Source organism: Chitinophaga sp. (assembly GCF_039596455.1).
In the GTDB taxonomy this organism is placed as follows: domain Bacteria; phylum Bacteroidota; class Bacteroidia; order Chitinophagales; family Chitinophagaceae; genus Chitinophaga.
In genome coordinates, this window is record NZ_JBCNJR010000013.1 from 1 (window position 1) to 57,671 (window position 57,671).

At 54.0% G+C, this 57,671-nt stretch carries 37 protein-coding genes (1 of these 37 running past the window's edge); 15 read left to right on the forward strand and 22 right to left on the reverse strand.

Annotated features, from left to right (window positions below; genetic code table 11):
• Positions 1-343: 343 nt before the first annotated feature.
• Positions 344-1,126 carry a hypothetical protein gene (locus ABDW36_RS24900; protein WP_343704656.1) on the forward strand — a complete coding sequence of 261 codons (783 nt, stop codon included), beginning with the start codon at positions 344-346 and terminating at the stop codon, positions 1,124-1,126.
• Positions 1,127-1,387: 261 nt separating this feature from the next.
• Entirely contained in the window at positions 1,388-2,230 is an 843-nt protein-coding gene (locus tag ABDW36_RS24905; protein ID WP_343704657.1) for an alpha/beta hydrolase, read from the forward strand.
• Positions 2,231-2,290: 60 nt separating this feature from the next.
• Here ABDW36_RS24905 and ABDW36_RS24910 read toward each other — a convergent pair whose 3' ends face one another.
• From ABDW36_RS24910 to ABDW36_RS24990, 17 genes are all read right to left on the reverse strand, one after another.
• On the reverse strand, positions 2,291-2,725 hold the full coding sequence (locus ABDW36_RS24910) for a DoxX family protein (protein WP_343704658.1): 435 nt from the start codon (positions 2,723-2,725) through the stop codon (positions 2,291-2,293).
• A gap of 160 nt (positions 2,726-2,885) precedes the next feature.
• Positions 2,886-4,601, reverse strand: a complete 1,716-nt coding sequence (locus tag ABDW36_RS24915) for an FAD-dependent oxidoreductase (RefSeq protein ID WP_343704659.1) — start codon at positions 4,599-4,601, stop codon at positions 2,886-2,888.
• A 4-nt stretch (positions 4,602-4,605) separates the two neighbouring features.
• The gene (locus ABDW36_RS24920; protein WP_343704660.1) at positions 4,606-6,273 is read right to left on the reverse strand and encodes a RagB/SusD family nutrient uptake outer membrane protein; all 1,668 of its coding nucleotides are present in this window, start codon (positions 6,271-6,273) and stop codon (positions 4,606-4,608) included.
• A gap of 20 nt (positions 6,274-6,293) precedes the next feature.
• Positions 6,294-9,530, reverse strand: a complete 3,237-nt coding sequence (locus tag ABDW36_RS24925) for a TonB-dependent receptor (RefSeq protein WP_343704661.1) — start codon at positions 9,528-9,530, stop codon at positions 6,294-6,296.
• Positions 9,531-9,684: 154 nt separating this feature from the next.
• Positions 9,685-10,842, reverse strand: coding sequence for a FecR domain-containing protein (locus ABDW36_RS24930; protein WP_343704662.1), 1,158 nt, complete (start codon positions 10,840-10,842; stop codon positions 9,685-9,687).
• A 95-nt stretch (positions 10,843-10,937) separates the two neighbouring features.
• Positions 10,938-11,531, reverse strand: coding sequence for a sigma-70 family RNA polymerase sigma factor (locus tag ABDW36_RS24935; protein WP_343704663.1), 594 nt, complete (start codon positions 11,529-11,531; stop codon positions 10,938-10,940).
• A 260-nt stretch (positions 11,532-11,791) separates the two neighbouring features.
• Positions 11,792-12,898: a DUF4998 domain-containing protein gene (locus ABDW36_RS24940; protein ID WP_343704664.1), complete on the reverse strand. Its 1,107-nt coding sequence runs from the start codon at positions 12,896-12,898 to the stop codon at positions 11,792-11,794.
• A 23-nt stretch (positions 12,899-12,921) separates the two neighbouring features.
• Positions 12,922-14,094, reverse strand: coding sequence for a DUF5000 domain-containing lipoprotein (locus ABDW36_RS24945; RefSeq protein WP_343704665.1), 1,173 nt, complete (start codon positions 14,092-14,094; stop codon positions 12,922-12,924).
• Between the two features lie 16 nt (positions 14,095-14,110).
• A complete protein-coding gene (locus ABDW36_RS24950) occupies positions 14,111-16,039 on the reverse strand; it encodes a RagB/SusD family nutrient uptake outer membrane protein (RefSeq protein ID WP_343704666.1) in 1,929 nt (642 codons plus the stop codon).
• A gap of 10 nt (positions 16,040-16,049) precedes the next feature.
• On the reverse strand, positions 16,050-19,439 hold the full coding sequence (locus tag ABDW36_RS24955) for a SusC/RagA family TonB-linked outer membrane protein (RefSeq protein ID WP_343704667.1): 3,390 nt from the start codon (positions 19,437-19,439) through the stop codon (positions 16,050-16,052).
• A gap of 194 nt (positions 19,440-19,633) precedes the next feature.
• A complete protein-coding gene (locus ABDW36_RS24960) occupies positions 19,634-20,725 on the reverse strand; it encodes a FecR domain-containing protein (protein WP_343704668.1) in 1,092 nt (363 codons plus the stop codon).
• Positions 20,726-20,810: 85 nt separating this feature from the next.
• Positions 20,811-21,386: a sigma-70 family RNA polymerase sigma factor gene (locus ABDW36_RS24965; RefSeq protein WP_343704669.1), complete on the reverse strand. Its 576-nt coding sequence runs from the start codon at positions 21,384-21,386 to the stop codon at positions 20,811-20,813.
• 98 nt (positions 21,387-21,484) lie between these two features.
• Positions 21,485-23,806: an alpha/beta hydrolase gene (locus ABDW36_RS24970; RefSeq protein ID WP_343704670.1), complete on the reverse strand. Its 2,322-nt coding sequence runs from the start codon at positions 23,804-23,806 to the stop codon at positions 21,485-21,487.
• A 13-nt stretch (positions 23,807-23,819) separates the two neighbouring features.
• The gene (locus tag ABDW36_RS24975; RefSeq protein WP_343704671.1) at positions 23,820-25,481 is read right to left on the reverse strand and encodes an arylsulfatase; all 1,662 of its coding nucleotides are present in this window, start codon (positions 25,479-25,481) and stop codon (positions 23,820-23,822) included.
• Between the two features lie 121 nt (positions 25,482-25,602).
• Positions 25,603-29,913 (reverse strand): efflux RND transporter permease subunit, encoded by a 4,311-nt coding sequence (locus tag ABDW36_RS24980; RefSeq protein ID WP_343704672.1) that lies wholly within the window; start codon positions 29,911-29,913, stop codon positions 25,603-25,605.
• A gap of 23 nt (positions 29,914-29,936) precedes the next feature.
• Complete coding sequence (locus ABDW36_RS24985) at positions 29,937-31,352, reverse strand: TolC family protein (RefSeq protein ID WP_343704673.1); 1,416 nt, start codon at positions 31,350-31,352, stop codon at positions 29,937-29,939.
• Between the two features lie 81 nt (positions 31,353-31,433).
• Complete coding sequence (locus ABDW36_RS24990; RefSeq protein ID WP_343704674.1) at positions 31,434-31,820, reverse strand: hypothetical protein; 387 nt, start codon at positions 31,818-31,820, stop codon at positions 31,434-31,436.
• A gap of 208 nt (positions 31,821-32,028) precedes the next feature.
• Between ABDW36_RS24990 and ABDW36_RS24995 the strand changes: the two genes are divergently transcribed.
• The 3 genes from ABDW36_RS24995 to ABDW36_RS25005 all read left to right on the forward strand — a co-directional run bounded on the left by ABDW36_RS24995 (position 32,029) and on the right by ABDW36_RS25005 (position 35,579).
• Positions 32,029-33,615, forward strand: coding sequence for a calcineurin-like phosphoesterase family protein (locus ABDW36_RS24995; protein ID WP_343704675.1), 1,587 nt, complete (start codon positions 32,029-32,031; stop codon positions 33,613-33,615).
• A 93-nt stretch (positions 33,616-33,708) separates the two neighbouring features.
• A complete protein-coding gene (locus tag ABDW36_RS25000; protein WP_343704676.1) occupies positions 33,709-34,575 on the forward strand; it encodes a glycerophosphodiester phosphodiesterase family protein in 867 nt (288 codons plus the stop codon).
• A gap of 101 nt (positions 34,576-34,676) precedes the next feature.
• A complete protein-coding gene (locus ABDW36_RS25005; protein ID WP_343704677.1) occupies positions 34,677-35,579 on the forward strand; it encodes a sugar phosphate isomerase/epimerase family protein in 903 nt (300 codons plus the stop codon).
• 34 nt (positions 35,580-35,613) lie between these two features.
• On the opposite strand, the gene ABDW36_RS25010 is transcribed toward ABDW36_RS25005, so the two are convergent.
• Complete coding sequence (locus tag ABDW36_RS25010) at positions 35,614-37,815, reverse strand: excinuclease ABC subunit UvrA (protein WP_343704678.1); 2,202 nt, start codon at positions 37,813-37,815, stop codon at positions 35,614-35,616.
• Positions 37,816-38,182: 367 nt separating this feature from the next.
• Between ABDW36_RS25010 and ABDW36_RS25015 the strand changes: the two genes are divergently transcribed.
• The 4 genes from ABDW36_RS25015 to ABDW36_RS25030 all read left to right on the forward strand — a co-directional run bounded on the left by ABDW36_RS25015 (position 38,183) and on the right by ABDW36_RS25030 (position 44,114).
• Positions 38,183-39,121: an AraC family transcriptional regulator gene (locus tag ABDW36_RS25015; RefSeq protein WP_343704679.1), complete on the forward strand. Its 939-nt coding sequence runs from the start codon at positions 38,183-38,185 to the stop codon at positions 39,119-39,121.
• Between the two features lie 99 nt (positions 39,122-39,220).
• Positions 39,221-40,327, forward strand: coding sequence for a prolyl oligopeptidase family serine peptidase (locus tag ABDW36_RS25020; RefSeq protein WP_343704680.1), 1,107 nt, complete (start codon positions 39,221-39,223; stop codon positions 40,325-40,327).
• A 4-nt stretch (positions 40,328-40,331) separates the two neighbouring features.
• Complete coding sequence (locus ABDW36_RS25025) at positions 40,332-41,609, forward strand: acetylxylan esterase (RefSeq protein WP_343704681.1); 1,278 nt, start codon at positions 40,332-40,334, stop codon at positions 41,607-41,609.
• 237 nt (positions 41,610-41,846) lie between these two features.
• Entirely contained in the window at positions 41,847-44,114 is a 2,268-nt protein-coding gene (locus tag ABDW36_RS25030) for a hypothetical protein (RefSeq protein WP_343704682.1), read from the forward strand.
• Between the two features lie 78 nt (positions 44,115-44,192).
• Here the strand turns inward: ABDW36_RS25030 and ABDW36_RS25035 are convergent, their stop codons facing one another.
• Genes ABDW36_RS25035 through ABDW36_RS25050 form a run of 4 tightly spaced genes read right to left on the reverse strand, consistent with a single transcriptional unit; the run spans position 44,193 to position 48,729 of the window.
• Positions 44,193-45,380, reverse strand: coding sequence for an amidohydrolase (locus ABDW36_RS25035; protein ID WP_343704683.1), 1,188 nt, complete (start codon positions 45,378-45,380; stop codon positions 44,193-44,195).
• Between the two features lie 7 nt (positions 45,381-45,387).
• Positions 45,388-46,422: a dihydrodipicolinate synthase family protein gene (locus ABDW36_RS25040; protein ID WP_343704684.1), complete on the reverse strand. Its 1,035-nt coding sequence runs from the start codon at positions 46,420-46,422 to the stop codon at positions 45,388-45,390.
• Between the two features lie 18 nt (positions 46,423-46,440).
• Positions 46,441-47,457: an epimerase gene (locus ABDW36_RS25045; RefSeq protein ID WP_343704685.1), complete on the reverse strand. Its 1,017-nt coding sequence runs from the start codon at positions 47,455-47,457 to the stop codon at positions 46,441-46,443.
• An 18-nt stretch (positions 47,458-47,475) separates the two neighbouring features.
• The gene (locus ABDW36_RS25050) at positions 47,476-48,729 is read right to left on the reverse strand and encodes an Nramp family divalent metal transporter (RefSeq protein ID WP_343704686.1); all 1,254 of its coding nucleotides are present in this window, start codon (positions 48,727-48,729) and stop codon (positions 47,476-47,478) included.
• Positions 48,730-49,222: 493 nt separating this feature from the next.
• Here ABDW36_RS25050 and ABDW36_RS25055 point away from each other — a divergent pair, with 493 nt between their 5' ends.
• The 6 genes in view from ABDW36_RS25055 to ABDW36_RS25080 are tightly spaced (at most 42 nt apart) and all read left to right on the forward strand, a layout consistent with a single transcriptional unit that may run on beyond the window.
• A complete protein-coding gene (locus tag ABDW36_RS25055; RefSeq protein WP_343704687.1) occupies positions 49,223-50,260 on the forward strand; it encodes a Gfo/Idh/MocA family oxidoreductase in 1,038 nt (345 codons plus the stop codon).
• Between the two features lie 42 nt (positions 50,261-50,302).
• Positions 50,303-53,455 (forward strand): TonB-dependent receptor, encoded by a 3,153-nt coding sequence (locus ABDW36_RS25060; protein WP_343704688.1) that lies wholly within the window; start codon positions 50,303-50,305, stop codon positions 53,453-53,455.
• Positions 53,456-53,473: 18 nt separating this feature from the next.
• Positions 53,474-54,997 carry a RagB/SusD family nutrient uptake outer membrane protein gene (locus tag ABDW36_RS25065; protein WP_343704689.1) on the forward strand — a complete coding sequence of 508 codons (1,524 nt, stop codon included), beginning with the start codon at positions 53,474-53,476 and terminating at the stop codon, positions 54,995-54,997.
• Between the two features lie 29 nt (positions 54,998-55,026).
• The gene (locus ABDW36_RS25070; RefSeq protein ID WP_343704690.1) at positions 55,027-55,941 is read left to right on the forward strand and encodes a DUF5017 domain-containing protein; all 915 of its coding nucleotides are present in this window, start codon (positions 55,027-55,029) and stop codon (positions 55,939-55,941) included.
• 10 nt (positions 55,942-55,951) lie between these two features.
• A complete protein-coding gene (locus ABDW36_RS25075; RefSeq protein ID WP_343704691.1) occupies positions 55,952-57,238 on the forward strand; it encodes a BNR-4 repeat-containing protein in 1,287 nt (428 codons plus the stop codon).
• A 1-nt stretch (position 57,239) separates the two neighbouring features.
• Positions 57,240-57,671, forward strand: partial view of a hypothetical protein gene (locus ABDW36_RS25080; protein ID WP_343704692.1) — the beginning only. 1,854 nt of this gene lie beyond the right edge of the window; only the first 432 of its 2,286 coding nucleotides appear in the window; the start codon lies at positions 57,240-57,242; its stop codon lies off the right edge, out of view.

The window sequence follows — 57,671 nt, forward strand, 5'->3', positions numbered from 1 at the left end:
CCGCCTGTAAACCGTAACCAGGACCAAAAATTCACCCTGTAAGCCGGAATCAGGATTAGTTTTGAGCATTGTAAACCAATATCAGTATTTTCTAAACCAAGGTGTAAACCTATATCAGGACAAGACCCCTTGTATCCAGACTCACTCCGGCAGGTATTCCAGGTACATTCCAAGTACGTTTCAAGTACCTTCCAAGTACGTATGAAGTACCCCCTTATATAGAGGTACTTCATACGTACTTCATACGTACTTGGAACCTACCAGGTACTTGGTTGGTATATTAATTTCCCTTACTTTCGCCCCGTTGAAACCCAATTGTTAACTACCTAAAAACCTACTGACCATGGCAACACTCAAAGGCCCGCTGGACTTCACAGGTACACTGGGCAACCTCTCGGCTTATGAACGAAAAGACCTGGACAAAGTGATTATCAGGAAGAAATCCAGCCACACTAAAGAGCAGATTTATACAGACCCAAGGTTCAAACGCATCCGCCAAAACTCCGCGGAATTCGCCGCCTGTACCAAACTCACTGCATCTATCCGTGATGCCACTGCTCCCGTTCGCCACCTGGGAGATACGCAATTCACCGGCGCGCTCAATGCGCTTGCCAAAAAGATCCAGGCGCAAGACATGAAGGGCAAACGTGGAGAAAGAAGCCTCTACCTCTCACGCTGCCACGGCATGATAACCGGCTTCAACTTCAACGCCAATTGTTTTTTTGACAGTGTGCTGCGTTTCCCTGTAACGTACACGCTCAATCGCGAAACCGCCAGCGTAACCCTCAACATCCCGGAGCTTACGCCCGGCGTACAGCTGCACCTGCCCTGGCAAAAGCCCTACTACCGGCTTGTAGCAAGCCTCGGTGCAGTAGGTGACGTGCTGTTTCAAAAAGGCGCTTACACAGACCCCGGCACAAGCTTCTTTGAGTATGCCAACACAGACTGGAATGTGGCAGATGCAGTAGCACCGGCAACTTCCATACACCTGCAGATAACGGAAGGCATTTCTCCAACCGCCACCCTGCTGCTTTCCATCGGTATAGAAGCCGGTAGCCCCGACAGGTTTGCCGGTATCAGAACAGTTGCAAACACAGGAACGGCCAAAATTCTCTGGGCATTTTAAATTTCACACCCTGTAACCCGGGTTTCACACCCTGTAACTCGGGTTTCACGAAAGGTTTGGCTTTTGAGAATAATTCTCTCCTACATTTGCTGCATGGCACACTGGAAAACGATATTGCTCCATGCACTGATCTGGGCTCTGGCCACGCCCAGCGTGGCTTGCGGCTATGAGGCAATGAGGCAGAAGTTGCATTACAGCCATAACGGTGAAAACACCTTTCCTGGAACTGTTTTTGCAGCCTCTGCCGTAAACAGCCGCCGCATGAAACCAGTTGTTTTCAAAGACCACCAGGTGTTAGTGAACGGCGTTTCCACGCACGTAATAGAAGCAGGCAGCGGGAGACCCATTGTGTTTTTACACGGCTACCCGCAGTCAGGCGCCGCATTTGAGCCGGTAATGAACCTGCTGGCCAACAGCTTCCATGTACTGGCGCCAGACCTACCCGGTATCGGGAAATCTGGCAAAATCCCCGGTGCGGATAAAAAATCCGTTGCAGCATTCATCGATGCTTTTTTACAGCAGATGGGCCTGACAGACGTTGTAATGGCAGGGCATGACATTGGCGGAATGGTCACTTATTCGTGCTTACGCCATTTCCCGGCGCGGGTTTCCAAAGCCGTTATCATGGACACTGCGGTGCCCGGTATTGCGCCATGGGAGGAGGTAAAGCGGAACCCGTTCATCTGGCATTTTGCCTTCTTTGCCGTACCGTCCCTGCCGGAGGCGTTAATTACAGGAAAACAAAAGGAGTTGTTCAATTACTTCTATGATACGCTGGCTGCAAGCCCGGCCGCTATCCCGGAAGGCAGGCGCAACAGGTACGTCAGCGCCTACCAGGAGCCGGATGCGCTACGCACCAGTTTGGAATGGTACAGAGCGTTCCTGCAGGATGAAAAGGATAACGCGGAAAAGCGCCTGATAAACACACCTGTGATGTATGTGAGAGGGGAGAAGGAACCCGGCAGAATAGAGGAGTACATCAATGGCTTCAAAGAGAGCGGGCTGCAAAATATAACCGGCAAAGTAATACCCGGCAGCGGCCATTTTTCTCCTGAAGAGCAAGCGGAAGCCCTGGCAAACGCAATCGCTGAATTTCTAGCATAAAAAAGGATGCCTCGAAAGAAGAGGCACCCTCTTGGCTATATCAATGTTCCCTGTATTAGTTTATTGCAACGCAGCGCTGGTATTGCCAAAACCGCCACTCACCACGCGGCCGCGGCCACGGTTGAAGGCGCCGGCATTCAGCAGTTTGTGATAGTAGATGTAAGATACTATGAGGATGGCCATGATCACCAGCGGGAAGATGGCAAGGCTCCCAAAGCCATACACCACCGCATTGCTTGCAGATGCGCAGATGAGGCTGATGCCGAAGCCGGCATATGCCCATTCCTTCAGGCGGGCGGGGGCAAATGGAAGCACTAAAATAATGGCGCCGAGTACTTTGAACACGGTAAGCATTACCCTGAAATAATCAGGATATCCCAGCTTCCTGATAGCTTCTACGGCAAGCGGGGTATGAGAGGTGAGGCCGGGCATCACACCGTCCCACAATACGATGATGATGGTGGCAATCCAGAAGATGATTTTATTCTTTTTCATGGCTTAAGATTTTTAGGTTTGTTTGTTGAATACAAAGCTATTTCTCTTCCATGAAAGCGGTAATGCGTGAATACGACAATTTGAGGGGGAATTGCGACAAGATGTCCCACAAAAAAAGGGTGTATCATACTTTGATACACCCTCTCATGAAATCTACATCTTACGGTTTCTCCACCGCCAGCCGCTGCTGGTTGGCCACCAGGGCTTGTTTTAACTTCTCGTAAGAAAGGTCTTGCAGGCTCACCTTGTCATCAATAGCCAGCGCCGCCGCAATGGCCGAAGACTGGCCCAAAACCATAAACACAGGCTCCATCCTGATAGACCCGAAGGCTATATGGCTGGCGCTCAGGCATACGGGCACCAGCAGGTTGCCGCACTCTTCCTTTTTCGGGATAATGGAACGGTAGCTGATGGGGAAGGGGGCGCCCACAGGAGCGGCCACATTGCCTTCGTTCTGGATGTACCCGTTGGCGTCTACATACCGCTGCACCATGTGAGAGTCCATGGTGTAGGCGGCCAGGCCTACGGGGTCTTCTACCACTTTCAGGCCTTCGCAGTGGTACTGCGTCATCACGTAATCGCTCACCATGCGCCTTGCTTCGCGGATGTACAGCTGTTCCTGCCAGCCGTTGCTGCCGTTGTCGTACTCATCCTTGCAGGTACCCCATTGAGATACGATGTTCCTCACTTTTTCAGGAATACGGGGGTGATTGGCCAAAGTCCACATCAGGCCCTGCTGGTGCAGGCGGTGGGCTTTAATGATCTTTTCCCGCTCCTCATAGGAACCTTCAGGATACGCATAGTTCTGGCCTATGAAATTGGTGGAAAATCCCTTCTGGTTATTGATGTCCGTTTTCCGGTTGGGCATTTTGCTGTTGATCCATGGTACCAGCTTGTCGCCATAGTCATACATGTCTTCAATAACGCCGTTGTAGGCGGCTTCATAGTTCCGGAACAGCAGTTCGTAATTGCGCTCGTCGTAGTTGGCGGGTTTGGCAAATGGGATGCGGTTGTCCGGGTGGTCTGTCAGCGTCATGCGGAAGCAATAGGCCTGTATTTTCTTGTCCGCCACGCCTTCTATGCCGGGGCCGCCGGGGTTGATGCCGGGCAGCAGGCCGCTTGATTGATCGCCTTTTACCACGTAAGGGTCTACGCCATCCACGAAATTATGATAGCGGGCGTTCCTGGATACGGTGCCTTTCAGGGTTACGTTCACCCGGTTGGCCTGTACGCCGTTCAGGGTTTCTCCGTATTGGCGGTTGGCTTCGCGGCCATAGGTATAACTGACGCCGGCAGCGGCCATCAGGTCTCCTTCATAAGTGGCGTCTATGAACATCTTGCCCTTGTACACCGTGCCGTTCTCCATGCGTATGCTGGTGATGGCGCCTTTTTCTTTGGCCACGCCGGTAGCGCGGTTCAGCCGCTCTCCGTATACCAGCTTCACTTTTTCGCGGGATAGCATGTTCTGGTATACTTTCAGCGCGGCAGAGGGTTCAAATACCCACATAGCGTCTTCCTTCGGGGTCTTTGTAAAGAACTCGCTGCGGGATTGCCATTTCCAGTTAGACGGGCTGTCGTAATACGCCTTGATGTTGCGGTAAAATTCCCTGGCTATACCGCCAATGGCGGCTTTGTTGCCAATGTCCGTAGCGCCCAGGCCGCCTGTGGTGAGCCCGCCTATTCTCCGGGTGGGCTCTATCAGTACCACCGTTTTGCCCATCCGCGAAAGCTGCAGGGCGGCGGCTATGCCGGAGGAGGTGCCTCCGTACACTATAACGTCCGCAGTAACGGCGGGTGGCTCACCGGCAAAGGATGGCTTTGGGCAAATGGCCGCCAGCCAGGCAAAAAGCAATACACGTACAATCGATGTTCTCATGGTATTAATAATTTGGATTTTGTACCAGGCTTGGGTTGGTGAGTGTTTCAATATTGGGTATGGGCCAGAGGTAATCCCTGTTGGCTTTGAATATCCGCGTTTCCACCACCCGCATGTCGCTTCTGTTGGGTACGGTGCTGTAATCAGGCGTGCCGTTGGCGTCTATTTTAGGCGCGGCGGCCAGCAGGCCCCTGGGTATGCGGCCGTAGAAGATGCCGTTCATCAGCTGCTCTGCCAGCTTCCAGCGGCGGATGTCAAACACCCTGAAGCCTTCGCCGGCCAGTTCGTACTTGCGTTCTTTCCGGATAATGGAACGCAGCTCTTCCTGCGTTTTACCGGTGGTGATGGCGGGCATGTTAACGCTGGGGCGTTGCCTTACGGCATTAATGGCGTCATACACGGTGTTGTCAATCTGGTTGGCCTTTATTTTGGCTTCTGCGTAGATGAGCAGTATTTCGGCATACCGTACGCTAATGATGTTCAGTTCCGATGTGGTGCGTTCTACCTTGTCTGTGAGGTCTGTGTATTTACGCCAGCAATAACCGGTAAAGGTGGCAAAGGCATTGGTAGCATCTGTATTGGCTACCCTTCTGGCGGGCGTGGTGTTATAGTCCCAGGTTTGTACGCTGTCTTTATGGGTTTCAAACAGGAAGTTGATGAAAATGCTGCCCGGCAATGCTACTGTGTAACCCAGGCGGGGATCGCGGTTTTCGAAGGGTTTGGCGGGATTGAAGCGGGTGCTTTTGTCTATAGACTGCCCGTCTGTACATTCATAGGAGTCTATGAGAGACTGGCCGGGCACGAGGCCGCTGAAGCCGGATGCCATCCTGGAAAAGAACTGCGAAGGGGTGTTGTGGGTTTTGATCCCTTTCAGGTATTGCAGGGCAAAGATGATCTCTTTGGAGGTCTGTCCTTTATAAGTGAACAGCTCGCCAAAATCAGGGTGCAGCTGGTAAACATTCAGGCCCATCACTCTTTTGGCGGCGTCTGCGGCAACGTCCCACTTTTCGTTGTACAACGCTATCCTTGCCTTGATGGCCAGGGCGGCGCCTTTGGTGGCCCGGCCCATTTCATTGGCGGCGTAGCTGGGCGGCAGGTCTGCGGAGGCTTCTTCCAGTTCTGTGAGTATGAAGTTGACGGTCTCTTCTTTGGTGTTGCGTGGTATCTGTGATTCGTCCAGCTTCAGGGAAGTGGTTACCAGCGGCACGCCGCCAAACATTTCCACCAGGTAATGATAGTTGTAGGCTCTCAGGAAACGTGCTTCCGCTTTTACGCGGTTATAGAGCTGCTGGCTCACTACATCTTTTACCTTGTCTATATTGTCCAGCAGAAAATTGCATCGGGCAATGCCGCTGTAAGAGCTGCTCCAGACGTTCAGGAAAAAACCGTTGTTGCTGTCGTGGCTGCCCTTGCTCACTTCCTGCAGGGTGCCGTTGTTCCGGTCAAAGCCCAGGTCTGTCACCTGGTCAAGTATGATGGGCAGTGGACAGTTATGCGCGCTGGGATGAAAGGGGAGAGAGGCGTAGCAACCGTTGATGGCCAGCATCAGCTCCTGCTCATTGGTGATGAAGGAGGATGACGAAGGGCCGTCTAGCGGGTATTTCTCCAGGTAATTTTTATTACAGGCTGTAACAGCCAGGAATGAAACGATGAGTATAATATATTTATGCATTGTGATCATGTTTGTATGGCTTATAAACTGGCGTTCACGCCAAAGGTGTACACTTTAACCTGCGGGTAGCTGTTACCGGTGCCTACAGGGCTTTCTACATCATAGCCGTTCCAGAATTTATCTATGGTAAACAGGTTGGAGCCGTTTACGTACAGGCGCAGGTTGCGGATGCCCATTTTCCGGGTCCATGCATCGGGCAGGGTATAGCCCAGCTGGATGTTTTTCAGGCGCGTATATGCGGCGTTCCTCATCCAGAAGCTGGAGTTCTTTTCGTTGTTCACTTCGCTGAAAGCCAGGCGGGGAAATGCGGCGTTGGTATGCTCCGGCGTCCAGTGGTCTTTGTGCTGTTCCTGCACGGTACCGCCTTCATAGAAAGGCATGATGCCCTGCCTGTACAGGTAGCCGTCTGCCTTGCCCACGCCCTGGACCATGGCGCTCAGGTTGAACCCTTTCCAGGATGCGCCCAGGTTGATGCCGTAGGTATAGCGGGGAATGGTGCTGCCAATCACCACATTGTCCAGGTCGTTGATGATGTTGTCGTTATTCTGGTCCTTGTATTTCAGGTCTCCGGGTTTTACAATGCCGAATTGCTGCGCATGGTCGGCCACATCCCTTTCGTCAGTAAAATAGCCCATGGCCTGCAGGCCGTAAATGGAGCTGATGGGATAGCCCTCTCGGCTCACGGTGAGGCCGGTACGGTTGATGCCGTGGAGGTCAAGCACTTTGTTCTTCACGTCTGAAACATTTACGTTAACAGTGTACTTGAAATCGCTGATGGCGCCGTTGTAATTGATACCCAGTTCCCAGCCCTTGTTGCTCACAATGCCCACGTTTTGCGGAGGGGCGCTGAGGCCTATGATGAGGGGAATATCCAGCACGTAGAGGATGTCTCTTGATTTTTTATCGTAGTACTCCGCCGTGATGGAGAGTTTGGAGAACAACGCAATATCAAGGGCTACGTTGGCCATTTCAGTGGTTTCCCATGAAATATCCACGTTAGCGGCGGTGTTCAGCGCGGCGGTGTTGATGATCTGCTTGCCGAGTGTATAAGACCCGAAGTCTATCTGGCTGGCAAAGGGGTAGTTGCCGATGTTCTGGTTGCCCAGCTGGCCCCATGAAGCGCGGAGCTTCAGGTCAGATATAACGTGGGCCAGCGGCTGCATGAACTTTTCCTGGGATATGCGCCAGCCGGCAGACATGGAAGGGAAAATGCTGTATTTGTTGCCGGTGGCAAAGCGGGAAGAGCCATCGTAGCGGAGATTGGCCTCAAACAGGTATTTGCCGGCGTAATTATAGTTGACGCGGCCGAAGAGGGATTGCAGCGCCCATTCCGCGGAGTTGCCGTTGGCTTTCTGGTTAACGGCTTCCCCGGCGGCCAGTACGGGATAGTCAGGGAGAATAAACCCGTCCCGGAAGGCGGAAATGTAGTTGTTGCGGAAGTCTTCCCTTGAAAAACCGGCCAGCAGCTTGAATTCATGTGAATTGAAGTCTTTTTCGAAAGTAACGGTGGCGCGGATGTTATTCTGGAAAGACTTGTTGGCGGTTTCCGTGAGCGCGCTTTTGGTGGGGGAGAGAAAGTTGCTCTTGGTACCATCCGGCTTATAGGTCTGCACAATACGGTTGAACGTTTTGCCGATGGTTTCTCCTATTACCGGCGCAATGGTGAGTTCTGATCTCAGCCATTTTACGGGCTGGTAGTTGAGGCTGAAGTTGAGGATGCCGGAGCGGTTGGTGGTTTTGGCCGTTCCGCCCACGCGGGAAAAGGCAATGGGGTTGTCTCCGTTCCAGCCTTCGCCCCAGGTGCCGTCTGTATTGATGCCGGCCTGGTTGGCAGGGATGCGGTTCATCCAGTGAAAAACGGCTTCAGCGCCTCTGCCGGGCTCTGTCTGGGCTGCATTGATGAATTGCATGTCAAACCGGGCAGATACTTTCTCGGAAAACTTGAAGTCTGTATTGTTGCGGAAGCTGAAGCGCTTGAAGTTGGTGCTTTCAATAACGCCTTGCTGGTCAAAATACCCGAAGGTAGCAAAGGTCTTGATCTTCTCTGTTCCGCCGTTCACGCTCACAAAATGGTTTTGCTGGAAGCCGGAGCCGGTGAGCACTTCTTTTTGCCAGTCGGTTTCAGGGTAGAGATCGCGGTTGGCGGCGCCTTCGGTACGGTATTTATTGATCAGCTCGTCATCATACAGCGGCGTTCTGCCTACGTTTACATAGGCTTCATTGGTGAGCAGCATATGATCTACTGCGTTCACCATTTTAGGCAGGTTGGTAGGCCGCTGCCAGCCGGCGTAGGCATCATAGTTTACCGTCAGCTGGTTGCCTTTGGCCCTTTTGGTGGTGATGAGCACCACGCCGTTGGCCGCCCTGGAGCCGTAGATGGCGGAAGAGGCGGCGTCTTTCAGGATAGAGATAGACTCAATGGTATTGGGGTCAATATTGTTCATGCTGCCTTCTATACCGTCTATCAGCACCATGGGGTTGGAGTCTCCCAGGGTGCCGATGCCGCGTATGCGGATGGTGCCGGCGTCGCTCCCCGGCTGGCCGGAACGCTGTGTTACCGTAACGCCGGGCGCCAGGCCCTGTAATGCGGCGGAGGTTTGGCCCACCGGCCTTACCTGCAGGTCTTCATTTTTAATAGTGGAAACGGCCCCGGTGAGGTTCACTTTCTTCTGCGTGCCATACCCCACCACAACAATGGAATTCAGGCCGGCTACGCTTTCCTTCAGCACCACGCGCAGGGGGCTTTGGCCCTGCACCGTCATTTCAGCTTGCTGGTACCCGGTATAGGACACCTGCAGCACGGCGTTGGCCGGAACGTCCGAAAAGCTGAACTGGCCGTTGGCGTCTGCCACGGTGGCTTTGTCTGTTCCCTTTACCCGCACGGTGGCGCCGGGGAGGGGAGTGCCTTTTTCATCGGTAACGCTGCCTTTGACGGGCAGGAGGGTGATCACCTCCGGCTCCACCGGCTTTCTTTTCACTACAATGGTATTCCGCAGCACGGTATAGGTTAAAGACTGCCCGGTGAAACACTCGTTCAGCACCCTTTCCAGGGAGGCGTTGACTACGTTGATATTAACCGGCATGGCCTCTTTGAGCATGTCCGCATCGTAAATGAACTCATATTTACTCTGTTTGCTGACCTCCCAGAATATCTGCTCCAGGGTGGCATTTTTCCTGGAGAGCGTAAGTTTTTGCGCATAGCCTGCGGCGCTCGTTTGCAGGAAAGCAGCGGTTAAAAAAACGAAAACGAGTTTCATCACCAGTAGCGTTTTGTAAGAAATAGAAGGCCAGCCCCTATATTTCCTAATCAGGGGAAAATTCATAATTTTGGTCAAGTTTTAGTTTTTATTAATGACAACCGGGAGCGGTGAGAACGTTCCTGGTTGTTTTCTCCTCCATAATTTCAGCTGTTTAGTACATAACGGTGATCTTTCCCGCCTTTCCGCCGGCGGCTTCTTCTGTCCTGAACCGGATGGAACCGGTCAGCTCCAGTGTTTTTAATACTTCAGCTATATCCCGGTTGCGGGAAATTTTCCCGCCAAAGGTTTTCCGGCCAAACTGCCCCTCAAACTGCACGGTTACATTGTACCAGCGTGCTATTTTGCGCATGATGCTGCCGATGTCTTCATTTTTAAACACGAAATAGCCGTTTTTCCAGGCCAGGGCCGCGTCAAGGTCAACCTCCTGTACGCTGATGTCATCCCCGCTTACCCTGGACTGTTCTCCGGGCTTCAGCACCCTGCTGCGGCTGCCTTTTATGACCTTTACCGCTCCGTGGAGGAGGGTGGTATGAACGCCGGCCTCGTCTTCATAGGCCATGATGTTGAACTTGGTGCCCAGCACCTGTACGGTTTGCCCGCGGGCTTCCACCTTAAAGGGCATGGCCGTATTGTGGGCCACCTCAAAATACGCTTCGCCTTTCAGCCGCACGGTACGCTCGCTGCCCGTAAAAACGGTGGGGAAGGTTAGGGAGGAGCCGGCGTTCAGCCATACTATAGTGCCGTCTTCCAGGGTTACCTGGTACTGGCCGCCGTAGGGGGTGGTGATGGTGTTGTATACGGGTGAAGCGGCCGCCACGGTGGCGGCGCCTTCATCATAAATGAGCTGGCCGGGTTTGGATTTAATGACGGTGGTAGCGCCCTGGCTGGCCAGTACGCCGTTATTGGCGTCATCCAGCAGAATTTCCGAGCCGTCTGCTAGGGTAAGGGATGCTACGTTGCGCCCGGGCTTTATATCAGGCACGCGCTGTTGTTTGGCTGCTACCGGCGGTGGTTGGGTCACGTCTTCTTTCCGCAGGAACAGGAGCGCGGCTAACAGGAGCAGCAGGGAAGCCGCAATGCCGGCCACCCGGCGCAAGGTTCTCAAGGGTTTGGCCGGTGCGGGTTGCATGCCCCGGCGGATGTGCTGCAACATCTTTTGCTCCAGGGCATTTTCCTCCCCGGCCGGCAGCTGTACCTCGCCTTGCTGGCTCAGGCGCTGATAGTAGTCTTCCACCAGCTGTTGTTCAGCGGCGGTGGCAGTACCGTTGAGGTACTTGTCCAGCAGTTCCAGGAAATTCTTTTTATCCATACTGTTCAGTTTATAAGAACCGGAAAAGGGCATGTACCCTACGGGTCTGGCAAGATTTTTTTTATGGGGGAAATAAAAGGGAAAGAAGGGGCTGTTTAAAGGCTGGCCAGGTAGCCGGTTGCCAGTAAAATGACCAGGCACATTTCGTAGTTCAGGTTATCCCGGAAATATTGCAGGGATTTCGACATCCGTTTTTCTACCGTTTTTTCAGATATGTTGAGCCTGGCCGCAATTTGTTTGTAGGTGAGGTTACTTTCCCGGCTTAAATGGAAGACTTCTTTAATATTATCCGGGAGCCCGCTCAGCAGCTTCTCGAATAATTCACGCTGTTCTTTGTAGAGCAGCAGGTCATCTGCCAGTACATCAATGGTAACGGCGGCCAGCCGGTCATAAAACGCCTTGTCGGTTTTCTCCGCCCGTATGGCCTTCAGCACCCCGAAGCGGGCGGCCTGCTGCAAGTAGGGCTTCAAGGCCGCGATGTTCAGGGTATGCCTGCCGTGCCATATCCTGATAAATATTTCCTGCACAATGTCCTGGGCCGCGGGCGCATCCCGGATGATGCCGAAGGCGGTGGTATACAGCAGCTTCCAGTACCGCTTGTATACTTCGGCAAATGCGGCTTCATCATCTTTTTTAAGCATATGCAGCAGCTCCTGGTCGGCAATACAGGTATAATCGATGTTACTCATGTACGGCTATTACTGTTAAGGCATTGCAGCCGGGACGTGTTATCAGTTTTTTTTCGAATTTGGTTGAACAGGTGGAAAAGAACGCGGCCTTTCTTTCACAAGTGTATCTATTTGCGTTCAATTTTACAATATTTATGTGAAAGAAGTATGGGGTAGTGCCAAATTACAGCCCGGGTTAAAGGGGAGGGGAAGCAAGAGGGGATCTCCAGCCATCCCATAGCTGGAGATCCCCTCTTGCACCTTTTTGTCAGCTTGCTCTTTTATTTCCCGAAAGCATAAATCTCGGCTACGCTTGTGAACGGCGGCCTGTTGCTGTCTGGCAGGTAGATCTTCAGATAACGGCCGGCGGCATTGCCGGTGTTGCTGATATTCATTTGATCACCTGAGGTAAAAGTACTTTTGCCGGCCAGCGTCCAGGCGCCATTGGGATCGCTGGTATTGCCCACGTAGAGCTCTACAGTTTTGGTATCTGTTGAGCCGGAGCGGCGGTATACGGTGAAATAGGCAACGTTCTTCACAGTGGCCATATCTACAATGGCCCAATGCGGCAATGGTTTGTTGGGGTCCCACTCGGAATGCCAGTAGGATTTCAGGTCGCCGTCTATCAGCGTGCCCTTCCCCCCGCCATCGCTGGGTTTTTCATCAGAAACGGAATGCACGCTCCAGCCGGAACGGTCAAAGGTGAAATATTCGGGCAGACTGTTAGACCCCCAGGCGGTGGTAAAGGTGTCTATAGATTCTGCCTCCGGTATATACAGCGAACGGAACTGGAACGGCGTATTGCCGGGTGCGTCTATTTCCACGCTGAAGCTGGTGGACGGGAAACGTACAACGGTGTCTGTTCCACGCCGGTTCACGAATTTCACCTCATTGAAGATCATGTTTTCAGCTGGGGAGAACCATTCTATCAGGCCTTCGGTTTCCGTCAGCGAAGTACCTTTGATCCTCCGGTTCTGAAGTGACGTGGCGTAACCGGCCCCATAGGTAGCGCCAAATTGTGTGTATGTCAGGGAACGGTTGCCGAAATTGTCCATGGCGTACACATCGAAAGAGTAGGCCTTTTCCTCCAGCCCGTTCAGCATTACTTCGAGGCTGTCACGGCCGGGCTTGAACTTGACAGGCAGAACGATGGAGTCCTGGCGGCTGTTCCACAATACGATCAGTTCTTTGATGTTCTGGCCGTTTATCATCCACAGGCGCATCAGCAGCCTTTCCTTCCCGGCAATGAACGCTATCGAATCCGGCTTTACGGCATAGATGATTTCCCCGCCCTTTGTGTATTCGGCGTGTACGTCCGTAAACTTGTCGCAGGAAGCAACCGTTGTAAGGATGCACAAAAACGAAATAGCATGCAGTATATATTTCATGTGTTTGTCAGTTTAGTGGATGTTTATTTTCGCTCGCCGTACACATCAATTTCGGCGGGGTGGGTGAATGTGGTGCTGCCCCAGGTAGAGTGTATCACGATCCGGATATAGCGTATTGGTTCGAGGCCAAGGTCGAAAGTGAATTCGTGCCCGTTTTCAGCGGCGCGGAGGTCATCGTCTGTTACCGTACTGCCATTGCCGGAGGGTTTGATGATCTCCGTTTGCATGATCTTTGTCCACTCACTCCAGTCACCGCTTTGCGAAGGCGCGGAGGCTCTTACGTATACATCGAAGGTGCGCGGGTTGCCCCAGTTATAGTAGCTGTCGCTGAATTTACGTTGCATCAGCACAATGCGGCTTACTTTCGCGGTAACGCCGAGGTCTAGCGTAAAGGGCGCGGGAAGAGAAGAGGAGGGTGAGTGACCGAAGGAAGTAACGTCGTCATCAATGATCTTCTGATCTGAGCCTTCCCAGTTGGTGAAGTTCTGGTCATTGTCCAGCTTCATGATTTTCATAGCGCTTTTCGGCAGGCGTTCTTCAAATAGCGGGACCAGCTGGCGCCCGGGAGGGAAGAAGGTGTCTGACCGGTTGCCGAAATTGTCTTTTACGACCAATCCAAACTCCCTTGCAACGGGGGGGTAACCGCGCAATGACTGGGAGGCTGAGTCTACCTGGGAGTTGACAACGCGAACGAGCGTCATGCGGCCGAGAGAGTCTGGCGTGTACATTTCAAAAGCCAGCGGGGATTTCAGCTCGTTTATCCAGCTGAACCGTGCCCCGCCGAAGTCCCGCTCAATTTCCACAGTGGCGGCCGTCAGCTTGAGGGGCGAGGGCATTGGCTTTATAGTGCATTTCACCGGGTCAGACGCCTCTTGTGCGCGGTTGACGGTGTACAGCAGTATTTCATGTTCCTTTTCATCGTTGAAGCCTGTAACGGTAATCACATTTTCATACACTGAAGCGGTGGATTCGTATTGTTTCCCGGTAGTAAGGGTGTACACGGCTTTTACGCTGATAACTTCCGCCTGTTTGGGGATGCTGTAAGTGATAGCGGCGCCGCCGGGCATGTTCTTTACCGATACGTCCGTTACCTGCCCGGGTTTGCCGGTAGCAGGAGAGATCGGCTTGTTTTCTTTTTTTGTGCAGGCCGGCATGGCGCCTGCAAACACGATGAATATCAAAAGCAGTTTTTTCATAACAATTATTTTAACCTTACCAACCGGGGTTTTGAATGAGCAGGGGATTTTTGATCAGCTCGGCTTGTGGAAGGGGTGAAAAATAATCCCGATAGGTGAAGCGCTGAAAATACACGTTGGTTACCGAGTAGTATTCTTCCGCCTCCCTGCCGTTGATGTTCCAGCCCTGGATGGGGCGGTTGCGCTCTTTCATGGCGGTTTTCCACCGGTGGCTGTCCCAGTAGTAAACGCCTTCCGCGGCCAGTTCGATCTTTCTCTCCTGCTGGATGATCTGCCGCATGCCTTCCCTGGACAGCGGTTTCCCCGGCTGGTTCGAGTATTGCTGCCAGCTTTCCAGTACGCCTTTGAGCCCCGCGCGCGCCCGCACGGAATCAATGTAGCTGTATACTTCGTCATCGGGCGCCGTTTTGGATTCGTTCAACGCTTCCGCGCAAAGCAGCAGCAGGTCTGCATAGCGCATTTCCGGGTACGGATAGCTTTCTTCAGACACGCTGTTGGGGTCCCGCCAGGTGGTGTTCATCGAAACCAGCTTCTTCGGCCAGTAACCGGTAGCGTTATACTCGCCGGGGTTGAACACGGAAGAGTACTCCCCGAAGCGGTTTTTGGGGAAGGGCAGTTCATTTTCATTCATCGGCTGATAGGTATTGCCGTACCAGCGGCCCCTGTCAAACCCAAAGGAGGAATAGAAGCGCATTTCGCGGTCAAAGTTGAGCGCGGCAGATTTCTCGCCTTTGGCTACAAACAGGTTATGGGCATCGTCTCCAACGCGGATGTTATACCTGCCGGAATAAGGGTACGTCACGTCTTCGTTGATGGGCACGCCGTTGTTGGAATAGAACTGTTCCACCGTATGCAGCGGTACGCTCAGAATGCCGGTATTGCCTGAAGGGGTGGACGTGCCGGCTTCCATCCGTGCCAGGGCGGTGATCTGGTAATCCCAGTTGGCAGGGTAGGAAGAATTGGCCCAGATGATCTCGGGGTTCCAGCGCTGGGTAACGGCGCTCCGGAGGGTGTTGATCAGCAGGGTGGTGTCTGACGTTTGCCGGGCGCTCACCGCCCTGAAATCATTTGGCACGTAGAGCCGGTGGCCGGCGGCGCGGCATATTTCTATCGCTTTTTTACAGGCGGCGGCGGCGCTGTCCCACCGGGAAGCGTCATACTGCTGGTTGAAGAAGGGTTGCCCTTCGTGATCTTTGAAGCCGCTGTAATCGGCGTTGCCGTTAAACAGCGGGCTGGCCCAGTATGTGAGCACCCTGGCTTTGAGGAAATAGGCTACCGGGCGTGAAAACCGGCCCAGCTCGGTGCTTTTGCCTTCTATGTTCAGCGGCAGAGCTTCGGAGGCGATCACTTCGTTGATCAGCTCCAGTACGTATTTGAAGCAGTCGTCAATACGCTCCCGGTACACGCGGATGCCCGAGGTAGATTCTGTGAGCGACGTATTTTTCCGGAGCGGCGTAATAGGGCCGTAATACTGGATCAGGTAGAAGTTGAGGTATGCCTTGATCAGTTTCACCTCCGCCTTCATCCTTTCTTTCTCATACCGGTTGATGTCTTGCACCCCGTCAATATTTTCGAGAAAGGTATTGCAATCACGCTGGCCCGCATAGAGGGAGCGCACCATGTTGCCGCCTGAGCTCCAGTAGTTGACGAGGGCCAGCACGGAGCTGTTCTCGCCCAGGGCAAACTGCATGCCGCTCTGGGTACGTTTGTCCCGGTTGAAGATCAGCTCCATGGCACCGAGCATGGCGGGGTTTTCATTCCACCCGGCAGATTTCGGGATGCCCCAGTAGCAGGTGGCCAGGAATTTCATGGCGTTATACCGGTCTGAAAAGGCATCGTCGATAGTTGGAATGTTATCCGGCACCACATCAAGGAATTTATTGCAGGAAACCGTTCCTGCCAGCAGGCTGCAAAAGGCAGCTATTTTGAAAAGTATTTTCTTCATATGAGATCTTTTACAGGCCAATGTTAAAACCAACGTTATACACTTTCTGCAGGGGGTAGTTGAAACCGGAGCCGGCCATTTCGGGGTCCCAGAGCTTGAACGCGCTCCATACCGCCAGGTTGGAACCGCTGGCATAGAGCCGCAGGCTGCTTACCTTGAACCGTTTCAGCCATTCCCTTGAGAAAGAATACCCTATGTCTACTGATTTCAACCGCAGGAAGGAGCCGTTCTGCATAAACCAGGTGCTGTGCTGCCGGTTGTTCTGTATCTGGTAGTTGGCAAGCCGCGGCCAAAAAGCGTAAGGGTTGCGGTCTGATTCCGACCAATAGTCATCCGCAATGGCCTGCATCACGGCATTCTGGCCCACGCGGCCGTCCAGTACATCGCCGTCTATGAAAGGGGTCACGTTGTCCAGGTTGAGCCAGAATGACTCGCGGGCCATGCCCTGGAAGAAAAAGTTAACGTCGAACTGCTTCCATGCAACAGAAAGCCCGAAGCCGTAGATGATCTCCGGCGTAGTGGGGTGGCCTATCGGAACATAATCCAGGTTATCTATTTTACCGTCAGCATTAATGTCCCTGTACTTGATGTCGCCGCCGCCATAGTTCCCGAATTCCTGCTTGGGAGAGTTTTTCACTTCCGCATCGTCTACGAACAGTCTTTCGGCAACGAGGCCCCATGTTTGACCGAGGCTGGTGCCCAGGCGGGAGAGCCAGCGGGTATTCGCATAATCAGGCTCCTCCCACTTGATCACCTTGCTGGTGCTGTAGGTGAAGGTGCCGCGGCCTGTCAATTGCAGGTTTTTGCCGATATTCTTGTCGTAGTTCAGCTCAATGTCAACCCCTTTTCCTTCGGCTTCGCCAAGGTTGGCTTTCACCGCGGGCAGAATGCCGGCGGTAGCGGGAATGATCCTGTCTTGCAGGATGTTCTTTCTTCTTTCCTTGTATACTTCTATGATGGATGAAAAACCGTTCACGAGGTTGAATTCGAGTACCAGGTTGGATTTATACGAGCGTTCCCAGCCTACCTGGTCGTTTGCGTAACGGTTCACGTTGATACCGCCCGGGTTTTCGTTCATGTTGATCCCCCAGTTCACGAGATAGGGGGCGTTGAGGTCTACTTCTGACAAATAGAAGAAACGTTCAGACGAGCTGCCGATAGCCTCGTTTCCGGCAATTCCATAAGAGCCGCGGATTTTCAGCTGGCGGAAGGCGGGCTTGAGCGATTCGAAAAACGGCTCGTTGGAAACCACCCAGCCGGCGCCGAAGGAAGGGAAAAAGCCCCAGCGGTTGTCCTTGGAAAAACGTTCCGAAGCGTTGTAACCGAAAGCAAATTCAGCCAGGTAGCGGGAGTCGTAATTATATGAAAAACGCCCCGAGAGGCTGAGATTGCGCGTGGGGAGAGACAGTTGAATGCTTCTTGGCGCGCCCTCCTTGAACTGGCGGACGGTAAATACCAGCAGGCCGTTCACGCTGTTTTTGCCGAAGTTGTTGTTGTACTGGGCCGCATTTTCGAAGTATAAGCTATTGAAAACGGTGCGGCTGGTATTGTTCACGTCATAGTCAAGCGTTTCGCGGCCGGTGCGGGGATTCAGACGCACCAGGCGGTAAGCGTCGTTCTTGAGGTCAAACGCGGATATCTGGTAATAAAAGGGTACGTAAGCGCGGGAAATGGCATATTCCGACCTGCGGTCAAAGTTGATCAGAGAACGCACCATCAAACCTTTCACAAACTGGTCCAGGTTCTGTTTCAGCTCAATGGTGGTAAGCATATTGCTCTGACTATAGTCCCGGTACCCGCGCAGCGCTTCGGCATAGGGGTTGAGGTAGTTGCCGGTTTCGAAGTTGCCGAACAGGATGTGTTTGGCGTAGGAAAAGGCGGAATCCGGCTCGTAGTAGGGCTTGAAGCGGACGGGGTTTGCCTGCATCACCTTGCGGTACATGGCTGAGCCTCCATCTATCGGGCCTGTATAATCATCGAAATTGGCTACGAAGCGGGTAGACATTTCGGTGGTTTTTGTGAGGTTGATATTGACGTTGGAGCGGATGGAGTATTTAAAGAGATCGATGTTGGAGTTGAAATCGTTTTTCTTGTCTACGCGCAGGTTCCCCTTGTCCCGCGTAACGCTGCCGGCCACATAATACCTGGCTACGGAGCCGCCGCCGGAAAAGCTGAGGTTGAGCCGGTTGTTGACGGTAGTGTTCCTGAACATGGAATTGTACCAGTCTGTTGCGGGGTAAATATCCCGGTGCTTGCCCATTTCGGTAAAGGTGATCTGCTCATCGGTGTAGAGCGTCTGGCCATTGGGGTCCCGCGTTTTCACAGACTCGTTGTGCATTTTCATAAAGGTCACCGGGTCTGCGATCTTGATGCGCTCGGTGGGCATGGAAAAGGAGTTTTCGAAACGAAGATCTATATTCATCTTCCCTTCTTTCCCTTCCTTTGTGGTAACAAGAATGACGCCGTTAGCGCCCCTGGCCCCGTATAACGCCGTGGCCAGCGCATCTTTCATGATGGAGAAGCTGGAAATATCGTCCGGGTTCAGCCGGGCCAGGTCACTTGGGTTCAGTTCTATGCCATCTATGAGAATGAGCGGGTCTTTCTTGGCGGAGGCGCCGAACGAGGTGATGCCGCGAATGAAGAAGGAGGCATTGTCAAGCCCCGGCTCACCGCTGCGCTGATAGGCCACCACGCCGGCCAGGCGCCCCGCCAGGGAGTTGGTGAGGTTACTGCTGGGCATGCGGAGCTCCGCGGGTTTGATGGTGGTCACAGACGCCACCATGCTTGACTTTTTCTGCCTGGAATACCCCACCACGGCCACCTCGTTGAGGCTGCCTTCCTGGGCGTCCAGCACAATGATCAGCGGGCGGCTGTCTGCAACAAAGACGGTTTGCTGTTTGTAGCCAATGAACGAAAACACCAGGCTGTCATACAGGTTGGCCCTGAGCGTGAACTCGCCTTTCTCATTGGTCATGGTGCCTTGCTGCGTTCCCTTGACGTAGACGGATACGTTTGGCATCATGCCGCCCGCCCTGTCTTTCACAGAGCCCCTGACGGTAACCGGCGGTTGATTGGAAGCGGCGCGTGTTTCAGGCGAGGCCCTGTTCAGGATGACAATGACGTTGTTTTCCATCTTCCTGTAGTACAGCGGCGTGTTCCGGAGTATTTCAGACATCACGGAATCAATAGAGGCGTTTTGCGTATTGATATTGACCTGGATACCCGGAGGGATGGCTGCGGACTGGTACACGAAAGAGTACCTGCTTTGCGACTGGATGGCCTGTAAAACCTTTTCGATGGGGGCGCGGCTGACGTTGAGGGTGATCTTGTCTTGCCCGGCCAGGTTGTTTGCCAGCAGGGAAGGCCCGGTAAAGAGCAGCAGGTAAAATAAAATTTTCATGGCAATCAAATGCTTGAACATATAGCCTCGGCTATAGCTGTGCGTTTTAATCATAGCTTAAAAATTCAAATGTGGATCAAACGGGGTTGCTTGCCCGAAGTTTGTGGATGTTAACAGCAGGGCACGTGGGGGCCCCACTGATTTTACGGAAAAATCTGTGAATGTTCACCGGTCATATGAAACTGATTTTGGTTTTAAGGCACTATGAAAATTGTATCGTTCTTCATTTTGAAATGAAACCCGCCGGCTATCTGCAACGATTCCATAACGCTTTGGATATTTTGGTTTTCAAACATGCCCGTGTATTGCTGAGCTTTCATGTTCTCATCTCCCTGAATAATTACGTGCACGCCATACCACCTCGATAAAATGTTGGCTACTTCCTGGAGCGGCTGATTGGAAAAGACCAGTTTGTTCTGTATCCATTGCGCTTCCGGGGGGATAGAGTCTGTTTTGATTATTTTGATTTTGGCAATATTTTTCGCGTTTTTTTCTTCCCTGCCGTTTGCTGCATCCGGGTATTTTTCCGGCAGCCCGGAGTTGTTCTGCACAACGAGCTTTTCGTCCGGCTGCAGCGTATAGCTTATTTCTTTTTTATGGTTGACGGAAACCTGCACTTTTCCCTGCACCAGGGTAGTGGAGGTGGTTTTTTCATCCGGATAGGCGCGCACGTTAAAGGCAGTGCCGAGCACCTTGATGGTAACGGCGGCCGTTTTGATGATCATCGGGCGGTCAGGGTCTTTTGCAATATCGAAATAAGCTTCCCCGATAAGCGTCAGCTCCCGGCTGTTTTTGCCGAAACTGGCGCCGTAAGAGATCCGGCTGTCGCCGTTGAGCCATACCCTGGAGCCGTCAGGGAGCGTCAACCTGGAGCGCGATCCTTTCTCGGTACCGATGATGTTCTGCTTGGGCGCCGTATTTATCCCGGAAGGCAGCCAATACCTGGCCACGGCACCTGCCAGGCAAAGCAAAACCACGGACGCGGCAGACAGGGGAATGATCCTGCGCCATCTGAGCGTGCGTGATTTGCCCGGAAGCTGCGGTATGTCAGCCTCTTCCGAATGAATGAACTTTAAAACAGCGTTCCAGTTTTTCTCTTTGTTATGCTGGTCTTCGTCCTTCCGTTCCGGCCCGTATTCCAGGTTAAATACCTCCTCTATCCGGTTTGCCAGATACTGGTCATCCTCATTCTCCTGCAGCCATTTGGACAACTCAAACTGCTCCTTGAGCGAAATGCTCCCTGCTTTCTTTTTTGAGAGCAATTCGATTAAACGGCTTCTTTGCATGGACTTGACAGTGAATTCTTCATATATATGACGGTAAAAAGGGCGGGTTTACGTATTCACCTGAAAAAAAAAGACGGGAGAGGGGTTACCGGCTGTTGCGCCTGGGCAAAATCATCTGGCTATCTTCCAGGATGGCGGCGATTTTTTTAAGGGAATGGTAGAGCTGGGTTTCTACCGTTCGTAAGGAGGAGTTGAGGAGTTTGGCTACTTCCCGGCAATTCAGCCCCCTTTCCTTGACGAGGTAAAATACGAGCCTGGATTTGGCCGGCAGCCGGTTGATGGCGTTCTCGATAGTGAGGACCTCTTCCTTGCCGATCATCGTGGATTCCGGGGTGGAAAAGGAATAAAGGCTTGCATCGTCCAGGTCATCGACAGACACTTCGGTAACATTTTTCCTGGCTTTGAGGTAATCAATAGAGGCGTATTTGGCGGCGGTGTAGAGGTAAGCGGAGAGGTTGTTGATATTGCCAAGCGTTTTACGGTTTTGCCAGAGCCGGGTGAAGACGTTTACCACTGCGTCTTCCGCAGCCGTTTCGTCACCGGTGATCTGCCGTGAAAAGGCCACCAGGTCGAAATAGAACAGATCGTATATCTCACGGAACGCATTTTCGTCGTCGTTCTCGATCCGTTTGGAGATTTCAGACAATCGTGTGTTTTTCAATGGCAGTGATTTAATTGAAAGACGACAATATCAGCGTGGCGGCGAATCAAGTTATCAGTTTTTTTTTATTTTTTTTATTTTTTTTCGTTGTTTACACACTACCTTCCTGCCAATTGCGCAAAAAAGTTGCCTGCTTCACGGTACATTTCTTTCGTCATCCGGTTGATCTCATGAGGGTATTGTACCTGGAGGCTGCCTTTTTTCCCATACAGGCCATATACCCGGCTCACCTTCCCCATTACTCCCTGAAGGGCTTTGATATCCGTATACCGGTCTGCGTCCGGGGCAATCAGCAACACGGGTTTAGGCGCAACGGCCGCCATGATCTCGCCAAAATCAACCGGCGCGTTTTGCGGGTTTTCAGCAAAGAAGCCCAGTCTTGGAATGAAGCCGTGGAGGTGGGAATATGTTCTCAGGCTTTCATACTGCTTATTGGAACTGCGCCATGGAGAAAAAGCAGCTACGGTTGCTACGCCTGCCACGCGCGGGTCTAGCGCTGCGGTTATCAGCGAGAGGCTGCCGCCAATGGTGTTGCCCAACAGGTACATGCGGCTGGCATCCAGGTAATCCAGGTCTTCTACGGCATCCATACAACTTTGCAGGTCTCTTACCATTTTTCCCATTTTTGACCAGCGGGGATGCCGCTGGTAGAAACGGGTGGCTTCTTCCATACGGGCGCCAAAGCCGAACAGGTCTATGGCCAGCACGGCAAACCCGCGGCTGACCAATTCTGCAAACAGGTCCGCAGTGCCGTTTCTGCCGTCTTTGTCATACCCTTTGGAAAAACCGGTAGAGTAGGCGTATTGATGGGAATAGATGATGACCGGGAACTTTTCCGGGTTGCCTTTTTTATCCGCAGGGCAATACAAAACGCCATCTATATGTTCACCGATAGATGAGTACGGGCTTAAATTGATCATTTTTGCTCCCTTCACTGCAGGCCTGGGAACAATGTTGGTGATCCAGTCCGCTTTGGGGCTGTTCCAGGTGCCTACGGGAGCGGCTTTTACGCCGGGAGGCGCTTCCCCCAAAAGCCAGTTCAGACGGGTGATGATCTGCTGCCTGTCTTTGCTGAACGCTCCGGCATCCGGGTAGTTGTCTTTCAGGATAATTGGCTTAACGCGATCAGCTTCCGTTCGGGCAGCAGTGTTCTGCTGCTCCCAGTCTTTGTAATTGTAAGGGTAGTGGAGCGCGTTATGCCACTTTTGCGGTGTTTTTTTAAAATGGACATCCAGGAAGTCGATGGTTTTCTCCACGTCTCTGGCTGCCACGGCATGCTCGCCCATGCGCGTTAAAACGCCTATCCTGTCTGGCACATTAAAAAAGTCGTACACTTTCTTCACCGAATAATAGTTCTGCTCATTGGCCCATGAATTAAGGCCTCTTTCAACCGTTGAATAGTGATACAGCAAGGGCCTCGGCGCAATGAGCGCTCCCAGCAGGTTCTGGTCTACCGGCAGCTTGTCTTCATGGCCAAAGAAGAACCGCAAGCGCGGGTGGAACCAGTGGCCCTGCAAGGCGCCTACATAGTCTATGGTTTCACTGGCATATTGCGGGTCTCCGAAACGCCAGGGGGCATCGCCTCCTGTGCTGGAGCTGCTGGAAATGACGGCGCCTATACGCTCGTCAAATGCCGCCGCCCAAAGGGATTGCTTCCCGTTCCTGGAATGGCCGGTGATGGCAATCTGGTCAGCTTTTACCTCTTTCCGGGTCAAGAGGTAATCAACCACCCTTGATGCCCCCCAGGCGCGGCGCATCAGGAGGGTGAAGTCATATTCAGGATAGAGGAACTGATAAATGTCCGTATCGTCTTTCATGTCTGAGGCAGCGTACACGCAGCCGATGTAACCTCTTTTTACGGCCAGCAACGCCCATTCCCGGTGCGTCCACTGAGTTAAAAACACGGGAAAGGGCCCTTTCCCCTCCGGTATCATCAGCTCAACGGTCATTGTTCCCTTATGTTGCGGCCCGAATTTCAGCTGCAGCAATTGCACCTTCGCTTTGTAAGCTGCGTGCTCAGATAAGATTTCCGCCTTTACGTTGTTGGGCGGCGGAGGGGCCTGCCCCGATATCCACTGCTGGTATTCTTTCCTGATCCAGGCAGACTTTTCTTTCCACTGGTCTTTGGTGGTGATGGGATAGTCTTTACCATTGCGGGTCAGCACTAAAGGCTCCGGGAGCATCGGCACGGAAGGCATGGTCTCAAAATCAGGCGGCAGCTCGCCGGTCCTTTGCAGCCAATCGTTCCATGTACTGTCCTGCACGGATATTCTCCTGGTATTGGACTGAAAACGTTGTTTGATATTGAAGGTGAGCGCATCCTCCAGGTATTTTTTTTGCCGCTCCGTTTTGGTTTGCGGGAAAGCGGCCAGGCTGCAAAGCAGCAGGAGGGATATACCTGCGGAAATATATTTGTTCATAGACGTTGATATGTTACGGTTTAGGCAGCACCTGGTTTTGCTCCGCCCATTGCTGCCAGCGTTCCTCCAGTTTTTTCACTACGTCAGGGTGTTGCGCGGCCAGGTTGTTCAGTTCGGTTTCATCTGCGCTGATGCGGTACAGGCGCCATGGTTCGCCTCTCCTGGCCACCAGCTTCCACTCACCGGCGCGGGCATATTTTGCGCCCATGTGCTCATTAAAAAGCGCCGGGTGGCCTTGCTCGCCGCTGCCGCGGAAAACGGGCGCCAGGCTGAGGCCCTGCAGGGGTTTGACGGCGTTGCCTTTGTAGGAAGCGGGGTAGCTGGCCCGCGCCAGTTCGGCAAAGGTGGCCATGAAGTCCATCACATGGCTGAGCCGGCCGGAGATGGCGCCTTTTGTTTTGATGCCCTTCGGCCAAAAGGCGATCATGGGCGTGCGGATGCCGCCTTCATATGAATCTGCCTTGGCATAGCGGTAGGGCGTATTGGCTACGTTGGCCCACACAGGGCCAATGGAAGCAAAACTTGTCTGCGGGCCGGGCATCACGTCTTTTTCTACCGGGTAGCTGATGGCTTGCCCGCCTCTGGTAGCGCCGGGGCGGTCAAAGCCGGGGCCGTAGCGGGCGGCATCTTCCGGGCTGGCGCCGTTATCGCTTAAAAAGACGATGAGCGTATTTTCCAGCACACCTGCCTGCCGCAGGGCGTTCACCACGCGGCCAATGCCCTGATCCATCCGGTCTACCATGGCGGCATGCACGGCCATGGCGCGGGCATCCCACTCCCGGTGGGGATTGTTTTGCCATTGCTGCGAGCTGTCTTGCCGCGGCGAAAGCGGCGCAGTGGCGGGGTTGATCAAACCGAGCGAAGTCATTTTCCGGTACCGCGCTTCGCGGATGGCATCCCAGCCCTGGCGGTAAGTTCCTTCATATTTCTGAATGTCTTCGGGCAGTGCATGCAGCGGCCAGTGCGGCGCTGTTTCTGCTATGTACAGGAAGAAAGGGCTGCCTTTGCCCGCCAGCTCACGGATGTAGCTGACGGCGGTATCGTGGATGGCGTCTGTATGATAATAATTGGCCGGTACTTTGGTAACCGGCTGCGTGCCGCTCACCAGGCTGAAAGGATCAAAGAAATCTACCACGCCCCATATGTTGCCGTAGTATTTTTCAAAGCCGCGGTTGGTGGGGTATTGGGCAAGCGGCGAGAAGAGCGGGTGTTCCGTTTGATGGTTCAGCCATTGCAGCTGCGCCTCTTTGGTGTTTTGCTCAATGGTGTTGGACACATGCCATTTACCTACCATGGCAGTGCGGTAGCCGGCTGCCTTCAATACTTCCGCCAGCGTTACCGTGTTGGCAGACAAAGCGCCGCGGTAGCCCGGCAACTGCCGGTCTGTGGTCATCTGGCCGATGCCTGCCTGGTGGTTGTATACGCCGGTGAGCAGCGCCGCTCTTGTAGGGCAGCAGCGGGAGGTGTTGTAAAAGCGGCTGAAACGAAGGCCATTGGCGGCCAGTGAATCGAGGTGGGGCGTTTGTATTTCCCCGCCATAGCAGCCCAGGTCTGAATAACCCAGGTCATCTGCCATGATGAGCACAATGTTAGGCCGCTGCTGGGCGGCGGCGGTACCTGCGGCCAGCAGGCAGCCGGTGCATAGCAGCAGCAGGTTGCGCAACTTGCAATTCATGGGAGGTGCATTGTTTAACTAACAAGATACGGCAACGCCTGTATTTTTTTAGCGTATTTTGACGCTTCCGCCGGAAAAGGAAAAGCCCGCCGTAACAGCGGGCCTTTTGCGGCCGCGGCCGTTATTCCAGCCGCATCCCTTCCTCCATATCTCCTGTAGGTTTCAGCAATATCTTTTCATCTCCGGTCAGCTGCCCGAATACTTCCGTACTGTCGTGCGCGCGAAGCCCTTCTTTCACCGGTATAAAGTGTGTTACCTGGTTGTTGACCGCTACCAGGTATTTGCCGGTAGTGGTATTCACTATAGCGCTGGCGGGCACTACAAAAGCGTTGGCATCTGCTTTCAGCGGCAACTGCACCTCCGCAAACATGCCCGGTTTCACCGTGCCGTTGGCGGCGTTAACGTCCATTTCATACGCTTCTGACCGCATGCCGGTGCTGATGGCGCCTGCGTAGCGGGTAATGCGGGTGTGGTAGAGCACGCCTGGTTTGCCGTTGATCTCGTAGTGAACGGCGCCTTTTTCGTCTACATTGCCGGAGAGGGATTCGGGCACGTATACGACCAGCCTGAGGCGGTTGGCCTGCTGAAGTACCAGCACCGGCTTGTCGCTTTTGGTATCAGGGCCCACGAGGGCGCCGGAGTGAATGTTCCTTTCCGTGATAATGCCGTCAAAAGGCGCTGTAACGGTGAGGTAGCTTTTGGTGGTCTCAAATGTGGCCACATTGGCTTTTTCCGCTTCGAGCGTAGCTTCGTCCGCCTTCATTTTTGATTTGGCGCTTTCCAGCTCAAAGGGAGAAATGGCGCCGGGGGTGGCGGCGGTTTTTTGGATCCTTTCATAACGGTCCTTGCTGTTGAGATAAATGGCCTGCGTTTGCGCCAGCCTTGCTTTGGCGGCTTGCAGGTTTTGTTCTGCCTCCGGCGCTTCGAGCGTCATCAGCACTTGCCCTTTTTTAACCGGCGTACCCATGTCTACGGGTATTTCTTTCACAAAGCCGGTCACCTTCGGGTAAATGGCTACTGTTTCAAATGGTTTGAACTCGCCGGGCAGTTTTACCACGGAAGTAAGGGGGCGGCTGGTAACCGCGGTCAGTTCATATTGCCCGTGTTTTTGGTTGCCGGCGGAAAGGTCTACCGGCTTTTTGGTTTCTCCGCAGGCGCTGGTCAGCAGCGCCACGGCAATCAGTATGCTGGCAATTTTTTGCATGGCTGTAAATTTTTCTTTTTTTCTTCCCGGCCAGAGAGACGGGCTTTCGAACTTCGTTTTTCTTTGAATGGCGGCAAAGGCCAGCGGCAGTATGAACAGCGCTGCCAGGGTGGAGGCCACCAGCCCGCCAATGACGGCGCGGCCCAGCGGTGCGCTCTGCTCGCCCGCTTCACCCATGCCGGCGGCCATGGGCACCATGCCGGCAATCATGGCCAGGCTGGTCATCAGGATGGGGCGGAGGCGGATGGCGGCTGCGGTGATGGCAGCCCTGCGCGCATCCCTGTAGCTCAGGCGCAGGTGCTCCGCGTTGGTCACAATGAGAATGGCGTTGGCTACAGATACGCCGATAGACATGATGATGCCCATGTAAGACTGCAGGTTGAGCGTGGAGCCGAAGGCCAGCAGCATCAGCAAGGCGCCCAGTATAACGGCGGGCACGGTAATGAGCACGGTCAGGGAGAGGCGCGCAGACTGGTAGTTGGCGGCCAGCAGCAGGAATATCACCAGCACGGCAAACAGCAACCCGCTTTGCAGCCCTTCCATGGTTTCATTGAAGAGAGCGGAAAGGCCCAGCAGTTCGGTTTTTACGCCTTTGGGCGGTGTGCCCATGCCCTGCAGGATGCGCTGAACGTCTGCCGTGGCGGTGCCCAGGTCTGTCTGGTGAATATTGGCGTTGATGGTGAGGAAGCGGCGCGGGCCTGTTCTGTCGTACTGCCCCGGCGTTTCTTTGGTAGAGAAAGCAGCCACGTCTGACAGTATGGGCCGGCCGCTGCCTTTGGTGAGCGGTATCTGCTTCAGCTCGTCAAGCGTGCTCATCACATATTCGGGTATCTGCACCTGTACCTGGTAAGTGTAGGCTACCCTTTCGTCCAGCCACTGTATTTTTTGCGTGAAACGGCTGGAGGAGGTGCTGGCGGTAACAGACTTGGCTATTTCTTCTACTGTAACGCCCCATTGCGCGGCCTTTTGGCGGTCTATGGTGATGTCTATCACCGGGAATTTCAGGGGCTGGGCAATCTGCACGTCCCGCAGGTAGGGAATGCTTTTCATTTTACGAACAATGCTGTCTGCATAACCGGCCAGCTCGTCCATGTCTTTACCGGCTACACGCACCTCAATGGGGGTGGCGGCGCCCTGGCTCATGATCTTTTCCGTCATGTCTATGGGCTCGAAGGAAATTCTCACGCCGGGCAGGCGCGCCGCAATATTCCGGCGAAGCACGTCTTTCAGCTCGTCCATATTCACTTTATACTTCGGGTCCAGCTGCACCTGCATGACGGCCTCATGCGTGCCGGTGTTGAAAATGTAAAGGTTGCTGGTGCCGTAGCTGCTGGGTATCAGGCCTACGTAAGCGGAGCTCATGCTCACCTGGTGCTCTACCGTAGTGTCAATAATGGCCAGCGTTCTTTTCAGCAGGGCTTCCGTACGCTCCAGGCGCGTACCGTCAGGCGCCTTCAGCCTGATCTGGAACTGCGAGCCGTTTACGCGGGGCATCAGGTCTTTCCCGATGGTCATGTAACAGAAGGCGGAAAGGCCCAGTATGGCGGCCAGGTACAGGGAAATAACAAGCGCCCGCCGCCGCATCAGCGTTTCCAGCGCCTTTATGAACCGGAGCTTGATCTTTTCAAAACCGTCGTTCTTTTCCGGCTCTGCCTGTTCATGCCGGAGGTGCTCATTTACCTGCCTGATCTCCGCTTCGTTCATGGCCTCTCCAGCATGCGCATGCGGCTGCCCGTGCTTGTAGCGGAACTTCTCTTCTTTCAGCAGCCAGTTGGAGATGACCGGGACCAGGCTTTGCGCCAGTATATAGGAAATGATCATGGCAAAGCCGATGGCCAGCGAAAGCGGGAGGAACATGGCGCGGGGAATGCCCGTCATGATGAAAGAGGGTGCAAACACGGCGAGTATGCACAGCAGGATCAGCAGGAGGGGAAAGGCAATTTCCTTGCAGGCGTCATAAATGGCCTCTTCCTTGGGTTTGCCCATTTCAAGGTGCTGGTGAATGTTCTCGATGGTAACCGTGGCCTGGTCTACCAAAATGCCCACGGCCAGCGCCAGCCCGCTGAGGGTCATAATATTGATGGTTTGGCCGAATAGTTTCAGGCACAGCACGGCGGTGAGGATAGACACGGGAATGGTGATGATCACCACCAGGCTGCTGCGCAGGTCCCGCAAAAAGAGCAGCACCACCAGACCGGTGAGCAGCGCGCCCAGCGCGCCTTCAAATATGAGGCTTTTCACGGAGTTGGCCACAAATACAGACTGGTCAAACTCATAGCTCAAACGCACATCGTCTGGCAGCAGGCTTTGCATTTCAGGGATGCGGGCCTTCAGGTCTTTCACCACCTGCCAGGTGGAAGCGTCTGCGGTTTTTACAACGGGGATGTACACGGAACGTTTGCCGTTTACGAGGGCATAATCTACCGTCATGTCCATCCCGTCTGTTACCCTGGCTACATCACTTACGTATATAGCGGCGCCGGCCTTGCTTTTGAGCGGAATGCGGCTGAACTCGTCTACGGTTTTCTGCAGCGTGTTGATGGTGGTGAGGTACATGGTATTATTCATGCGCAGGTTGCCGGAAGGAGACATCACGTTGGATTTGGCAATGGCATTCACCACATCGTCCGGAGAAATGCCGAAGCTCCGCAGTTTGGCGGGGTCTACGTTTACCAGCAGGGAGCGGGAGTTGGCGCCGAAGGGCGGCGGTGCGCTCAGTCCCTTTACAGTAGAGAACATAGGGCGCACGCGGGTGGCCGCCAGGTCATAGATCTCTTTGAGAGACCGGTTTTTGGCGGAAAAAACCAGCTGCCCTACGGGCAGGGAGGAGGCGTCAAAACGAACTACCTGCGGCGGCAAGGCGCCGGGTGGAAAGAACTTCATGGCCCTGTTCACCTGCAGAGCCACCTGTGCGGAGGCTTCAGCCATGTCTGTTCCTTCGTAAAAGCTGAGCTTGATCATGGTGAGGCCCTGTATGTTCCTGCTCTCGATGTTCCTGACGCCGTTTACGTACAGGAACTGGTCTTGCAGCCGGGTAGAGAAAAAGCCTTCCATTTGCTGGGCAGACATGCCGCCGTAAGATTCAATGATGTAAATGGTAGGAAGGTTCAGGCCGGGAAAAATATCGACCGGTATTTTAGGGATGGAGATCACGGAAAATATCAGCATGCCCAGTACCAGTATGATGGTGGCGATGGGTTTCTTCAGCGCGCCTGTTACGATGTCCATATGTACGCTTTTTAGTCAGGTGATTAATAGGGAAGCTGTTGGGTGAAGATGGAAAGGTCTCCGGCCGCGGCCGCTTCCATCAATACGGCTCTCCATACGTTGTTGTAGGCCGTTAGCTGGTCTGCCGCCGCCCTGTTGAGGGTATACAGCGCCTGGTACAGTTCCGGCAGGGTAGAGAGGCCAGAGCGGTAGCGGGCCTGAGATTGCAGGTAGGCCTGCATGGCCGCATTGTATTGCAGCGGCGCCTGCTTTACCTGCTCCAGCGCGGTTTCCAGCCGCAGTTTTGCATTTTCCAGCTGCGCGCCGGTTTTCAGCGTAGCCTCGTCCAGCAGGAAGCGGGTAGCGGCCAGGCGCTTCAGCTCGCCTTCATACTGCCGCTTTATTTGCGGCACGGATAAAATGTTCCAGCGGAAGGCCAACCCGAACATATAGTTGACTGCGCGCGGGCGGATGCCTTCCCACACATTGCTGTTGAGGTGGCCGCTCACATTGTCTATACCGCTGCCCCGCGCCCAGCCGGCGGAAAGCAGGCTCAGGGAAGGGTAGAGGTTCAGCCGGGTGGCGGTGGCCTTTGACTGCTGCTGCGTAACCAGGGAACGGTAATACCGCAGCAGCGGGGAACGCAGCGTGTCTACCACCGGCGGGTGGGCGCCCACGTCAGGAATGGTATTGCTGAGGTGAGCCGTGTCTATTTGCCATTGATGTTCCTGCACGCCCATGAGCTGCGCCAGGCGCACACGCTGCGAGCGCTCTTCCTGCATGGCCTGCAGCAGCGAAAGCCGGGCCTTGGCTACTTCGGCGTTGGCCAGGGAAGAGTCTGCCCCCGGGCGCAGCCCGTTCATGGTATTGGCCAGGATGGCAGACCGGAAGGTTTCGGCCCTTTCGAGGTTCTGCTGCTGCGTAGTGACGAATTGCTGCATGGCTATCAGCAACAGGTAGGCGTCTGCTACTTTTACCTGCTGCTGGAATATTTCGTTCTCCAGCTCGGCGCGACTTTTCTCCAGCGCGGTGCCGGCCACCTGCACGTTGGCCTTTACCCGGCCGAAGGTGAATATTTTCCAGTCTACCAGCAGCGTGGCATAACTCGTCCACACGCCCTGGTAAATATTCTGGTCACGCACCCCGCCGGTTACAGACAAGGTAGTGCCGCCGTTGGAGAAGGTAGTGCCTTGCACGTTGTTGGTGCTGGAAAAAAGGTATTGGTCCTGCACAATCACCTGCGGCAAAAATTCCGTTCTGGCGGCGTGCAGGTCTTGCGTGGCGGCGTCTTGCGCAGCGGCGCGCGCTTTGATGGAAGGGTAGTGCTGCACACTGATGGCCAGGGCCTCTTTCAGGTGAAGCAGGCTGGCGGTGTCTCTGGAAGCTGGGCCTGTGGCGGATGCCGGCAGGGAAATAGCCAGCGCGGAAAGAAACGTCCATCCCCTGGTTCTTTGTTTCATAAGTACTTGCTATAAATAAAATTCCCAATACTGCAATGAGGTGCAGCGTTCTGTTGTTGATCGTAAAAAGTAAAGGAGCGTCTATCTGAGCAAGACGCAGTGGTGGAGGAAGATCTTTTCAGGAATATACCGTGATATGAAACGGTCTGAAGGAATAACTTTTGTTACAACGGAAATGGCGATGCGATGCAGGAAACGGGTAATGGCATGCAGCAGGGGCGTTTGCCGCACACCGGGCACTGCCGCAGCGGTTTCTTCCGCGGCCTGGTAAACGGTAACGGTATTATTTTCGTCTTTTCTTTTGCGCTGCTTGCTGAAATTCTGCTGCCAGCCGTAATCTTCAGACAGTAACCTGTCAAGGCAGATATTGTGTACCGCCAGCGTGAATATAGATCCTAATATCAGCGATTTGAAAAAAAGCGCAAACAGTAAAATGTAGCTTTGCCAACTCCGCCAGTAATTACGCATTCACTAAAATCTTTTATTTGCAGTTTCAAGTAAAAACTTTTCCGGCAACAAATCCCGTATTCTTGATCAGCGGCAGAATATGCGGATGAGCATGCCCGTTGCTGGTCTATAAGGGCAGCCCTGTTTTTATTCTTAATAAAAACTTAACTTGTATTAAGCCCCATCAAGAAAATAAAATGCATTCTTTACGACCCAAAAAAAAGCTTCAATGAACAGGTTCAGTAAAACGGCCCGGTTAACCGCATTTTTCCTGCTTACCGGCGCCGCAGTTTCGTTTGCACAGCAAACGGCCACCGGCTATGTGTTTCATGATATGAACGGCAACGGCAAAAAAGACAGGAAAGAGCCGGGTATTGCCAATGTATCCGTCTGCAACGGGGTAGACGTGGTGGCAACAGACGCCGCCGGCCGCTACCGGCTGCCCGTAGGTGACGATAACATTCTTTTTGTGATCAAACCTTCCGGCTACAAAGTGCCCGTGAACGAGATGCAGCAACCGCAGTATTATTATATCCACAAACCGGCCGGCTCGCCCGCCCTGAAATACAAAGGCGTTGCGCCTACCGGGAAGCTGCCGGCGTCTGTAGATTTTCCGCTGACGCCTTATGAGGAAAGCAGCAACTTTACCGCCCTTGTATTCGGAGACCCGCAGCCATATACGCTTGACGAGATCGGGTATTTTTCCGCAGGCATCGTTTCCGAAGTGAAAGGCATTTCCAATATTGCTTTTGGCCTGAGCCTGGGAGACCTGGTAGGAGACAACCTCGATCTGCACAACCCCTACATCAAAGCCGTTAAGGAAGCAGGCCTGCCCTGGTATAACTTGATGGGCAACCATGACATGAACTACGATGCCGTGGCAGACTCCCTGTCTGACGAATCTTTCGAAGCCTCCTTCGGTCCCGCCAACTATGCATACAACTACGGCAATGCGCACTTCATTGTGCTGGACGATATCCTGTACCCTGACCCGCGTGACGGCAAAGGCTACTGGGGCGGCTTCCGCAAAAGCCAGCTGGATTTCATCGAGAACGACCTGAAGCTGGTGCCGAAAGACAAGCTCATTGTGCTGGCTTTCCACATCCCGCTGCTGCATCACGAAGAGAATGCGTTCAGGAACGCAGACCGCCAGCGCCTGTTCGACATCCTGAAAGACTATCCCAACACCCTGTCTCTCTCCGCGCACACCCACCTGCAGCGCCAGAACTTCTACGGCAAGGAAGACGGCTGGCGCCAGGAAAAGCCGCATCATGAGTACAATGCCGGTACTACTTCCGGAGACTGGTACTCCGGCGGCATCACCGGCAAAGGCGTTCCCGACGGTACCATGAGAGACGGCACGCCGCGTGGTTACGCTTTCCTGAACATCCGCAATAATCAATACACAATTGACTACAAAGTGGCCGGTGCGCCCAAAGAATACCAGATCAAACTGTTCCACCCCAAAGTGGTAAACCAGCAGCGCGGTACCGCCGCCGGTATTTTCGCCAACTTTTTTATGGGAGACAAAAGCAGCAAGGTAGAATACAAGGTTGGCAACGGCAACTGGAAAAAAATGACGTACCTGGAAGAGGCAGATCCTGCCTATCAGCTGGAGCTGTTCAAATGGGATACGGCCGAAGAGCTGATGCCGGGGCGCCGCCCCTCCAACCCGGAAAACTGCACCCACCTCTGGCGTGGCGCAGTACCCAAGGGTTTGCCGGCAGGGGAGCATACTATAGAAGTGCGTGCCACAGACATGTTCGGCAGGACCTTCACACAAACGGGCAAGATCCGTTACGAGCTACCGAAGTAAGTTCCACGGCAATATAACAAGGGCGTACCGCAAGGTGCGCCCTTTATTTCTGACGAAAATCTCCGATCTTTGCCGCATCCTAAACCTTGAAAAATGCAGTCCGCTTTACTGGCCGTTCCGCTGGCTATTTACGCCTTTTTATTGCCCTTGCATGCACCTGTTTTCACCGCAAACAACGGTGGCCGGGAACAGCTACGTACAGATACCCCGGCTGTTCATGCCACGCCACCGCTGCCGGCGCCGCGCCATACCTTCACTGTTATTGCGCATCGTGGCTATCATGAACGGGTACCGGAAAATACGCTGGCTGCTTGCCGCGAAGCTATTGAGCATGGCCTGGATTACGTGGAAGTAGACCTGCGCACCAGCAAAGACGGGCGCCTCGTCATTATGCATGATCAGACGGTTAACAGAACTACCAATGGCACAGGCCTTGTAAAAGAACTGACCCTGCGGGATATCCGCCAACTGGATATTGGCGGCGAACATCGTGTGCCTGTGTTCCGGGAAGTGCTGGAGTTGTGCAGGGACCGGATCTACATCTATCTCGATTTCAAGGATGCCGGTGTGCAGCAGACCATTGACGAGATCAGGGCGGCCGGTATGGAAAAGCAGGTGCTGGTATATGTTAACAGCGAAGCCCAATATAGCGCCTGGCGTACACTGGCCCCGCATATTCCGCTGATGGCCAGTATGCCGGACAGTGTAAAGGATGTTCGCGGTCTGCAGGCCTTCCTTGATCAGCACCCGGTATCTGCGCTGGATGGCTATTTCCGTCAATATACATGTTCCATGCTGGAAGCGGCTGCGGAAAGGGGAGTAACCGTCTGGCCGGATATACAAGGCCCGGAAGAAGGGCCCGCTCACTGGATGGAGGCAGTAACGCTGGGCCTGCGCGGTTTGCAATCAGACAAGCCTGCAACACTGGCGGAATTTCTGAAAAATAATGGACAACGATAGCGGGCCTGCCTTCGTTGGTTGAAGAGAAATTGAAGGCGGGCTGTAAATCATCGCTTTACCCGCAAATAATCTTACATTCGGGAACAACAACGTTCCATGTTATGAAACAAACCCGCAGGTTGTTCCTGAAAACAATGGCCACGCTTCCCGTACTGGCCGCCGTTCCTGCAGCATGGCAGCGCGCTGCAGCAAAGTCGGCGCCTGGCGTGCAGAAGCTCCGCCTCAGCCTCAACGCCTATTCATTCAATACTCTGCTCCGCAACGGCAGCATGGACCTGGACGCCTTGCTGGAATTTTGCGCCGGCATGCCGCTTGACGCAGTAGATCTTACCGGGTATTATTTCCCCGGTTACCCCGCCGTTCCACCAGATGAATACATTTACCACATCAAACAAAAAGCCTTCCGGCTGGGCCTGGATATCAGCGGCACCGGCGTGCGTACAGACTTTACGCAGGCAGACTCGGCCAAAAGGAAAGCTGATGTACAGCTGGTTAAAAACTGGATAGTGGCAGCCTCCAAGCTCGGCGCGCCGGTGATCAGGATATTTGCTGGCGGCGAAGCGCCTGCCGGTGAAACATGGGAGCGTACGGCCGCCCGCCTGATGGAGCATGTAGAAGAATGTACGGCTTTCGGGAAAGCGCATGGCGTAATGATCGGCCTGCAGCACCACAATGACTTTATCAAAACGGCGGAACAGGTGCATGCCATTTGCAGCATGAACACTTCCCCCTGGTTCGGCATCATTGTAGATACCGGCAGCTACCGGAGCGGAGACCCTTACCGGCAGATTGCGGAAACTGCCAGATATGCCGTGAACTGGCAGATCAAGGAAAATGTATTCGAGAACGGAAAGGAGTTGCCGGCAGACCTGGAAAAGATCATCAGTGCCGTGAAAGCCAGTGGCTACCGCGGTTACCTGCCGGTTGAAACGCTCGGCCCGGGAGACCCGAAGCAGAAGGTGCCCGTTTTTGTGGAGAAGGTGAGGAAGGCATTGTATAGCTGAAGGCCGCAACCTGGTTGCGGCCTGTATGCCAGCTTTATTGCAGATACCTGCCTGTTAACGACTGCGGCGCGTTCAGCAGGTCTGCCGGCCGGCCTTCAAAGATCACTTCGCCGCCCTTTCTGCCGCCCTCCGGGCCCATGTCTATCACCCAGTCTGCATTGCGGATCACGTCTACATTGTGCTCTATTACTATCACCGTATTGCCCCCGTTCACGAGATGGTCTATGATGGCCAGCAGGTGGCCTACGTCAGACATGTGCAGGCCGGTGGTAGGTTCGTCCAGCACATAAATGCTGCCCTGCTTGTGCAGCTCACCGGCCAGCTTGATACGCTGGCATTCCCCGCCGGAAAGCGTGCTGAGCGGCTGCCCCAGGGTGAGATAATCCAGCCCTACATCGTAAATGGCCTGGAGGCGTTTTTTTAATTCTTTTTTGTCAAAAAAATGAAGGGCCTGCTGTACCGTCATGTCCAGCACGTCTGCAATAGATCTGTCTTTCAGCTTGTAGTTGAGCACTTCCGCGCTGAACCGTTTGCCGCCGCAGGTTTCGCAGGGAGTGCGGATGGCTTCCATAAAGGCCAGGTCTGTGTAAATAAAACCAAGGCCTTCACAATCAGGGCAGGCGCCTTTGGAGTTGTAGCTGAAAAGGCCGGCGTTCACTTTGTTCTCTTTCGCAAAAAGGCGGCGGATGTCGTCCATAATGCCCGTGTACGTAGCGGGGTTGGAGCGGATGTTGGTGCTTACGGCAGACTGGTCTATGTTCACCGCCTCCGGCAGCTGTTCCAGCAGCTCGCCGTTGATCAGTGAGCTTTTACCGGAGCCGGCCACGCCGGTAACTACGGTGAAAATACCGGTAGGGATGTTGACGCTGACGTTTTTCAGGTTGTTGCGGCGCGCGCCTGTAATGGTAATGTGGCCTGTGGGCTGACGGTACGTTTCCCGCAGCGGCAGGCTGCGGCTCATGTATTGGCCGGTGAGGGTAGGGGCTTGCAGCAGTCCCGCTACATCTCCTTCGTATACCACCTGCCCGCCTCTCGTGCCGGCATGCGGGCCTACGTCTACAACGTGGTCTGCCATTCTGATCACCTCCGGGTCATGCTCCACCACCAGCAGCGTATTGCCTTTGTCACGCAGCTTGCGGAGGGTTTCGTTGAGGCGGTGAACGTCCCGCGGGTGGAGGCCTATGCTGGGCTCGTCAAAGATGTAAATGGTTTCGGTGAGGCTGCTGCCCAGGTGGCGCACTATTTTGATGCGTTGAGACTCGCCGCCGGAAAGGGTAGCGGTTTCCCGGTTGAGGCTGAGGTATTCCAGGCCTATGTCTATCATATGCTGCAGCCTTTCCGCAATGGCGGGCGCCAGCGTGGCGGCCGCGGGGGCAGTAATATTACGGATGTGGCCGATGAGGTCTGTCATTTCCATGGCGGCCAGCTCCGCAATGTTGAAACCGTTGATGCGGCAGTTGAGCGCGGCCTGGTTGAGGCGGGTGCCATGGCATATATTGCAGTGGGTGTACATCATGTACCGCTCCAGGTTGCTGAGCGTGGATTCCGCCAGGGAGCTGGTATCTCTTTTGATGTACATGCGGTTGAACTTTTCGATGACGCCTTCCGGCTCCTTGCCGTACAACAAGGCGTTCCATTCTTCTTCCGTGTAATCTTCCAGCCTTTTGTCCATATCAAACCGGCCGCTTTGGGCGTAGGCGTTCCAGTACCAGGAGCCGGTGTTGAAAATGGGGAAAAGAATGCCGCCTTCGTTGAGAGACAGACCTTTGTTGAAGAACTTGTCAAGGTTAGCCTCCACGCGCTTTCCCAGGCCGTTGCAGGCGGAACACATGCCGGCGGGGTCATTGAAGGAAAAGGCATTGGAATAACCGGCGTAAGGCTGCCCCACCCTGGAAAACAGCAGGCGTACCAGGGAATAGATGTCTGTAATGGTGCCTACGGTAGAGCGGGAGTTGCCGCCTATCTTTTTCTGGTCAATCACAATGGCGGTAGAGAGGTTCTCGATAGCGTCCGCGTCAGGCTTTTTGGCTCTTGGCAGGAAGTTCTGCACAAAGGTGGTGAAGGTCTCGTTCAGCTGGCGCTGCGCTTCCGCCGCAATGGTCTCAAACGCCAGCGAGCTTTTGCCGGAGCCTGATACGCCGGTAAATACGGTGATGCTGCCGCGGGGGATACGCAGGCTCACGTTTTTCAGGTTGTTCTCCCGCGCGCCCCTGATCTCGATAAATGATTGTTGCATAGTAATGTTTTAAGAAAGTACAGAACAGGTGAAATTGTGCTGCCTGAAAAGCGTGATCACCTTTTCGGATATGTCTTCTTCAGAACATACCCGGAAAATTTTGTCGCAGTCTTCCAGGTCAAAATTGCAGGTACAACCGGGGAACGCAGCCATGCATAGCGCTTCCATTCTGGCAGCGTCTGCGGGCTGCAAAACATTTGTTGAAAAAACTTCCACCATAAATCGGGTTTCGGCAAAGATGCGCCGGCACAAAAAAAGAGGCCCCTCACCGCGGGATTTTAAACCCGCAGAAACGGATTTTTACCCTTCTTTTTTCGCGGGGCGGCAAAAAAATGCTACCTTGGCCCCCTTATTTCCATTATCATTTATGAGCAAAAAGGATATCCACCCATGGCTGTTTCCGGAAGGCGGCCGGGAATATCATTATATTGACGACAGGGGCGCCAGTAGCCGCATTCTTGTGAAAGAAGACTACCTGCCCGGCGCATCCGTATTTTTTGCCAGCAGTGAACAGCAGCAGGAGGTAAGAATGAGGGAGCGGCAGGAAAAGCCGATGCTGGCCATGTATTTTTCCCTGGAAGGAGATACCGGCTCCCAGCCGGGGACCCATGACTCCTATATGCTGAAAGGCCAGCAGCATGTGCTTTGTTATACTCCCCATTTTGAAGGGTATTACCTGCTCAATAGCCCGAAGATCAAAAACTTCGGGGTCATCCTGGAAGAACCTTTTTTCCGCCGCCTGTACATGGAAGATATGGATTGCCTGAAACGCTTCTGGGACAAGGTGCATGCCGGCCAGGAAGCAGATATTGCGCCCGGCCCGATGGCGGTTACGGCAAGGCAGCTGTCGCTGATACGTGATATGGCCCAGTGCAGCTTTACCGGCCAGATGCGGCAGCTGTACCTGGAATCGAAAATTGTAGAGCTGTTCCTGCTGCAGGCGGAGCAGGCGGAAGAGCTGAAAGGCATGCCGCCCGTACAGCTGGCGGCAACGGACATAGACCGGTTGCACGCCGCCAAGGCCTACATCAGGCAACATATGTTTGAGGCATTGAGCCTGCAGCAAATAGCAAGAGAAAGCGGCCTGAACGAGTTCAAACTGAAGAAAGGCTTCCGGGAATTGTTTCACACAACAGTGTTCGGTTATCTCAATGAGCTGAAAATGAACTACGCCCGCCAGCTGATCCTCAACAGCGGCTGCACGGTGCTGGATGCGGCGTACAGCGTGGGGTACAGCGAGCCGTACAGCTTCACCCGCGCGTTCAGGAAACATTTTGGCTACCTGCCCAGCGAGCTGAAACGATAGAAAAAAGCTTCCCTTTTTTTTCTACTAAAATTTTAGCAAGTGCTAGAATTGCCGGATTAATTTTTCTATTTTTTCAGATCGATCACAAACGGAAAACACATGAAAGGAATTATTCCACTGCTTTTGCTGCTGCTGGTTGCCCCTTGCCTTAAAAGCCAGCAGGTATCTATAGACACCATTTTCACACCCCCCGCCGAATACCGCAATAACTACGGCAAATTCCGCTCCCCGCTGAAGTTTTACGACGGCAGCATGGTAAGGAACGCAAAAGACTGGCAGCGCCGCAGAACGGAGATCCGCAACCGGTGGCACCAGCTGATGGGCGCCTGGCCCGCGGTGAACACCGCGCAAACGCTGCAGTACCTGGACTCTACACGCAGGGATAACTTCATGCAATATAAAGTGCGTTTCAAATGGACGCCGCTCGAAAGTACGGACGGTTACCTGCTGGTGCCCGACGGTGAAGGAAAGAAACCCGCCGTTATCACCGTGTTCTACGAGCCGGAAACCGCCATAGGGCAGGGGGGCAAGGCCTACCGCGATTTTGCGTACCAGCTGGCGCGGCGCGGTTTTGTAACACTGTCCATCGGCACCTCACAAGCCTCCAAAGACAAAACTTTTTCCATTTATTATCCAGACCTGCAGCACGCTGCCGTACAGCCGCTGTCCATGCTGGGCTACGCCGCGGCCACGGCCTGGGAGGTGCTCGCCAAAGTACCTGCCGTAGACGCCAGCCGCATCGGTATTATGGGCCATTCCTTCGGCGGCAAATGGGCCATGTTCGCCTCCTGCCTGTATGACAAGTTTGCCTGCGCCGTATGGTCAGACCCGGGCATCGTATTTGAGCAAACCAATGAAAGCATCAACTACTGGGAGCCCTGGTACCTGGGCTATACGCCCAAGCCCTGGCGCAAAAGAGGGCTTGTAACCCCGGAGAACCCCTCCGGCGGCCTGTACCCGAAACTGATAGCGCAGGGGTATGACCTGCATGAGCTGCATGCGCTGATGGCGCCGCGGCCCTTCCTCGTTTCCGGCGGCCATGAAGACCCGCCCACACGCTGGGTGCCGCTCAACCACGCCATAGCCGTCAATTCCCTGCTGGGTTATAAAAACCGTGTGGCTATGACCAACCGCCCGGAGCATTCTCCCAACGCTATTTCTAACGAGCAAGCCTACCTGTTCCTCGAAAAATTCCTCAAAAAATAATAACATGTCCAAGTTCAACAGTATCCTCCTGTTCCTCGTCTTATGCTGCGGTACCGCATTTTCACAACCGGTTGAGCAACTGGTGAAAGTGATGGTGGCGCCTGAACATACAGACTGGACCTACCGTACCGGTGAAAAAGTAAAATTCACGGTCACCGTATTTGAAAACGGCAACCCGGTTAAAGATGTAAAGATCTCTTACGAGGTGGGGCCGGAAAAAATGCAACCTGTGAAGAAGGAAACCGCCGTGCTGAAGAACGGCACCATAGTGATAGACGGTGGTACCATGAACACGCCGGGTTTTCTGCGCTGCGCCGTAGTAGCGGAAGTAAAGGGTAAAAACTACCGCCGTATTGCCACGGCAGGTTTTGCGCCTTCTTCCATTCAGCCCACCATCACCATGCCGGCAGACTTTGCCGATTTCTGGAACAAGGGCAAGGCAGAGCTGGCCAAAATACCCGTTGACGCGCGCACTACGCTGCTGCCGGAACGCTGTACCGAAAAAGTGAATGTATATCATGTAAACATGCAAGGTTACGGCAACTCCCGCCTCTACGGCATTTTATGCGTGCCGAAGAAAGAAGGGAAATACCCTGCCATACTGCGGGTACCGGGCGCAGGCGTACGCCCTTACATGGGAGACATTTACCGTGCAGAGCAGGGTTTCATCACGCTGGAAATAGGCATTCACGGCGTACCCGTGAACCTTGACCCCGGCGTGTACACGAGCCTGGCCAGCGGCCCGCTGTACGGCTATCCTTCTTTCAACATGGAAGACAAAGACCGCTATTACTACAAACGCGTATACCTGAACTGCGTGCGTGCCAATGATTTTCTGGCCGGCCTGCCGGAATATGACGGGGCTAACCTGGGCGTAATGGGCGGCAGCCAGGGCGGCGCACTGTCTATTGTCACCGCGTCCCTGGACGCGCGCGTGAAATACCTGGCCGCTATGTACCCCGCGCTGTGTGACGTGACCGGTTATATGAAAGGCCGCGCCGGCGGCTGGCCTCACCTGTTCCGTAACGAACCGGTGAGCAAGGACGCCGTGGCCACGGCCGGGTATTACGATGTGGTGAATTTTGCCAAAGGCCTGAAGGTGCCGGGTTATTATACCTGGGGCTATAACGATGAAACCTGCCCGCCTACTTCCATGTATGCCGCCTATAACAGCATCACTGCGCCTAAAGACCTGTACCTGCTGCTGGAAACGGGGCATGCCGTATGGCCTGAGCAGCAGGAGCTGCTGGGCGGCTGGCTCATGAAGCAACTTAAAAAATAACGAATTTCCTCCAATTAAATACAGGAGTTTCTACGCAATTTTCAAGGAATCTTTCTCCCTACCTTTGGGGAGAAAGATTTTTTTTTGACCCCAAAATATGAGCGCTACGGGCCTGTTTCTTATGTGCAAAGCAGGCCACCCTTACTATTATCAGCATGTAACATTCACTTCCTGTGAAAATGCCTTACCGTACACCGTGTACGGGCATTTATTTTTCTGACCCCAAAAACTGAAACAATGGCAACCCCCATTTCATTGCCGGTAGTTTTGCAAAGCAAACCTGCCGAAGAGCTGTCCCTGCTGGCTTTTGCTTTTGACCGTAAAGGCCGGCTGGCAGAAAAGGCTCCCGTAGTAAAAGGCAAAGCAGACTTCAAACAGCTTGACCAGCCTGCACGGGAGTACCGCTTCCTGATTGCGCCGCAGCATGAAAAAACTGAAAACGCAGATTCCCTGCAGGTACTGCTAGACCTGAAAGCGTATGAGCCCGTGCTGGAGTTTGACGCCAAAGGCAACATCAGCATTCTGCCTGTGCCAGACAGCTACATCCGCTTCTGGCCCATCCGCAAATGCCGGGTGAAGGGCAAGCTGATCAAGGCGTTTACGGTACATGGCGTTACGGAAGACAAACCCGTGTGCCGCGCCAGGGTGCATATTTGCGAAGTAGACAAAATTTCCTGGCTGCTGCCCAAGATCCCCGATTTCATCATTGAGCGCATTCCGGACTATGTGCTGGAACCAGACCTGCCCATTCCGCTGCCGGAGCCCTGGCCAGACCCCATTGGCCCTATTGTGCTGCCGGAGCGCTTTAATACGCCGCTCCGCCCCGTGGCCGGCAACCGGCTGTTCAACCCCCTGGCCGCACCGGGCGCTACCGTGCGTAAACAAAAGATCGGCAGCACCGAGATCAAAATAGAAGAAAGCAAGCTGGCCGCCAGCATTTCCCCGGAGATCAAGGCAGCCCTTTCTACCCGCAACATCGGCACCATCCGCAAAACCCTGCTGGAGAACATCCAGGTGTTCCATCCCATCTTCTGCAAAATACCTTTCCTCTGGCCTTACTTCTACCGGCACGATGAGATCAAGGTGGTGTATACAGACGATTTTGGCCGCTTCGATACCGAAATATCCTACTTCATTTTCGGGGACAAACCAGACCTGTATTTCTGGGTGGAATACTTTATAGACGGGGTGTGGACTACCGTGTACCGCCCCGGCATAGCCTGCCATACCTGGTGGGATTATGTTTGCGGCACGGAGGTAACCCTCCGCATCACAGACCCGCGCGTGCCCTGGCGCTGCGGCAACATCCTGTACGGGAGCACCATCTGGATCAAGACCATTGGAGAAAGCACCAATGTGTCAAGGATCAGGCAAAGCCCCACTACGGCCACCACGGCGCATGGCCACGTGTACCATGAGCAGGGGCTGACAGACGTATCGCTAGATCATAGCCCCAACCGCTTTGGCGGTTACCGGAGGCCGTTTGGCGGCGTGATCACCATCAGGGTGCAGTTCAGCTTTGACCTGCCCAGCGCCAACATCAAGTACTACCGCTGGAGCGCCCGTAAAGTAAAGAACGCAGACATGACGCCGGCTTCCGGCGGCTGGGTGCCGCTGGCCAACCCCGTGGCCAAGGGGTATGCCTACAGCTACCTGGTGGGCGCCGTGATCAAACCGGACGGTTATGCCAGCTATCCGCTGGGGCCCGTAGTAGCAGGCACTTCACAAAACCTCTTTATTATTCCGCCGGTAGAGCCGTCTGCTATTGCCACTGCGGGCCAGCTGTTCCCCTGGTGGTCTACCGGGCAAGACACGTTCTGCGTGAACTTTGACAGTGACGCCATGCAGGGAGACGGGCTGTATGAGCTGAAAATGGAACTGTTCAAATCGAACGGCACGTTGGCGGTAGTAGCGCCGTCTGTATACCAGATGCCGCACCCGGATACCTTTACGCCTATCATAGACGCACCCGCCGTTAACCTGGAACTGAACGGCGCCGGGCAAGCGGTAGCATTCAAAATGCTGATGCGGTTTGACAACAATGCAGCGGAAGGGGAGATCTACAAAATAAAAACAGACCCGGAAAACGACGGCACGTTTGTGGACGCATCTCCTGACTGTTGTGGTTTTGTACCCTACAACAGCGCGGCAGACACCAACAACCAGGTACGCATCAGTTTCAGGGCGTACCAGCCGCATAACTTTGCGGACTTTGTGCTGAGCGTGATCAAAGGCACCTGCGGAGATACGCTGGCCAGTGACACCGCCATGGTGATAGGCAGCACGGCCAAGTATACGCGGAATTTCCAGAGCGTTTTCTCGCATGACTATTCACCGAAGGCCCTGCTGGGAGAGTGCGCGCTGAAGATAGTAGACGGCGCGCAGGTAGAAGGCAAGGCCGCGTTCGCGGAGCTGCTGCATGTGCAGCCGCTGGCGGTGAACGGTACCTCACAGGTGTTCGGGAACATTAATACGGCTGCGGCGTTTGCGCTGGAGCCGGCGTGATGGGATATGCAAAAAAAGGGCTGGTCGGTCTGACCAGCCTTTTTTATGGAATTGATTAATAAAAGCGAATATCCGGCCTCAGCTTGCAAGGTTCTTCAAAGCCAGCCAGGTCATCAGCCCGGCGCCGGTTTCCAGCGAGCTTTCATCTACGTTAAAAGTGGCCGTATGCAGTCCGGAGGTAATGCCCTGCGCCTGGTTACCCACGCCCAGCCGGTAAAAGCAGGCTTCTGTGATCTGGGAATAGGCGGCAAAGTCTTCCGCGGCCATCCAGATGTCAAGGTCCGTCACGTTCTCCCGGCCTACAAATTCTTCCGTATGCGTACGGGTTTGGGCGGTGAGCCGCTCGTTGTTATACAGCACCGGGTAGCCTACCTTGATGAATATCTCACATTGCCCGCCCATGCTTTCCACAATGGAAACGGCCATTTTTTTGATGCGGCGGTGCGCTTCAAAACGCCATTCTTCGTCCATTGTTCTGAAAGTACCGTCTATGGTTACTTTGTCAGGTATTACATTGTGCGCCCCGTCTGCTATGACCCGGCCAAACGTTAGTACGGAGGGCGTGGTGGGGTTGGCGTTGCGGCTTACTACCTGCTGCAGGCCGGTAATGAGATGGCTGGTGATGAGCACCGGGTCTACCGTAGTATGCGGCATGGCGCCATGGCCGCCTTTACCTGTAACGGTGATGTAGATCTCGTCTGCACTGGCCATGTAGCGGCCTGCACGGAAACCGATCTTTCCCGCTTCCAGCTCCGGCATTACGTGCTGCCCTAGTATGTTGTAGGGGCGCGGGTTTTCAAGCACGCCTTCTTTGATCATCATGCTGGCCCCGCCCGGCACCGTTTCTTCTCCCGGCTGGAAAATGAGCTTCAGTTTCCCGGAAAAGGAATCGCGCAGCTGCAGCAAGATGGCGGCCGTAGTGAGCAGGGAAGTGGTATGCACATCGTGCCCGCAGGCATGCATCACGCCGGGGAACTTTGATGCGTACGGCACATCGTTCTTTTCGTGAATGGGCAATGCGTCAATATCTGCACGCAATGCCAGCACACGGTCTGAAGGCGCTTGCGTTCCTTCTATCATGGCTACCAGGCCGGTGTTGGCCATCCGCTGCCAGGGGATGCCCATTGCGTCCAGCTTGCCGGCAATGAAAGCGGCGGTGTTAAACTCCATGAACGACAGTTCCGGGTTGGCATGCAGGTGCCTTCTTGTTTCTATGGCCTGCGGCAGCAATTCATGCGCCAGCGCCCGGACCTTTTCTTTCAGCATATACAGATCATATTTTGTCTTTCTCCAGGAACGAACGTACAAAATCATCGTCCGTCAATTCAGGATAGGCGGCCGTTACGCGGTCTATTTCTTCCAGCTGGCCCGGAGACAGTTGCTCTTTGTCTTCGATACACCAGATGCCTTCCAGCAAACCCTGCCTGCGCAGTACTTCATGAATGCCGGCAATGGAGCCGCGGAAAGCGTTGGCCGGGTCAAACAGCGCGGCGTTCATATCCGTTACCGCTATCCCTTTTTGCAAAAGGCCGTTTTGCTGGCCGGATTTGATCTCCGCAAACAGCTCGGTCACTTTTTTTGTCCATACAGACCAGTGGCCCAGCAGGCCCCCGGCAAATTTTTTCTCTACCGTTTTACCGTTTATGTTAAAACGATAGGTGGTGATCAGGTCAGCCACAATATTATCGTCATTACCGGTATACAGCGCAATTTCGTCACGGCGGGGAGAGCTGCATACGGCGCGCACCACGTCAAGCGTCTGGTAACGGTTGAACGGGGCCGTTTTAATGGCCAGCACGTTCGGGATGTTCACCATCTGCTCCCAGAAACGGTAGCTCAATATACGGCCTCCTACGCTGGGTTGCAGGTAAAACCCGAAAACCGGTATCACCTCCGCCACGGCGGCAATGTGTTTTACCAGCTGGTCTTCTGAGTAGTCTTTCAGCCCGCCCATGCTCACCAGCCCCAGATCATAGCCGTAAGATACGGCAAGCCGGGCTTCCGCCAAAGCCTGTTCTGTAGGGCCGCAAATGCCGGCTACTTTGATAAAGGGCCGCTGCAGGTTTGCTTTGGTGACCTCTTCCGCCGCCAGGCGCAGTACGGTTTCATACAGGTCCACTTCCGGCTTGCGTATCTCGAACTGCGTGGTATGCACGCCCACGGCTACGCCGCCCGCGCCGGCGGCTATGTAATAACGCGTCAGCCGGCGTTGCCGGGCCTCATCCAGCCGCCGCTCCGCCGTCAGCGCAAGGGGATGCGCCGGAATTACCGTACCGGCATATAGTAGTTCTTTAACAGAAGGGTTCATTGTTTGTATTTGACAGGATTAAAACTTGCCCGCCCTTTCCTGGAAATGGGTAGGTTTTTGAATAGTGGCGCCGCCAGATTGCAGCCAGGCCGCCGTTAGCTCTATCATTTGCTGCAGGCCTACTCTGGGGTAACCGAACAGGCGGAAGCTTTCCGCCGCGTTGCTCAGCAGGGCAGAGGGCTGCTCTTCATTGACGAACTGCGGCGTTTTGCCCAGCAGTTTCCCGAACTGTTCCGCTATCCACCGAACGGCCGCGGTTTCAGGGCCGGTTACGTTCAGCAACTTGCCTGGTACGCTGCAGTGCAGGAAGCTGCGCAGCGCAATTTCATTCGCGTCTCCCTGCCATATCACGTTCACATGTCCCATGCGGATGTCTATGGGCTTTTCTGCCTGTACGGATTTGGCTATTTCCAGCAATACGCCGTAACGCAGGTCGTTAGCATAGTTGAGGCGGTAAATGAGGATGGGGGTGTTGTGTTTGGAAGAGAAGTACTGGAACACGCGCTCGCGGCCCAGGCAAGACTGGCCGTATTCCCCGATGGGCCCGGGGGCCACGCTTTCATCGGCACCGCCGGAAAACACCGGGGTGAAGGGGTATACGTTGCCGGTGGAATACACTACAATATTGGAGTGCTTGTACTTTTCCGCCACGCGGCCCGGCAGGTATGCGTTCATGGCCCAGGTGAAAGATTCTTTGCCCGTGGTGCCGAATTTGGTACCGGCCAGGTAAAGCACGTTCTTCACATCGGGCAGCGCCTGCAGCGCGGCATCGTCCAGCAGGTCTACCTTGATGGTTTCCACGCCATAAGATTCCAGCTCTTCCCTGAGGCCCGGTTCAGACAACCTGGAAGCGCCGATGATACGGCGGGGCACGCCAGATTTGTCTACCGCCTGTTTTGCCAGTTTTGCCAGGCTGGGCCCTATTTTGCCGCCAACGCCCAGCAGCAGTATATCACCTTCCAGCGTTGCCATGTCAGCCACCAATGCGTCTGAAGGTTGCAGCAGCGCATCTACGGTTTGTTGCAGATTGTTCATATGAGTAATTGACTTTTTTTAGGAGAAGAATAATGCCTGTACATTACTGGCCGCCAGCAGGAACATGATGACCAGCCCCACAGCGCCCACAATATTCACAAAGCGGGAGTTCTTGTAAGGCCCCATGATCTTTTCATCGTTTGCTACCAGGTACAGCGCCACACCAATAAAAGGGACTATAAAAATGGTCACTGCCTGGGCAAGAATGATCAGCTCCAGCGGCAGCTTGCCGAATACAATGGCCACTACGGCGCCGATCACCATAATGATGCCGATGAACAGGCGCACCATGCCGGATTTTAATTGCCCGCCATAACCCAGCGCATCACCCAGCAGGGTGCCGCCCAGCGCCGCGTTGCCTATTACGGAGGAAAAGGACGCCCCGAAGAGGCCGGAGAGGAAGAGAGCGGCAGCAAAGTGGCCGAAAATAGGCTCCAGCGCCCGCGCCATGTCTGTAGCGCTGTTCACCGGCAGGTTTTTGACGTGCAGCACCGCTGCGGCGCAGATCAATACAATGGCGCTCAGCAGGCCCAGTATCAGCATACCGGGGTAGGTTTCTTTGGGAGACTGCTTCACATCGGGCTGCGCCCTTTTGCGTTCCTGCACCAGGTAAGACTGGTAGAGCGCACCTACAATAGAGAAACAGGAAGCCATAAAGGCGATCACCAGCTTCAGCGATCCCTCCGGAACAACCGGTGCCAGCCCGCTGATGATGCCGCCAACAGACGGTTTGGAGAACAGGAGGGTGGTTACGAACGCCAGCAGCATGAGGGCTATGAGCACGATCATAATGTTCTGCAAGGTTTTGTAGAACGTTTTGTAGAACAGCATGGCAATAGCTAGCAGGTTGAACACCACTATCCAGATCACGGAGTTGGTTTGCGTGGCTTCCCCAATGGCAATGCCAGTGCCGATGGAATTGCCCGCCTGGAAGGAAGCGCATACCAGGAACACCCCGATGCCGATGGCAATGCGCGCGCCGTTGCCCCACTTGCGGCCGATGGTGGTGAGCAGGGACTCGCTGGTGGCAATACCGATGCGGGCAGACATAGTGGTGAATGTGATCATAAAAAAGATGGCCACCACAATGAGCCATATCAATGCGTATCCATATTTGGCCCCCATCATGGACGTAATGGTGATCTTGCTGGGCCCGAATACCAGCGCGGCCGTAATAAGCCCGGGGCCGATGGCTTGCAGCCATGCGCGGTATTTGCCCGTGGCCGTTTTCTCTGCGGCCGGGAGAGGAGCGGTGGTTGACGTGTTTTCCATGCGTTTGGTCAGATTATGAATTTTGGTTCCGGATAACGAAAAAGCGGGATGTTCGTGTACGTACCCGAAAGTACACAACATTTACAAAAATCCAAACATTATTTGTTCTTTGATTGAATATCGGCGCGCTGGCCACCTGTTCGTTTTTATTCCGGATAATTTTCTACAAAAGATTTGTATTTCCGGAAACATTTACTAATTTCCGGGTGCGTACCCGAAATGAGCGAGATCAGTATGATAAGCACGTGAATATGCAAAACATGAGGGGAGCAGCGAAAAAGGCCGGACAGCTTAGGCCGGGAACGGAACATGCATACGGACAGCGCCGCCGGGAATAATCCCGGTCAACGATCATTTTTTTATTACCGCTGGATGATACCGGCATTTTTTAAAGGAGTATTCGGGTACGTACCCGAAATAGTATCAGCCATTTGACCTATATTCAGACAACTGCAACCACATTAAACGGATATAATTAAACAGACTATTTCACATGACGCATTTCTATGACCGCCGCAGGTTCCTTCAAACACTGTCTACCGCCGGAGCAGGCGTAGCGCTCAGCACTGTACTGCCCTTTGGGGCAAAGGCTTTTGCCGGTGCAGATGTTATCAAGGTAGGTATTATCGGCGCAGACTCTTCTCACGCCGTGGCCTTCACCAAAAGCTTTCACAACCCCACACCGGCCCCCGGACTGGAAGGGTTCAAAGTGGTAGCTGTATTGCCGGAAGCAAGTCCTGACATACCTAACAACGTAAAGCGCCTGCCGGGGTTTGTAGACCAGCTGAAACAGCTGGGCGTGGAAGTGGTAGATACCATGGATGCCCTGCTGGCTAAAGTAGACGCGGTACTGGTAGAGTCTAACGACGGCCGCCCGCATTACCGCCAGGCCCTGCCCGCGCTCAAGGCAGGTAAAAGGGTGTTCATAGACAAACCGCTGGCCGCCTCCCTGGCTGAAGGCATGGCCATCTTCGATGCCGCCCGCCAGCATAACACGGCTGTTTTCTCCTGCTCTTCCCTGAGGTACATGGAAACGGCACAGCAGGTAGTGAAAGGCTCCGTTGGTAAAGTGTTCGGCGCAGATACCTACAGCCCCTGCGCGCTGGAAAAAACGCATCCTGATATTTTCTGGTACGGCATTCACGGCGTGGAAACCCTGTATACCGTGATGGGCCCCGGCTGCAAATCCGTCAGCAGATCTCACACAGATAATACAGATGTAGTAGTAGGCACTTGGGAAGATGGCCGCATTGGCAGCTTCCGTGGCAACCGTACCGGCAAAAGCGAATACGGCGGCACCGTATACGGTGAAAAAGGCAATGCCGTACTGGGCCCCTTCAAAGGCTACGAACCGCTGGTTGTCCAGATAGCAGCGTTTTTCAGAACAGGCAAATCTCCCGTGCCGGAAGCAGAAACGCTGGAAATACTGGCGTTCATGGAGGCGGCAGATGAAAGCAAGCGCCTGGGCGGCAAACCGGTTGAACTGAAAGCCATGTTTGACAGGGCCAAAAAGCATAAGAAGAAAAAGTAACCACACACATTCATTTACATTTTATCACCAAAAATTCTGATCATGAAATCGGAACGATATTCCTATGCCCGTTCGGGTATCAGATGCGTGCTGCTATGCCTGCTGCTGCTACCGGGCATGCTGTTTGCCCAAGCTCCCCGCACTGTAAAGGGCCTGGTAACAGACCAGGATGGCGGCGCCCCGCTGCCGGGCGTAAGCGTGAAAGTGAACGGTACCAACCGTGGTGCCCAGACAGACGCAGAAGGCCGCTTCAGCATCAGCGCCAAACCGGGAGATGTGCTGGACTTTACCTTCATTGGTTATGAAAAAAGATCAGTGACGGTTGGCAACCAGGCTTCCCTGCAGGTGTTCATGAAATCTACCACCACGGGTATGAACGAAGTGGTGGTGATAGGTTATGGCACCGTGGCCAAAAAAGACCTCACCGGCTCTGTGAGCAAGGTGAATATTGATGACATGGCCAAAGCGCCCGTGATGTCTTTTGACGAAGCCCTGGCCGGCAGGGTAGCGGGTGTACAGGTAACTTCGAGCGAAGGGCAGCCCGGTTCCAAAATGAACATCGTGATACGCGGCGCCAACTCGCTCACGCAAGACAACGCACCACTCTACGTGATTGACGGCTTCCCCATCGAAGACCCGGAAACGGCTTCCATCAACCCGGACGATATTGCTTCTATAGACATATTGAAAGACGCTTCCGCCACCGCCATTTACGGCGCCCGCGGCGCCAACGGCGTTATTGTGATCACCACCAAAAAAGGCAAGGCGGGTAAACCCGTGGTGACCTACAGCGGTACCTACGGCGTGTCAAAAGTGCTGAAAACAATGGAGATGATGGACCCCTACGAGTTTGTACAGTACCAGTACGCCCGCAACCCCACAGCCGCTACGGAAGCTTACCTGAAAGACGGCAGAACGTTGGATTATTACAAAACGGCAAAGGGGTACGACTGGCAAGACCAGATCTTCCGTACCGCGCCGATGACCACGCATAACATTTCCCTCCGCGGCGGCAATTCGCAAACGCTGTATTCCATTTCCGGCTCTGTGGCCAACCAGGAGGGCATCATCATCAACTCCGCTTTCAGGCGTTACCAGGGCCGCGTAACGGTAGACCAGACGGTGAGCGAAAAAGTGAAGGCAGGGGTAAGCGTGAACTACAGCAACACCAACCAGACGGGCGCTTCTCCTTCCGCCAACGCCTCCCAGTCTACCAACTACCTGCTCTTCAGCGTATGGGGTTACCGCCCCATCACCGGCTCTAACATAGACCTTTCTGAAGGCCTGGATGACCCCGACCTGAACGACGTGGCAGATTACCGCATCAACCCCGTGATCAGCTCAAAGAACGAGCTGCGCCTGCAGGGCATCAAAAACATTATGGCCAACGCCTATATAGATTACAAGATCACCAAAGACCTGCTGCTGAAAGTAACAGGCGGCATCAACAACCAGGTGGGCCGCAGTGATGCGTTCTTCAGCAGCCTTACCCGCAACGGTACGCCGGTGATTCCCACCAACACCCGCGGCGTCAATGGTTCTGTAAGCTATACGGAAGCCAATAGCTGGGTGAACGAGAACACCCTTTCTTACCGTAAAACCTTCAATAAAGTACACAAGCTGGATGCAGTAGCCGGTGTTACCATGCAGGGCGGCAACCGCGCCAGGTACGGTTTTGCAGTGCAGCAGGTGCCTAATGAGGAACTGGCGCTGGACGGGCTGGATGAAGGCATTCCTTACCAGGCATACGCTTCCAACGGCAACTATACCCTCAGCTCTTTCCTGGGCCGCGTGAACTATAGCTACAAATCCAAATACCTGCTCACGGCCAGCTTCCGTGCAGACGGTTCTTCCAAATTTGCTCCGCAGAACCGATGGAGCTATTTCCCCTCCGGCGCTTTTGCATGGCGCTTGAGCAGCGAAGATTTTATGAAGCCGCTCAAATTTGTGTCTGACGCCAAGCTGCGCGCCAGCTACGGCGTAACAGGCAACAACCGCGTGGGCAACTTTGATTACCTGCCTTCGCTGACGCTGCCCATCAACGCGTCTTATTCTTTCAACAACGCCACGCCCAACAAAGGCGTAATACCCGGCACCCTGGGCAACGCCAACCTCAAATGGGAAAACACGGAGCAGGTAGACCTGGGCCTTGACCTCAACCTGTTCCGCAACCGCATTGAGTTCACGGCAGACCTGTACCGCAAAACCACATACGACCTGTTGTTGCAGGCCAACGTGCCTTACACCACCGGTTATCAGACCGTGTTCAAGAACATTGGCAAGGTGCGCAACGAAGGCATTGAGTTCAGCCTCGGTACGGAGAATATCCGTACAAAACACTTCTCCTGGAACAGCAGCTTCAACATCAGCTTCAACAGAACACGCGTGCTGGCCCTGGCAGAAGGGGAGGAAGCCCTGCTTACACCCATGGAATGGGATTCCGGCTACAAGGGCGCGCTGTACATTGCCCGCATGGGGCAGTCTACTTCCCTGTTTTACGGCTACATCTGGGACGGTCTCTATACTTATGATGATTTTGACCAGCCTTCTCCCAACACCTATGTGCTGAAAAAGGACAGGCCTACCAACACAGACACGCGAGACCAGATACAGCCCGGCCACAACAAGTTCCGTGACATCAACGGAGACGGCGTGGTGAATAATGAAGACATGACAGTGATTGGCCGCGGCCTGCCCATCCACACCGGCGGTTTCTCCAATAACTTCAGCTACAAGGGTTTCAGCCTTAACGTGTTTTTCCAGTGGTCTTACGGCAATGACATCATGAATGCCAACCGCCTTATGTTTGAAGAGAACGTGGGCAACCGTAACAACCTGAACCAGTACAAATCTTACGTAAACCGCTGGAGCCACGACAATCCAACCAGCAACATACCGGTAAGCCGCGGGCAGACCATGTACGGCATTTATTCTTCCCGCGTGGTGGAGGATGGTTCTTACCTGCGCCTGAAAACCTTGTCTCTGGCGTATTCCCTGCCGGCAAAGTACCTGCGCCCGCTGAAAATAAGCAACCTGGCGGTATCCGTACAGGCGCAGAACCTCATTACCTGGAGCAATTACTCCGGCATGGACCCCGAGGTGTCTGTACGCCACACCGCGCTTTCCGCAGGATTTGACTATTCCGCTTACCCGCGTGCCAGAACGGTTACTTTCGGGTTAAAAGCAACTCTTTAACATCAAAATAGCTTTGTTATGAATCGAATATATTTTGTAGCACTGGTGATGATAGGCATGACGGGCTGTAAAAAGTTCCTGGACACAAAACCCACGGACTTTCTGACCCCCACGCAATACTTCACCACGGAAGAACAGCTGAGCAACGGCCTCACCGGTGTATATGATGTACTGGGCAGCAGCGAGCTGTATTCGAACGCTTTCACCAGCCGCCTGGGCACGGAAGCAGACCAGGGTTTTTATGCCCGCAGCACCTTCAACGGCCCGCAGGTATACACCCATACCTCTTCTGATAACCTGATATCCGGCACCTGGATGAGGCTGTACGAAGGCATCAGTCGCGCCAACATGGTGCTGGCCAGCATAGACAAGCCTAAAATGAGTGATTCCGCGCGCATGCAGGTAAAAGGCGAAGCACTCTTTTTGCGTGCTTTTTATTACTTCATGCTGGTGAGCAACTGGGGAGACGTGCCGCTGATACTGGAACCGGTCACTTCCGCCGCAGGCAATGAAGTGGCCCGTACGCCAGCTACGGAAGTGTATGAGCAGATCGTGAAAGATATGAAAGAGTCTGAAGGCCTGGTGAAAACCATTACGCAAATAGGATTCGGCGGCAGGATCACCAAGTCTGCCGTGCGCGGCATGCTGGCCAGGGTATACCTCTACTGGGCAGGCAAACCTCTGAACGATGCCAGCAAATATAATGACGTGAAAGAGTGGGCGCTGAAAGTGATGGAATCCGGAGAGCATCAGCTGGCGGAAGATTACAGCCAGATATTCATCAACTACGCGCAAGACAAATATGATATCAGGGAAAGCATCTGGGAAGTGGAATTCTGGGGTAACCGCATTGGCAACGCCTATACCGAAACCGGCTGGATCGGGTATACCGTGGGCATTGCTACTACCGATACCGAAATAGGTTTCAGCTACGGCTTTATCAACGCTACCGCCAACCTGTACCGCAAGTACGCAGAAGGAGATGTGCGCCGCGACTGGGCGATTGCGCCGTTCCGTTATTCGGGTAAAACCAAGGTGCTGCATACCGCCGCCCAGCTGTATAACCGCAACGCCGGCAAATGGCGCAGGGAGTATGAGACCGTGCTGCCCAAAGCGCCCAGCACCACGCCGCAGAACTTTGCCATTTTACGTTATTCAGATGTGCTGCTGATGTACGCAGAAGCGGAAAACGCGCTGAACGGCCCCACGGCTGAAGCGCTGGGCGCCATCAACCTGGTGCGCAAAAGAGCCAAGGCAGCGGAATACACCAGCTTTGCTTCTAAAGAGGCATTCCTGGAAGAGCTGCAAGACGAACGCTCCCGCGAGCTGTGTTTTGAATCACTGCGCAAGGCAGACCTGATACGCTGGGGCATCTTCCTGCCCACTATGAAGGCAATAGGCAACGAAATACAAAGTGAGGGCGGCTCTTATGCTTATGCCACTATTGCTTTCCTGAACGCTTCGGAAAAACACCTGCTGTTCCCCATACCGGCCAGGGAAATGATGCTGAACAGGAAACTGGTGCAAAACCCGGGCTGGTAACTAATGCACATCACATTAAAAATTAACAGATGAAACGGATCATATTATTCCTCATCGTTCCATTCATGGCCGCCTGCAGCAAGGACATGAAAACAGACACGCCCCTGCTGGAAGTAACGGTAAACAAGGCCGAGCTGAAAGCCGGAGATACCGCGCATTTCAGCATCAGCACCAATGCCAACGTCCTGTCTTTTTACTCAGGGGAAGTGCTGAGCGACTATAACTTTTACAAAGGACGTAAAACCGCAATAGACAGCGTATTGCTTTCTTTCTCCACCTCCCTCAACTACGGCACGCAGAAAGACCAGTTTGCCGTATTCGCTTCCAATGACTTTAACGGGCAATATACGGTAGACGGGCTCAAGGCCGCCACCTGGCAGAATATCACCAGCTGGTTCAAGCTGGCGCCGGGTAACAGCAACACCGCCATTGCCGCTGGTGTAAAAAAGATCAATTCACTTGCCGTGCCGGGCAAACCGCTTTATATTGGCTACCGGTTCATTGTAAAGCCGCAAACCGCCAACGGCGCCTCCAAGTTGTGGACCATGACCGGCTTTAACGTAGCCGGTTATACGGACCTGGGCGTGCAAACCCTGGCAGACCATAAATCTGCCGGCTGGCAGATCATAGCGCAAGGCCCGCATGACCCCGGCAGGGGAGCGGTGATACAGGCCGCGCAGCTTGCCTTCTTCGGCAACAACCTGGATTACAAGGAGGAGTATATGGAAGATTGGGTGATCTCAAAGCCCATCAATATGGAAGAAGTAGACCTCGGCCCTGACTGGGGCACGGGCATCAAAACACTGGCAGACCCGCCGCTGAAGGAATACAGCTACGTCTTCTCGGAACCGGGCACCTACACCGTCACTTTTGTAGGCCTGAACGTGAATAGTGACAGTGAGAGCAGGGTAGTGCGCCAGCTGGCCATAAAAGTTACACCATAAAATGAACACTATGAGGTTTGGTTTCAGCATATTATGTTTATTCTTCCTGCTGCAGGGAAATGTTGTGTTCTCCCAACAGGTGATTGCGAAAGATGCCGCCTGGTGCTGGTTCTCAGACCCCAGGGCCATTTACCACAAAGGGCAGAAAGAGGCCATGTATTTCGGGTATATCAACAGCAAGGGAGATGTGATGGTGAAATCGCTGGACCTGGCTACCAACCAGGAGGAGGAGTATAACCTGCACAAGGAATTGCAGGTGGATGATCACAACGTGCCTTCCTTCCTTTTTTTGCCTGACGGAAAGCTGCTCACCTTTTATTCCCATCACAACGGCGACCTGTTCATGCGGAAAAGCAAAAACGCGGAAGACATTACGGCATGGGAAGACGAGCGGATACTGCTGAACAAATCTGCTACCGATGTGTATTGCTACAGCAACCCTATTATGCTGAGCGGGGAAAATAACCGCATTTATCTTTTCGGCAGGGATTTTTACCGGGGCAAAGGTTTTGAGAAAGGCTACGCCGGTACGCAGATCTATTTCATTTACAGTGATAACTACGGGGAAACCTGGAGCGAAAGAAAAATACTGCTGGACAACTCCATGCGGAACAACCCGCCTTACATCAAGTATACATCAGACGGCAAGTCACGCATAGACTTCCTGTTTACGAACGGCCACCCCAAGATCGGCAACGATGTGGCGGTGTTCCATATGTATTATAAAAACGGGGCTTTCTGGCAAACCAGCGGCCGCAGGATAGGCGGCGTGGCAGATCTGCCGGTTACTATCAGCAAGGTAGACAAGGTATATGACCCTGCCGTAACAGACGTAAGGGCCTGGATATGGGACATAGCCATGGATAAAAAGGGCCACCCCGTGGTGACCTATGCGCGCTATCCCTCCCCGGAAGAGCACCAGTACTACTACGCCAGGTGGAACGGTAAAAAGTGGGAAGACCGGAAAATAGCAGATGCCGGGCCTTACATCACCATCATAAAACCCGGTAAAAAGCTGCTGGAGGCGCATTATTCTGGCGGTATTGTGCTGGACCACGAGAACGTGAACAACATATACCTGGCCCGCAAAATAAACGGGGTGTATGAAATTGAAAAGCGTGTGCTGAACGGGAAAAAGGAAGAGACCATTCCTGTTACCAGCCATTCTACCGCAGATAACCTGAGGCCGTACGTTGTGGCCGGCAATACATCCGGCTCGCCCATTCTCATGTGGATGAACGGGCATTACTATCATTATACAGATTACCAAACAGACCTGAAAATCAAAAGGCAATAGCATGGAACAGAACAACACCGCCTATACCCGTAGAAAAATGCTGGGCGCATTGGGCCTCACACTGGCAGCCGGCCTTCCGGTAGGCGCGGCGCCCGTTTCCAAACGCAGCGGCGGCGGCCCGGTCTACGCCACTGTAATTGCCATGCAGGAAGATAAAAAACTCACTGCCGGCAGTATTGTGCAAACGGCCGGCTATCACGCAGCCGGAGACGGCGGCGCGGCGGTTTACCAGGTGGCGGAAAAAGGAGGGATAGCCTTGCAGAACGGCCTCTCCGCCGTATTGCTGGCGGGCGCCAGCGTGAACTACAAGATGTTCGGCGCCGTGGGAGATGGCAAGAATGACGACGGGGTGCAGATCAAGGCGGCCCATGAATTTGCCAATGAGCACAACATTCCCGTGGTGAACCCCGGCGGCGAGTTCTGGCTGAAGCAG

Excerpts from the sequence above, each read along its gene's own strand:
- ABDW36_RS24900 (WP_343704656.1), top strand. The coding sequence starts at position 344 with ATGGCAACACTCAAAGGCCCGCTGGACTTCACAGGTACACTGGGCAAC.
- ABDW36_RS24905 (WP_343704657.1), top strand. The coding sequence starts at position 1,388 with ATGAAACCAGTTGTTTTCAAAGACCACCAGGTGTTAGTGAACGGCGTT.
- ABDW36_RS24910 (WP_343704658.1), bottom strand. The coding sequence starts at position 2,725 with ATGAAAAAGAATAAAATCATCTTCTGGATTGCCACCATCATCATCGTA.
- ABDW36_RS24915 (WP_343704659.1), bottom strand. The coding sequence starts at position 4,601 with ATGAGAACATCGATTGTACGTGTATTGCTTTTTGCCTGGCTGGCGGCC.
- ABDW36_RS24920 (WP_343704660.1), bottom strand. The coding sequence starts at position 6,273 with ATGCATAAATATATTATACTCATCGTTTCATTCCTGGCTGTTACAGCC.
- ABDW36_RS24925 (WP_343704661.1), bottom strand. The coding sequence starts at position 9,530 with ATGAAACTCGTTTTCGTTTTTTTAACCGCTGCTTTCCTGCAAACGAGC.
- ABDW36_RS24930 (WP_343704662.1), bottom strand. The coding sequence starts at position 10,842 with ATGGATAAAAAGAATTTCCTGGAACTGCTGGACAAGTACCTCAACGGT.
- ABDW36_RS24935 (WP_343704663.1), bottom strand. The coding sequence starts at position 11,531 with ATGAGTAACATCGATTATACCTGTATTGCCGACCAGGAGCTGCTGCAT.
- ABDW36_RS24940 (WP_343704664.1), bottom strand. The coding sequence starts at position 12,898 with ATGAAATATATACTGCATGCTATTTCGTTTTTGTGCATCCTTACAACG.
- ABDW36_RS24945 (WP_343704665.1), bottom strand. The coding sequence starts at position 14,094 with ATGAAAAAACTGCTTTTGATATTCATCGTGTTTGCAGGCGCCATGCCG.
- ABDW36_RS24950 (WP_343704666.1), bottom strand. The coding sequence starts at position 16,039 with ATGAAGAAAATACTTTTCAAAATAGCTGCCTTTTGCAGCCTGCTGGCA.
- ABDW36_RS24955 (WP_343704667.1), bottom strand. The coding sequence starts at position 19,439 with ATGAAAATTTTATTTTACCTGCTGCTCTTTACCGGGCCTTCCCTGCTG.
- ABDW36_RS24960 (WP_343704668.1), bottom strand. The coding sequence starts at position 20,725 with ATGCAAAGAAGCCGTTTAATCGAATTGCTCTCAAAAAAGAAAGCAGGG.
- ABDW36_RS24970 (WP_343704670.1), bottom strand. The coding sequence starts at position 23,806 with ATGAACAAATATATTTCCGCAGGTATATCCCTCCTGCTGCTTTGCAGC.
- ABDW36_RS24975 (WP_343704671.1), bottom strand. The coding sequence starts at position 25,481 with ATGAATTGCAAGTTGCGCAACCTGCTGCTGCTATGCACCGGCTGCCTG.
- ABDW36_RS24980 (WP_343704672.1), bottom strand. The coding sequence starts at position 29,913 with ATGGACATCGTAACAGGCGCGCTGAAGAAACCCATCGCCACCATCATA.
- ABDW36_RS24985 (WP_343704673.1), bottom strand. The coding sequence starts at position 31,352 with ATGAAACAAAGAACCAGGGGATGGACGTTTCTTTCCGCGCTGGCTATT.
- ABDW36_RS24990 (WP_343704674.1), bottom strand. The coding sequence starts at position 31,820 with ATGCGTAATTACTGGCGGAGTTGGCAAAGCTACATTTTACTGTTTGCG.
- ABDW36_RS24995 (WP_343704675.1), top strand. The coding sequence starts at position 32,029 with ATGAACAGGTTCAGTAAAACGGCCCGGTTAACCGCATTTTTCCTGCTT.
- ABDW36_RS25000 (WP_343704676.1), top strand. The coding sequence starts at position 33,709 with ATGCAGTCCGCTTTACTGGCCGTTCCGCTGGCTATTTACGCCTTTTTA.
- ABDW36_RS25005 (WP_343704677.1), top strand. The coding sequence starts at position 34,677 with ATGAAACAAACCCGCAGGTTGTTCCTGAAAACAATGGCCACGCTTCCC.
- ABDW36_RS25010 (WP_343704678.1), bottom strand. The coding sequence starts at position 37,815 with ATGCAACAATCATTTATCGAGATCAGGGGCGCGCGGGAGAACAACCTG.
- ABDW36_RS25015 (WP_343704679.1), top strand. The coding sequence starts at position 38,183 with ATGAGCAAAAAGGATATCCACCCATGGCTGTTTCCGGAAGGCGGCCGG.
- ABDW36_RS25020 (WP_343704680.1), top strand. The coding sequence starts at position 39,221 with ATGAAAGGAATTATTCCACTGCTTTTGCTGCTGCTGGTTGCCCCTTGC.
- ABDW36_RS25025 (WP_343704681.1), top strand. The coding sequence starts at position 40,332 with ATGTCCAAGTTCAACAGTATCCTCCTGTTCCTCGTCTTATGCTGCGGT.
- ABDW36_RS25030 (WP_343704682.1), top strand. The coding sequence starts at position 41,847 with ATGGCAACCCCCATTTCATTGCCGGTAGTTTTGCAAAGCAAACCTGCC.
- ABDW36_RS25035 (WP_343704683.1), bottom strand. The coding sequence starts at position 45,380 with ATGCTGAAAGAAAAGGTCCGGGCGCTGGCGCATGAATTGCTGCCGCAG.
- ABDW36_RS25040 (WP_343704684.1), bottom strand. The coding sequence starts at position 46,422 with ATGAACCCTTCTGTTAAAGAACTACTATATGCCGGTACGGTAATTCCG.
- ABDW36_RS25045 (WP_343704685.1), bottom strand. The coding sequence starts at position 47,457 with ATGAACAATCTGCAACAAACCGTAGATGCGCTGCTGCAACCTTCAGAC.
- ABDW36_RS25050 (WP_343704686.1), bottom strand. The coding sequence starts at position 48,729 with ATGGAAAACACGTCAACCACCGCTCCTCTCCCGGCCGCAGAGAAAACG.
- ABDW36_RS25055 (WP_343704687.1), top strand. The coding sequence starts at position 49,223 with ATGACGCATTTCTATGACCGCCGCAGGTTCCTTCAAACACTGTCTACC.
- ABDW36_RS25060 (WP_343704688.1), top strand. The coding sequence starts at position 50,303 with ATGAAATCGGAACGATATTCCTATGCCCGTTCGGGTATCAGATGCGTG.
- ABDW36_RS25065 (WP_343704689.1), top strand. The coding sequence starts at position 53,474 with ATGAATCGAATATATTTTGTAGCACTGGTGATGATAGGCATGACGGGC.
- ABDW36_RS25070 (WP_343704690.1), top strand. The coding sequence starts at position 55,027 with ATGAAACGGATCATATTATTCCTCATCGTTCCATTCATGGCCGCCTGC.
- ABDW36_RS25075 (WP_343704691.1), top strand. The coding sequence starts at position 55,952 with ATGAGGTTTGGTTTCAGCATATTATGTTTATTCTTCCTGCTGCAGGGA.